This is a genomic window from Pinisolibacter sp. DMC19, from assembly GCF_056313985.1.
Genome location: NZ_JBQUZF010000001.1, coordinates 55,817 through 112,489, shown reverse-complemented (window position 1 = coordinate 112,489; position 56,673 = coordinate 55,817). Strand labels below are relative to the sequence as shown.

Below are 56,673 nucleotides of genomic sequence, written 5' to 3'. Positions count from 1 at the left end.
GGCAGTGCGGAACGCAGCTCGGCCTCGAGGCGGGCCGGATAGGTCGCCGCCGGCGAGGTGGCGCCGAGACCGAAGGTCGACGACGAGCCGAGGGCGACGACGCGGATCGGCGAGCCGTCGGCGAGCCGGGCGGCGAAGCGCGGCAGCGGCCGGGCGAGCCGCAGCAGGTCGGCCGGCGCGTCGCAGACGGGTCCGGGCAGCGACGGCGCTTCGCCGGCACCGGCGGAGCGGAGCGGGGCGAGAAGTCCGCAGGTGACGATCAGGGCAGCGAGAGCGGCGCGCGGGGCACGGCGGATCGGCGGCGTCGCAGGGGCGTCCATTTCGTCTCCATCGTCGGGTCGGCGTGGGCCGCGACAGGGGCTTCCGAGCGTCACTTGGGGCTCGCCGGCGGTTTGTCGAGGTCCTTGGGGACACGACGGGCGAAGAGGCCGGTGGCGAGCGCGCGGGCCAGATGTTCGGCCATGCAGGCGTCGCCGATGCCCGACCGGTCGTCGAAGAGCGCGGCGTCGCTCGGCAGCTTCTTCAGCCGGGCGAGCGTCTCGCCGACCTCGTAGCGGCGGATGCGCAGCACGCCCTCCTGCCGCGCCACCTCGTTGATCGCCTCGCGCATCGCCTGATACTGCGGGTCGTCGCGCAGGCTCGCCGTGTAGTGCAGGCCGATCAGCACGGTGTCGACCTCGTGTTCGGCGAGCCAGCGGATGGTGGAGCGGATGATCTCCCGGGTCTCGGCCGGGTCCATGCCCGCCATGGCGTCGGCGGTGCCCACCTGCCAGAAGACGACGTCGGGCGCATTGCGGGCGACCTCGAGGCGGATGCGTTCGGCGCCGTCGCGGGCGAGTTCGCCGGAGACGCCACGCTGGACGATCTGCACCTGGAGGCCCTTGAAGGTCGTCTCGAGGAAGCGCTCGACCAGTCCGTAATAGTCGCCGCCGGGGCGCGCGCCGCCGAGGACCGAACTGCCGATCGCCAGCACGACGATCTCCTGATGCTGCGTCATGGCGCGGACGAGATGGGGAAAAGCGACCGCCGGGGCGCCGTCGGTGCCGGTCGCGGCGCATTCGCTCGGCATCGGCGCCAACTGCGGCTCGGCCGCCGCCGGCAGCGCGACGATCGTCGTCAGGGCGGCGAGGAGTGCCGCGATCGCGCGGAGGCGTCGTGTCATCGCTGTCGTTCCCACCAGTCGGCAACGGCCGCAGCCGTGAACAGGACCGCCAGTCCACCGGCGACGATGATCGTATCGCCGACGATGCCGCTTCGAAACACGAATCGCAGGATCTGGGCGGCGAGGCTCACCAGCGAGCCGATGCAGAAGACCAGCAGCGAATTGCGCCCGAGGAGCGACAAGGCACGCCCCAACGCCGGCAGGCTGCGCTCGATCGGCGGCCACAACGCCGAGGCGAGCGCGGCGAGGAGCAGGAACTGGCCGATCCGCGTCGGCGTCAGGAAGCTCTTGTCGTTGACGAAGAGGAGATGCGGCTCCGGCGCCGTCGTCGGGTCGAGTTCCCAGCCCGCCCAGCGCGCCCAGGCGGCGAAGGCGATCACCGGCAGGGCGACGAGCCGGATCTTGCCGATGTGACGACGCACCCGAGCGCCGAGCCCCGTCGGCTGGGCCAGCACGAAGCCGAGCACGAAGGCGAGCTGCCAGCACAGCGGATCGAAGAACCATTCGCCCTGGGTCGGCCAGGTGTCGAAGGTGAACTCGCCGACGAGGCAGACCAGCCACAGCGCCAGCGAGAGCGGCAGCAGCGCCGACGGCCAGCGTCGATGCAGCAGCGCGATGAAGGGCGAGGCGAAGAGCAGCACGACGTAGAGCGGTAGGATGTCGAAATAGCCGAGCTGGTGGGTCAGCAGGACGAGGCCGATGTGGGCCTCGACCGGGGCGGTGAAGACCGCCGAGGCGTTGAACCAGTCGAGCAGCAGCGGGTTGTCGAGCAGCTTCGAGGCGGCGGCGAGCATGGCGATGGCCGCCATGACGATCACCATGTGGGCGGCGTAGAGCTTGCCGGCCCGAAGGAAGAGCCGCATCACCAGCGGGGCCGCCGGGCGCGGATCCTCGGGGCGGCCGACCGCATGGATCAGCGACCAGCCGGCGAGGAAGACGAAGAGTTCGGCCGAATCCGACTGCGACACCACCTTGTGGGTGAACTGCTCCCACAGGTTGCCGGGGATGTGGTTGACGAAGATCTCGACCAGGGCGAAACCGCGCCAGAAGTCGACGGCATTGGGCGAGCGGGGCATCGCCGTCTCTCCCGGGTCCGGCAACGTCCGGCCCGCGCGGGGGCCGAGGACGACGATTTCGTTTCTGCCATGCTGGCGGCGGCGGCGGTCGGCTGTCAAGGCGCCGGGCGCCTCAGCCCCGCCCGTAGACCGCGTCCGCCCGCTTCTCGAAGGCTTCGGCGAAGGTGCGGAAGGCGCGGTCGAACATCGCGCCCATCAGGACGCCGAGTGTGCGGCTCCGGAACTCGTAGGCGATCGAAAAGCCGACGTCGCAGGTCTTCTCGCCGGTCTCGCGGAAGGTCCAGACGTTCTCCAGCCGGCTGAAGGGCCCGTCGAGATAGGTCACGCGGATCTCGCGCTTCTCGCGGTCGAGTTCGACGCGCGAGGTGAAGGTCTCGCGCACCAGCTTGAACGACACCGTCATGTCGGCGATCAGCACCGCCCTGCCCTCGCCCCCGTCCTCGCGCGCCCTGACGCGCAGCGCGGCGCAGAGGGGGACGAAGCGGGGGTATTTCTCCACGTCGGCGACGAGGTCGAACATGTTCTCCGCCGAATGGCGGACCCGGCGCGTCGTGGAGAAGGCCGGCATCAGGCGCTCTTGGCGGCACGCGCCGCGCGCAGCCGCGCGAAGTCGTCGCCGGCGTGGTGCGACGAGCGGGTCAGCGGGCTCGCCGAGACCATCAGGAAGCCCTTGGTATAGGCGACCGTCTCGTAGGACTTGAACTCCTCGGGGGTGACGAAGTGCGTCACCTCGTGGTGCTTCTTGGTCGGCTGGAGGTACTGGCCAATGGTGATGAAGTCGACGTCGGCAGAGCGCAGGTCATCCATCAGCTGGAGCACTTCGTTGCGCTCCTCGCCGAGGCCCACCATGATGCCGGACTTGGTGAAGATCTCCGGATCGAGCTCCTTCACCCGCTGCAGCAGGCGGATCGAATGGAAATAGCGGGCGCCGGGGCGGACCGTCAGGTAGTTGCCCGGCACCGTCTCGAGATTGTGGTTGAAGACGTCGGGCTTCGCCGCCACGACGATCTCGAGCGCACCGTCCTTCTTGAGGAAGTCCGGGGTCAGCACCTCGATCGTGGTCGCCGGCGACTTGGCGCGGATCGCGCGGATGGTCGCGGCGATGTGGGCGGCGCCGCCGTCGTCGAGGTCGTCGCGGTCGACGGAGGTGACGACCACGTGGGTCAGGCCGAGCTTCTCGACGGCGATCGCCACGTTCTCCGGCTCTTCCGGGTCGAGCGGCTGCGGTTTGCCGGTCGCGACGTTGCAGAAGGCGCAGGCGCGGGTGCAGGTGTCGCCCATGATCATGAAGGTCGAGTGCTTCTTCGACCAGCATTCGCCGATGTTGGGGCAGCCCGCCTCTTCGCAGACCGTGACCAGCTTGTTGTCGCGGACGATCTTCTGCGTCTCGTTGTAGACCGGCGAGCCCGGCGCCTTGACGCGGATCCAGGCGGGCTTGCGCGCCACCGGTTGATCGGGGCGATGAGCCTTCTCGGGATGGCGGACCTTGTCGCCCTGCGGGCGCTTGCCGGCGAGGGTGTCGACCACGTTGACCATCGGCGGATCTCTCCTTCCGTCGGGCGACGTGCCGACGTTCGCCTCTGATATAGGCCCTCCCACGCGCGGGCAAGCACGCGCGAGCGCAAAGCCGCTGCCCGGAAGGGGCGGAGGTGGCCGATTCTCGAGGACGTCGCCGGGATCTTCCTTCTCCCCTTGCGGGAGAAGGTGCCCGAAGGGCGGATGAGGGGTGGTGCCGAAGGCACATCCCGGTCGACCGTCCCGCATGCACTGGCGCGCGCCCCCTCATCCGGCCCTGCGGGCCACCTTCTCCCGCGGAGGGGAGAAGGGACGATGCGGCAAGCGCCGTGCGTCTCCTCACGCCGGCGGAAGACGTCGGAGCTCGCTCTCACGCCGGCGGAAGACGCCGGCCGGCCTTGACGCGGATGATCTCCTTCGGCCGGCCCTTGATGTCGAGCGGCACGTCGAGGACGAGGCTCGCCTCGCCTTCCAGCGGATGGTCGAGTTCGAGCTTGCCGAGGAAGCCCTCCTGGCTCCACGACACCGGGAGCGAGCCGCCCGAGGTCTCGTAGACCAGCGTCGACCAGCCCTTGTTGGGCACGATGCGCAGCTGATGGACGATACGGCCGTCGCCGCAGTCGGAACGGGCGACCTCCCAGCGGGCGCCGGCGGATGTGCCGGAACGGGTGACGACGGTCGGGCAGAGGTCGCGGGCGATCCAGGCGCGCAGCGCCATCGGGCCAAAGAGGCCGAGCAGCGCCAGAATGCCGATGCCGATCAGGATCATCCGCCCGCGGCGGCGCTTTCCGCCCGCCGTCGGCGTCGCGACGTCGTCCATGCGTCCCCTCCCCGTCGCCCGCGACCGGTCAGGATCGACGGGCGGTCGCGCGATCCGCCGGCTCGACGATGACGCCGTGCCAGCCCAGTCCCGCATAGGTCTCATATCCGGGCGTGGCGTGGAAGGCCAGGAAGCTGCCGTCGGGGCGCCGCTCGTAGCCGGAGGTGCGGCCGCGCGGATCGAAGGTCAGCGTCTCGGAGAGCATGCCACGACCGTCGGAGGCAGCGATGACGCGGCGGCGACGATCGACCAGCAGCACGCGGGCGATGCCGGCGCGATCGCCCAGCCGAATACCCTCGACGATGGCGCAGGCCTGCGGCTCCCAGTCGAAATGGACGGCGAGCACGCCGAGCGGCCGGCCGCGGGTGGCGCCGCCTGCGCGCACCGCCGTGGCGAAGGTCGCGACGCCGGCGTCGCCGAGCAGCGGCTCGCGCGTCACGTCCTCGGCATGGAAGTCGTCGCCGGTGGCGAGCCCCATGGAGGTACGGAACCACGGCCGATCGGCGACCGACTGTCCGGCGACGGCGAAACGGTCGGCCCGCCCATTGGCGATCACCCGGCCGGACGGGTCGATCAGCCAGAGGTCGAGATAGACCGTGTAGGCGCGCAGGATGACGCCGAGGCGATCGGCAGCGAAGGCATGGAGGCCCGGATCGGTCGTCGCCGCGGCCTCGACCACGGCGCTGTCGGTCGCCCACCAGCGGACGTCGCAGGAGCGCTCATAGAGATTGCGGTCGATCAGTTCGACGGCGTTCAGCGCCAGATCGACCATGCGGTCGCCGTGGGCGGTCTCGGCCATCGAGCGGGCGAGCCGCGCCACGGTCTCGATCTCGCCGCCGAGTTCGGTGTCGAGCCCGCGGGCGAGCGCGTCGACCTCGTCGGAGATCCCCCGCACCTCCTGGCTGACGACGGCGAAGCCACGTCCGGCGTCACCGGCCCGCGCCGCCTCGATCAGGGCGTTGAGCGCGAGGATCTTCATGCGGCGGGTGATGGCGCGGATCTCGGCGACCTTCTGTTCGGCGAGGTCGCGTGCTGCGCCGGAGCACTGGAGAATTCCGTCCAGAGACTGCCCGCTTCCCTCGTCCGCCTGGACACCCGCAACCATGGTTCCCGCTCCCCGTTTCTCGACATGACGCTACGGAAAGACAAGTGCAGCAATACTGAACGATTGCCTAACACAGACCGAGTCGGAAGCCCGAAAATGCGACCTGCACGATATTTCATCATTTTTGTACGTGCGAATGCGACGGGTGGCCCGAAACGCAGGAAGGCGGCGGGCTTTCGGCCCGCCGCCTTCTCGGAATCGCTCGCAGGATGTGCCGTCCGGCGTCAGACGTGGATGGCGCGGCCTTCGCTGTCCAGCACCGCCTCGTGCATCATTTCCGACAGGGTCGGATGCGGGAAGACGGTGTGGATCAGGTCCTCCTCGGTGGTCTCGAGGTTCATGGCGATGGCGTAGCCCTGGATCAGCTCGGTGACGTCCGCACCGATCATGTGGGCGCCGAGCAGGCGGCCGGTCTTCTTGTCGAAGACGACCTTGATCAGGCCCTCCGGCTCGCCCATGGCGATCGCCTTGCCGTTGCCGACGAAGGGGAAGCGGCCGACCTTGACCTCGTAGCCCGCGGCCTTGGCCTTCTCTTCGGTCAGACCGACCGAGGAGACCTGCGGCTGGGAATAGGTGCAGGCGGGGATCTTCTGCTTGTCCATCGGGTGCGGGTGTTTGCCGGCGATCGCCTCGATGCAGATGATGCCCTCGTGTTCGCCCTTGTGGGCGAGCATCGGCGGGCCGGCGACGTCGCCGATGGCATAGATGCCCGGCACGTTCGAGCGGCCGTACTCGTCGATCACCACGCAGCCGCGATCGGTCTTCACGCCGAGCTTCTCGAGACCGAGGTTCTCGACGTTGCCGACGACGCCGACCGCCGAGATGACGCGATCGACGGCGACCTGACGCTGCACGCCGGCCTTGTCCTCGAGCGTCGCGGTGACGCTGTCGGCATGGCGGACGAGGCCGAGCACCTTGGTGCCGACGTGGATCTTCAGACCCAGCTTCTCGAAGTTCTTCTTGGCGACGGCCGAGATCTCGGCGTCCTCGACCGGCAGGACGCGGTCCATGACCTCGACCACCGTCACGTCGACGCCGAGGGCGTTGTAGAAGGACGCGAACTCGATGCCGATGGCACCCGAGCCGACGACCAGCATGGTCTTGGGCAGCGAGGTCGGCTTCAGCGCGTCGAAATAGGTCCACACCAGCTTGCCGTCGGGCTCGAGGCCCGGGACGACGCGCGGCTTGGCGCCGGTCGCCAGAATGATGTGCTTGGCCTCGTATTCACCGCCGCCGAGCGCGCCCTTGGGGGCGTTGTCGGTGCCGGTGACGACGATGTTGCCGGGGTTGGTCAGGATGGCGCGACCCCAGATCACGTCGACCTTGTTCTTCTTCAGGAGGAAGCCGACGCCGGTGTTGAGCTGACCGGAGACGCCGCGCGAACGCTTGACGATCGCTTCCAGATCGAAGCCGGGATTGTCGACCTTGAGGCCGAAGTTCGCCGCATGCTTCATGAACTGGTAGATCTCGGCCGAGCGCAGCAGCGCCTTGGTCGGGATGCAGCCCCAGTTGAGGCAGATGCCGCCGAGGTGCTTGGCCTCGACGATGGCGGTCTTGAAGCCGAGCTGGGCGGCGCGGATGGCGGTCACGTAGCCGCCGGGGCCCGAACCGATGACGATGACGTCGTATTGAGACATGGAGTTTTCTCCGTCCTGCCGTCACGTCGATCCGAACGGGATCCGCGACATTCGATCTCTCTGTTCGGCTTCATCCTGAGGTGCCCGGCAAGGCCGGGCCTCGAAGGACGAAGCCGTCGACGGGCGCATCACACGCCCGATTATGGGCTCTGCCCATCGGTCCTCCGCCCTTCGAGGCTCGCTCGCGCTCGCACCTCAGGGTGAAGGACCTCCGTCGTTCGGGCTTTCAGACCCCCACCCGGCCCGCCTGCGGCGGTCCACCCTCCCCGCGAGGGGGAGGGTTTGATCCGCGGCTCGCCTCACACCAGCATGGACATCGGCGCTTCGATCAGCGCCTTGAAGGCGGAGATCAGTTCGGCGCCGAGCGCACCGTCGACCGCACGATGGTCGGTCGACAGCGTCACCGTCATGGCGGTCACCACGGCGGGGGCGCCGTCCTTGACCACCACCCGCTGCTCGCCCGCGCCGACCGCCAGGATCGTCGCGTGCGGCGGGTTGATGATGGCGGCGAAGTCCTTGATGCCGAACATGCCGAGGTTGGACACGGCGGTGGAGCCGCCCTGATACTCTTCCGGCTTCAGCTTGCGGGCCTTGGCGCGCGCCGCGAAGTCCTTCATCTCGTTGGAGATGGTCGACAGCGACTTCTGCTCGGCCTTGCGCACCACCGGGGTGATGAGCCCGCCCGGGATCGACACGGCGACGCCGACGTCGGAGTACTTGTGCTTCACCATCGCGCCGTCGGTCCACGACACGTTGGCATCCGGCACGCGCTGGAGCGCCAGCGCCAACCCCTTGATGACGAAGTCGTTGACCGAGACCTTGAAGGCCGGCTTGCCGTCCTTGACCGGGGCGCCGGCGTTGATCTGGGCGCGCAGCGCGAGCAGCGCGTCGAGCTCGACGTCGACCGACAGGTAGAAGTGCGGCACGGTCAGCTTCGATTCCATCAGCCGCTTGGCGATGGTCTTGCGCATGCCGTCGTGCGGCACGAGCTCGTAGGAGCCCGGCTCGAACAGCTTCAGCACCGCCTCGTCCGACGGACCGGCCGGCAGAGCCGCCGGCGCGGCGGCGGCCGGAGAAGCGGCCGCCTTCGGCGCCGCGGCAGGCGCCCCGGCGACGGCGGTGCCGGCGGCGGAAGCGGCATCGACGTCCTTCAGGACGATGCGGCCGCGCGGGCCGGAGCCGGCGATCTTCGTCAGATCGAGACCCTTCTCCTTGGCCACCCGACGGGCGAGCGGCGAGGCGAAGATGCGATCGCCGGAGGCGGCGACCGGGGCTGGGCCGGCGGGAACCGCGGCGGGCGCCGGAGCGGCGGCAGCAGCAGGCGCGGCAGGCGCCGGGGCAGCAGCGGCCTTGGGGGCCGGAGCGGCACCACCGGAAGCGGCGGCGGCGGCGACGTCCTCGCCTTCGCCGGCGATGACGGCGATCGGCGTGTTGACGGCGACGTCGGTGCTGCCGGCCGGCACGAGGATGGCGGCGAGGATACCCTCGTCGACCGCCTCGACTTCCATCGTCGCCTTGTCGGTCTCGATCTCGGCGAGGACGTCGCCGGACTTCACGGTGTCGCCGACGGCCTTGAGCCACTTGGCGAGATTGCCCTTCTCCATGGTGGGAGAGAGCGCGGGCATGAGGATGTTGGTGGGCATGAAGACCCCCGAAATCGTGTCGCGAGCTGTCGGCCGGTGACGGCCGGGCGGGAAGCCGATCGGTTGCCCGACCGGCTCCGGGACATCAGCGGTAGGTCACCGCGCGCACCGCCTCGATCACCTCGCCGACGTTCGGCAGGGCGAGCTTCTCGAGGTTGGCGGCGTAGGGCATCGGAACGTCCTTGCCCGTCACCTTGAGAACCGGGGCGTCGAGATAGTCGAAGGCCTCCGAGACCAGCCGCGAGGCGATCTCCGAGCCGATCGAGCAGATCGGCCAGCCCTCTTCCACCGTGACGCAGCGACCCGTCTTCTGCACCGAGCGGATCACCGTCTCGATGTCGAGCGGACGGATCGAGCGCAGGTCGATCACCTCGGCCGAGATGCCGAGCGCCTCGAGTTCGGCCACCGCCTTCATCGTGTAGGTCATGCCGATGCCGAAGGAGACCAGCGTCACGTCCGAACCCGGACGCACGATCTTCGCCTTGCCGATCGGGGCGACGAAGTCGCCGACCGGCACGTCGAAGGACTGGCCGTAGAGGATCTCGTTCTCGAGGAAGATCACCGGGTTCGGGTCGCGGATCGCGGCCTTGAGCAGCGCCTTGGCGTCGGCGGCCGACCACGGCTGGACGACCTTGAGGCCGGGGATCTGGGCATACCAGGCGGCGTAGTCCTGGGAATGCTGGGCGCCGACGCGGGCGGCGGCGCCGTTCGGCCCGCGGAACACGATCGGGCAGCCCATCTGGCCGCCGGACATGTAGAGCGTCTTGGCTGCCGAGTTGATGATGTGGTCGATCGCCTGCATGGCGAAGTTGAACGTCATGAACTCGACGATCGGCTTCAGACCGGCCAGCGCCGCACCGACGCCGAGGCCGGCGAAGCCGTGCTCGGTGATCGGCGTGTCGATGACGCGCTCGGCACCGAACTCCTGCAGGAGCCCCTGCGTGATCTTGTAGGCGCCCTGGTACTCGGCGACCTCCTCGCCCATGACGAAGACCTCGGCGTCACGCCGCATCTCTTCCGCCATGGCCTCGCGCAGCGCCTCGCGGACGGTCTTGTGCTCGAACTCCGTGCCGGCCGGATAGTCCGGCTCGAGCGCGACGGGGGCGAGCGGCGCGGCGGCGACGGTCGCCGGGGCCGCGGCCGGAGCGGCGGCGGCCGGAGCCGGCGCCGCGGCGGGCGAGCCGGCGGCGGTGTCGGAGGCGTCGGCGCCGATCACGGCGATCGGCGTGTTGACCTTGACGGCCTCGGTGCCGGCGGGAACGAGGATCGCCGAGAGGACGCCCTCGTCGATCGCCTCGACTTCCATCGTCGCCTTGTCGGTCTCGATCTCGGCGATGACGTCGCCGGACTTCACGGTGTCGCCGACGGCCTTGAGCCACTTGGCGAGCTTGCCCTCTTCCATCGTCGGGGAGAGCGCGGGCATGAGAATTTCTACGGCCATGATCGCTTCTCCTCAGCGCACGATGTCGGTCCAGAGCTCGGAGACGTCCGGCTCGGGATCGGTCTGGGCGAAGTCGGCGGCTTCCTGGACGACGGTGCGGACCTCGGCGTCGAGCACCTTGAGTTCGTCCTCGGTGGCCAGCCCCGACGCGAGGAGACGGGCACGGACCTGCTCGATCGGGTCGTGCTCGTTGCGCATCTTCTGGACCTCCTCCTTCGACCGGTACTTGGCCGGGTCGGACATGGAGTGGCCGCGATAGCGGTAGGTCATCATCTCGAGGATGTAGGGACCCTGGCCCGAACGGGCGTATTCGAAGGCGCGGGCGGAGGCCTCGCGCACTGCGCGGACGTCCATGCCGTCGACCTGCTCGCCGGGGATGCCGAAGGACACGCCGCGCTTGGAGAAGTCGATCTGCGACGAAGAGCGCGTCACCGCGGTGCCCATGGCGTAGCGGTTGTTCTCGATCACGTAGATCACGGGGAGCTTCCACAGCTCCGCCATGTTGAAGCTCTCGTAGACCTGACCCTGGTTGGCGGCGCCGTCGCCGAAGAAGGCGACCGAGACGAGGCCGTTCTTCTTGTACTTGTTGGCGAAGGCGAGGCCGGTGCCGAGCGGCACCTGGGCGCCGACGATGCCGTGGCCGCCGTAGAAGGCCTTCTCGACGCTGAACATGTGCATCGAGCCGCCCTTGCCCTTGGAATAGCCGCCGCGCCGGCCGGTCAGCTCGGCCATGACGCCCTTGGCTTCCATGCCGGCGGCCAACATGTGGCCGTGGTCGCGGTAGGAGGTGATGAACTGGTCGCCCTGCTTCATCGCCATCTGCATGCCGACGACGACGGCTTCCTGGCCGATGTAGAGGTGGCAGAAGCCGCCGATCAGGCCCATGCCGTACATCTGGCCGGCCTTCTCTTCGAAGCGGCGGATGAGAAGCATGTTGCGGTAGGCGGCGAGCTCTTCGTCGCGGTCGAAGGGCGCGGGACCGGTCTCGACCGGTGCCTTGGATTTGGAAGACTTCGGGGCAGCCATCGCGTTCTCCCTGCATGCCGTCTCGAGCGGCCGGCGTGCGACGGAGGATAGAGCGAAGCGTGCCACGCGCAAGTGCGCGAATTTGCCGGTGAAGTACGTTTCAAATCACTGCAATGCAACATGAAAATGACATTGAACTCGAATTCGGTTGATTCGAGTTGATCAACTCATTTCCGGTTCATCCAAACATGCTGCGGTGCACTCGCGACGATGGCAATTTCCTTCGCATTTGCGAAGCCGAGAATCTCCCGCGCGCGCTCGTCGAGCATGTCGCTCTCGAGGCTGGAGGAGCGCAGCAGGGTGACGCGATGCTCGATCAGCCTGCGCTCCTTGCGGACCTTGTCGAGCTCCTCGTCGAGACGGGTCGCTTCGACCGCGAGCTGACGGCGCGCCTCGATGCCGAAGGAGCCGTGCCAGCCGTGCCAGGCGAAATAGCCCGAGAAGGCGAGCGCGATGGCCGGAACGATCAGTGGGCGGATCCAGGACTTGCGACGCTGACGGGTAGACATGAGATACGCTGGACCCCTACTCGAGAACGCCCTTCTGGGCCCCGATCGGTTTTCCATATGAACAGCACAGGGTTAACACCGCCTTGCCGGAGCCGTCGGGAGCGGTGAAATTCGACGGATCGCCGCCTCGTGCCGGTGCGCCGCCGACGGTTTGTTCACGCTTGCCGTGCGAAGATCGCGGCGACTTCGAAAGGTCCGCGCCCTCGGAGGAACGCACCATGCGTCGTCTGCTCCTCGTCCCCCTCCTCCTCGTCGGTCTCGTGGCCTGCGGCCGCGAGCCGACGGACATCGACGTCGAGATCGATACCGACAAGGTCTCCTCCGTCGACGTCGACCGGGCGCTCGACCAGATCCGCAATGCCTGCCGGCCGCTGTTCTCCACCCACGCCTCCGACGTCGAGCGCATCCGCGCCATCGTCTCCGACGAGCCGGGCACGATGGCGCGCCGATACGGCTGGGGCGTCCACATCGATCTGATCGTCGACCTGCGCCGAGCGACCTCCACTCTCGACGGCGAGATCGAGCCGCAGGCCCGCTTCCTCGCCGGCGGCGGGGCGCGGCCGGGCATGCTCGCCTTCTCGCCGACGTCTGCCGCGCTGTGCAATCAGCCGCTGGCGACGGGCCGGCGCAACGCCTTCATCCCCGTCAAGAGCCTCGCCGAGGAACTGCCGCAACGGATCGACAACCCGACGAAGGAACAGGTCGCGACCTATCGCGCCGAGGAGGCGGCAGCGCTTTCCGGCGACTATCAGAGCCAGCGCAACATGGCATGGTGTTTCGTCGACGGCTGCACCGGCGTCGAACCGATCGACGACCTCAAGGCCTGCATCTGGAGGCTGGTGATCGCGTCCTCGGGCCATCCCAGGGTCGATCAATCGGACCGCGACAACGTCCGTATCGACTGCGACCAGTCCCTCGCCGCGGAAGACCGTGCCGCCGCCCAGACCCAGGCCGGCGCCCTCTTCCAGAAGATCTACAAGAAGCCGATGCCGTGAGGCGGGGGTGTGGCGCGCCGGCCACCGCGACCGACGTCGGCCCCGTCTTAGCCGCGAGCACCCCTTCCCTTCTCCCCTCGCGGGAGAAGGTGGCCGAAGGCCGGATGAGGGGCGCGTGCGACAGCACGCAAGGCGTCGACGGCCGCGGGCTCTCGCGCCTTGCGGCGCGCGCCCCTCATCCGCCCCTGCGGGGCACCTTCTCCCACGGAGGGGAGAAGGGGGGAACGTCCCTCGCCGAAGCCCTCGCCTCCCTCTCGCCGAAACGAAAACGGCGGCCCGAAGGCCGCCGTCGTCATGTCTCGTGCGAGCGAACCGCTCACGCCTTGAGGATCGAGAGCCCCGCGTAGCGCGCGGCGTCGCCGAGCTGTTCCTCGATGCGGAGCAGCTGGTTGTACTTGGCGAGCCGGTCCGAACGGGCGAGCGAGCCGGTCTTGATCTGTCCGCAGTTGGTCGCGACCGCCAGATCCGCAATGGTCGAATCCTCGGTCTCGCCCGAGCGATGCGACATCACCGCGGTGTAGCCGGCCTTGTGCGCCATCTCGACCGCCTCGAGCGTCTCGGTCAGCGAGCCGATCTGGTTGACCTTGACCAGGATCGAGTTGGCCGTGCCCGACTTGATGCCTTCGGCGAGACGCTTGGAATTGGTCACGAACAGATCGTCGCCGACCAGCTGCACCTTGTCGCCGATCAGGTCGGTCAGATACTTCCAGCCCTCCCAGTCGTCCTCGGCCATGCCGTCTTCGATCGAGATGATCGGATAGGCGGCGGCGAGCTTGGCGAGATACTTGGCCTGGGCCTTGGAATCGCGGGTCTTCTTCTCGCCTTCGTAGACGTACTTGCCGTCCTTGAAGAACTCGGTCGAGGCGCAGTCGGCCGCGAGGTACACGTCCTTGCCCGGCGCGTAGCCGGCCTTCTCGATCGCCGCCATGACGAAGTCGAGCGCCGCCTCGGCCGACTTCAGGTTCGGCGCGAAGCCGCCCTCGTCACCGACGTTGGTGTTGTGACCGGCCTTCTTCAGCTCGCTCTTCAGCGTGTGGAAGATCTCGGCACCGGCGCGCAGGCCCTCGGCGAAGGTCGGCAGACCCGCCGGCATGATCATGAATTCCTGGAAGTCGATCGGGTTGTCGGCATGCACGCCGCCGTTGATGATGTTCATCATCGGCACCGGCAGCACGCGGGCGTTGGGGCCGCCGACGTAGCGATAGAGCGGCAGACCGGCGGCCTGGGCGGCGGCCTTGGCGACGGCGAGCGAGACACCGAGGATCGCATTGGCGCCGAGACGTGCCTTGTTCGGGGTGCCGTCGAGGGCGATCATCGTCGCATCGATCTGGATCTGGTCCTCGGCGTCGAAGCCGGAAACGGCGTCGAAGATTTCGGTGTTGACGGCTTCGACGGCCTTGAGCACGCCCTTGCCGAGATAGACCGACTTGTCGCCGTCGCGCAGTTCGACCGCCTCGTGGGCACCGGTCGAGGCGCCCGACGGAACGGCGGCGCGGCCGAAGGAGCCGTCTTCCAGAACGACGTCCACCTCGACGGTGGGATTGCCGCGGCTGTCGAGAATCTGGCGGCCGACGATGTCGACGATGGCGGTCATGTGCGTTGCCTCTCCTGATACGAGATGAACTCGGGTTCGGTCGCTGCTATAGCCGAGCGGAAGCCCCGTTTCCAGCCCGGCAAGAGCCGTATGCAACCGGAATCACGAGACGAAGGACGGAACCCGCCATGACCGAAATCGACGCGACCGGCCTGCAACTGGGCAAGGCCAGCGAATGGCCCACCTCGCCCGAGGCCGCCCGGCTCGACCGTGTGCCGAACCCGCAGGCCGACACGCGCTATCTCGCCCGCTTCACCGCGCCGGAATTCACCTCGCTCTGCCCGGTGACCGGCCAACCCGACTTCGCCCATCTCGTCATCGACTACGTGCCGGACGGCTGGCTGGTGGAATCGAAGTCGCTGAAGCTCTACCTCGCCTCGTTCCGCAACCACGGTGCCTTCCACGAGGACTGCACGGTGGCGATCGGGCGGAAGATCGCCGAGCTGATCGCACCGCATTGGCTGCGCATCGGTGGCTACTGGTATCCGCGCGGCGGCATCCCGATCGACGTCTTCTGGGCGACCGGCCCGCAGCCCGCCGATCTGTGGATCCCCGACCAGGGCGTCGCACCCTACCGCGGGCGCGGCTGAGGCGGCGATCGCCCCGAACGGTCGGCGGGAAGCGCCGGCCGTTCGGCTCGGATTTCGCCGCGCGCGTCTTTCCGCCTTGACCCCGCGGCCCTGCCGACTATGGTGCGCGCCCTTTCCCCCCGCAGACGTTTCCGTCCGTCGGCTCCGCCGACCGATCGCCGACGCGTCCGCCCGCCCCTCGAGGAGACCGCCCCATGGCTCGTGCCCGATCCGCCGCCGCATCGCGCCCCACGCTCGGCCTCGACTTCGGCACCACCAACTCGGTCGCGGCGCTCGCCGACCCCGTCCATCCCGGTCGAGTCGTGCCGGTGACCTTCCCGGACGCGGACGTCACCCATTCGGTCTTCCGCTCGGCGCTGGACTTCTGGACCGAGGGCAGCCGCGACACGCGCCGCACCCTGGTCGAGGCCGGCCCCTGGGCCATCGCCCATTTCGTCGAGAGCCCAGAAGGCTCGCGATTCCTGCAATCGTTCAAGACCTTCGCGGCGAGCGCGTCCTTCCGCTCGACCAGCGTTCACGGCCGCGCCTTCCGCTTCGAGGATCTGCTGTCGACCTTCCTCGGGCGCTTCGCCGACCATGCCGCCCCCGACGTGTCGCCCCTGCCGCGCCGTCTGGTCGTGGGCCGGCCGGTCACCTGGGCCGGCGCCGCGCCCGATCCGCTGCTCGCCCAGGCGCGCTACGACGACGCCTTCCGCGCGGCCGGCTTCGACGAGGTCCACTACGTCCACGAGCCCGTCGCCGCCGCCTTCTGGTTCGCGCGCGGGCTGAAGAAGGACGCCACCGTCCTCGTCGCCGACTTCGGCGGCGGCACGTCGGACTTCTCCATCGTCCGCTTCACCGTCGGCACCGACGGGGTCCATGCCCACCCGCTCGCACAAACGGGTGTCGGCGTCGCCGGCGACGGCTTCGACTACCGCATCATCGATCGCGTCGTCAGCCCCCGCCTCGGCAAGGGCAGCCGCTACAAGAGCTTCGGCAAGTGGCTCGACGTGCCGACCCACTATTTCGCCGACTTCGCCCGCTGGAACCGCCTCGCGATCATGAAGACCGGTGAGACCTTGCGCGAACTCGGTCGCCTCGCCGCCGCCGCCGAGGATCCGACCGGGCTCGAGCAGCTGATCGAAGTGATCGAGGAAGATCTCGGCTATCCGCTCTATCGCGCCGTCAACGACGTCAAGACCGCACTCTCGCGCGCCGACGAGGCGAAGCTCGTCTTCCGCCATCGCGACATCGCGATCGAGGAGACCGTGCGCCGCGCCGATTTCGAGAGCTGGATCGCCGGCGATCTCGAGAAGATCCGCGCGTCCTTCGAGGAGGCGATCACCCGCGCCGGGCTCGCCGATCACGAGATCGACCGCGTCTTCCTCACCGGCGGCACGTCGTTCGTGCCGGCCGTCAGGCGCCTCTTCGAAGACCGTTTCGGCGCCTCCCGGATAGAGACCGGCGACCAGCTCCTGTCGATCGCCTATGGTCTCGCCCTGATCGGCGCCGAGGAGGACATCGCGCGCTGGACCGTGCGCGAGACCCCGGCTGCGGCCTGAGGGGCAGCGCGGGCGTGTCCGGCGCCTCGACGGCGTCACACCAGCTGGACCAGCTCCACGCCCGGCAACGCCCGCAGGCTGCCGGCGACCTGCGGCGAGACGCGGTACTTGCCCGAGAGCTTCACCTCGATCTCGCGGGCGCCCTCGTCGAGCATCAGGACGAAGCTCACCTCGCCCTCGCCGCGCCCGATCGCTTCGAGCTGACGTGCGACCCCGTCGACCGGCTTGGCATCACGCAGGAAGAGCCGCAGATTCTGGCTCTCGCGCGCCGCCAGCGCATCGAGCGGTTCGACCTTCTCGATACGGACCGAGACGCCTTCGGCACGCTCCTCCGCGGCGGCATAGACCACGACCGACTGGCCGGTCTCGAGCAGATCGCGGTACTGCGCCAGACCTTCCGAGAAGATCACCGCCTCGTAGGAGCCGGTCGGATCGGACATGCGGACGATGCCCATCTTGTTGCCGGTCTTGGTCTTTCGCTCCTGACGACTGGTCACCGTGCCGGCGAGACGGCCGAAGTTGGCGCCGCGCTTCACCGAGGCCTGGAACTCCGCCCACATCTGCACGCGCATCTTCTCGAGCACGCCGCGATATTCGTCGAGCGGATGGGCGGAGAGGTAGAAGCCGATCGCCGAATGTTCCTTCTGCAGCCGCTCCGACGTCGTCCACGAGCCGGTCGCCGGCAGACGGATCGGCTCGACCGAGGCGGTGCCGCCGAAGAGCGCGCCCTGGCCCGCATTCATGTCCTCGCGCACCCGCGCGGCGGCTGCGACGATCGTGTCGAGTGCCTCGGCGACGCGACCGCGGTCCTTCTCAAGCTCGTCGAAGGCGCCGGCCGCCACCAGGCTCTCGAGCGTGCGTTTGTTGAGCTGCTTGGGGTCGATCCGGTGGGCGAAGTCGGAGAGATCGCGGAACGGCCTGTCGCCACGCGCCGCCACCAGATGTTCGACCGCCTGACCGCCGACGCCCTTCACGGCAGCAAGCGAATAGACGATGGCGCCGTCCTGGACGTCGAAATATTCGCGCGAGCGATTGATCGACGGGGGGATGACAGAAATCCCGAGCCGCATCGCCTCGCGGCGGAAATCCGCCAGCTTGTCGGTGTTGCCCATGTCGAGCGTCATGGTCGCGGCGAGGAACTCGACGGGATAGTTCGCCTTCATCCAGGCGGTGTGATAGGCGACCAGCGCGTAGGCGGCGGCGTGGCTCTTGTTGAAGCCGTAGTCGGCGAACTTGGCGAGCAGGTCGAAGATCGTATCGGCATGCTCCTTCGTCAGCCCCTGTTTCAGGGCGCCGTCGACGAAGCGGATGCGCTGGGTGTCCATCTCCGCCTTGATCTTCTTGCCCATGGCGCGGCGCAGAAGATCGGCTTCGCCGAGCGAATAGCCGGAGAGGATCTGCGCGATCTGCATCACCTGCTCCTGGTAGACGATGATGCCGAAGGTCTCCTTCAGCACCGGCTCCAGGAGCGGATGCATATAGTCGGGCTTTTCCTCGCCGCGCTTGCGCGCGCCGTAGACCGGGATGTTGGCCATCGGGCCCGGCCGGTAGAGCGCGACCAGCGCGATGATGTCCTCGAAGCGATCCGGCTCGATGTCGGCGATCGCCTTGCGCATGCCGGTCGATTCCAGCTGGAACACGCCGACCGTCTCGCCCTTGGCCAGGAGCGCGTAGGTCGGCGGATCGTCGAGCGGCAGGGCAGCGAGATCGACGTTCACCCCTTTGCGTTCGATCAGCTTCACGCCGGTCTGCAGCGTCGTCAGCGTCTTCAGGCCGAGGAAGTCGAACTTCACCAGGCCGGCGCTCTCCACCCATTTCATGTTGTACTGGGTGACCGGCATGTCGGAGCGCGGATCGCGGTAGAGCGGCACCAGCCGGTCGAGCGGCCGGTCGCCGATCACCACGCCGGCGGCGTGGGTCGAGGCGTGGCGATAGAGGCCCTCGAGCTTCAGCGAGATGTCGAGGAGCCGCTCGACGATCGGCTCTTCCGCCCGCGCCTCCTGAAGCTTGGGTTCGCCCTCGAGCGCCTGCTTCAGCGTCACCGGATTGGCCGGGTTCTGCGGCACCAGCTTGCAGAGCCGGTCGACCTGGCCATAGGGCATCTGCAGCACGCGGCCGACGTCGCGCAGCACGGCGCGCGCCTGGAGCGAACCAAAGGTGATGATCTGGGCGACCTGATCGCGGCCGTATTTCTCCTGGACGTAGCGAATGACCTCTTCGCGGCGGTCCTGGCAGAAGTCGATGTCGAAGTCGGGCATCGACACGCGTTCGGGATTGAGGAAGCGCTCGAAGAGCAGCGCGAAACGCAGCGGATCGAGGTCGGTGATCGTCAGACACCACGCCACCAGCGAGCCCGCGCCCGAACCGCGGCCCGGGCCGACCGGAATGCCGTGGGCCTTGGCCCACTTGATGAAGTCCGACACGATCAGGAAGTAGCCGGGAAACTTCATCTTCTCGATGATGCCGAGCTCGAACTCGAGCCGGTCGCGGTAGTCCTGCTCGGTGAGGCCCGGTGCGATGCCGTGGGCGGCGATGCGGCGGTCGAGACCGGCCGTCGCCTGTGCACGCAGCTCGCGCGCCTCCGCCGCCTCGGCGTCGGCACCCGAACCGGTGAAGCGCGGCAGCAGCGGCTTTCGTTTCACCGTGCGATAGGCGCAGCGCCGGGCGATCTCGATGGTCGAGGCGAGCGCCTCGGGCAAGTCGGCGAAGAGCTTCACCATCTCGGCGCGCGACTTGAAATAGTGCTCGGGCGTCAGCCGGCGGCGGTCTTCCTCGGCGATGACGCGCCCCTCGGCGATGGCGATCAGCGCGTCATGGGCCTCGAAGTCGTCGCGGACGGCGAAGAAGGGCTCATTGGTGGCGACCAGCGGCAGGCCGAGGTCGTAGGCGATGTCGATCAGCGCCGGCTCGGCGATCTTCTCCTCCTCGAGGCCGTGGCGCTGGATCTCGACATAGAGCCGATCGCCGAAGATCGCAGCGAGCGTCTCGACCCGCTTGCGGGCGAGATCGGTGCGGCCGCCGACGATCGCCCGATCGATCGGGCCGGTCGGCCCGCCGGTCAGCACGATCAGGCCCTCGTGGAACTCGGCGAGATCGTCGGGCTCGACATGCGGCGGCTCGGCGCCTTCGGTGCCGGTATAGGAGCGCGAGACGAGGCGGACGAGGTTCTCCCAGCCGTGCTCGTCGCGGGCGATGAAGACGAGGCTCGGCAGACGCTCGTGCATCACCGGGCGGCGGCCGGGCTCCGCGGTCTGGTCGACGAAATCGACGGCGATCTGGCAGGCGGCGATCGGCTGGATGCCCTTGTCGGTCGCCTTCTCGGAGAATTCCAGCGCGCCGAAGAGATTGCCGGTGTCGCAGAGCCCCATCGCCGGCTGATGATCGGCCTTGGCGAGGTCGAGCAGCCGGCCGAGCGGCATGGCGCCCTCGAGCAGCGAATAGGCCGAATGGCAGCGCAGATGCACGAAGCCGACGCCGGCCTTCGCGCTCTCGGTCGCCGTTCCCTCGGCCATGACACCCTCCTCGCGACGACTCGCGTTCATCCGAAGCGTTCAAACTAGCGCCGGGCGAAAGCGGATCAAACCACGGACCGCTCGCGAGGCGGCGCGACGGAGGGGTCATCCCCGTTATCCCGCGACGCGTCCGCCGGGCGACCGGACGCGCCATCGGACCTCGACAGATCGATCGGGCAACCGGCCGGGCGTGCTCGGCATGGGCGCACCCTGCCGTCGCGCGCCTCACCGGCCGAGCACCCACCTCGAGCGACCCCGCTGCGGATCGACCTCGTCCGCGAGGCCCTGCCCTCCTCGCGACCTCGCCTCTCCCGCGACACCGCGGCCAGATGCGATCTTCGAACCCGCCGCACCCTTTCGTGCCACAAGGGTTCGTGATATGTTCTCAGTAAAATGCAGCTTTTCCGATCGCTTCGCCCCACATGGCGATCATGGCGACGAAGGACACGACGGCGCCCAGCGAAAAGGCATCCCGAGCGAGACCACGAACAGCGTTTCCCATGTCCATCTCCTCCGCTTTCATCCACCGGATATCCACAACTATGTTCGTGTTTTGTTCCGTCGTCAAGAACTGATTTTCGAGAAGGGATGGCCGAGGGAATCGCGCCGGGCGCTCGGCGCGCGGCCACGGACTCGACAGCAGACCCAGGGCTCGGCTGCGGGAACCGGGATCGGCAACGGCACCGGATCCCGCAGCGGGGGCCGGGCGCAGCAACTTGGCCTCGGGTCGGGGACGGGCTCGCCAGCGGGACCCTGCACTCGCAGCGAGGCTCGAGGATGTGGTGGATCTCGGCCGGGTCGGACTTCGTGAACGGGTTCCCGGCAGAACGCGGCGGCGGAGGCGACGGTCGGGCGGGACGCTCTCGGGCAGATCGTGGTCGTCACCGAGCGGATCGGGAGACGTCGTCGATGTCGACACGACCGAGCGAGATGCTCCGGAGCGGCGTATGATAGGTTTCGAATGGACAAGGCGACGGCGTCGCGGCAGCGCGAACGGGTGCGTGGCCCGAACGAACGCCGTCCCGGGTGACCACACGACGGCGCTGCCTGCTCAGCAGACGGCGGCAACCTTCGCTCGGGGAACACGACCGCAGGAGGCGGACATGACGCGCAAGCTGTTCAACTGGGCGGTCACCGAGCGCGCGTTCCTTCGGCAGGAGATCGCGTGGTTCAGAGCCGGGGCGACTCTGCGGTCGCCGAGCGGCGAGGACATCACCACGAAGAAGATCGACGAACTCACCATCCGTCTCGAACAGGCGAACATCGTCATCGAGGATCAGGAAACCGGCGAGACGTCGTGAGCGCGTCACCGTTCGGCGGATCACCCGATCGCGAACCGCCTCCCACCATCACCTCACCCGCCCCGCAACATCACGACGCCGGCGACCACCACCGTCACTGCGGCGACGTGGACCAGGCCGACGCGTTCGCGGAAGAGGACGCGGCCGAGGATCAGGGCGAAGACGATCGACGTCTCGCGCAGCGCCGCCACCAGCGCCACCGGGGCCTGCGTCATCGCCCAGACGGCGACGCCGTAGGAGACCATCGACGCGATGCCGCCGAGGAGGCCGATCGCCGCCCTGCCCTTCAGGGCCGCGACGATCTGCGCCGGGCGGGTGGCGAGGCTCCAGCCGACCAGCGGCAGGGCGGCGAGTGCCGCGCCCCACAGCGCATAGGCGATCGGCGAGCCGGAGAGGCGAACGCCCTGGCCATCGGTGATGGTGTAGCCGGCGATGAAGAGTGCGTTGAGCAGCGCCAGCGCGATGCCCCCGAGACTGCCGCGGCCACGACCGGCGAAGACGAGGCCGCCGATGCCGGCGCCGACCATCACCACGCCGATCCAGCCGGCGGTCGAAGGAACCTCGCCGAAGACGCCGACGCCGGCGATCGCCACGATCACCGGGGCGGCGCCGCGCATCAGCGGATAGGCGACGGTCAGGTCGACGAGGCGGTAGGCCCCCGCCATCAGCGCGAAATAGATCACCTGCAACACCGCCGAGGCCGCGAGCCAGGGCCAGGCGGCGGGTGCGGGCGGCGGCAGGAAGGGCGCGACGACGAGGCCGAGCAGGCCGGAGCCGGCGGCGACCAGAACGGTGGTCGTCGCCTTGTCGGCCGCGCTCTTGACGAGGGCGTTCCAGCCGGCATGGACGGCGGCTGCGGCGAGCACGGCGAGGAAGACGAAGAGACTCATGGCTCTTCGTCACCTCGTTCGCCGGCAAAGACAAGGGGTCAGGCGGCGTCTTCCGCTTCGGCCAGATCGTCGTCGTCGAACTCGAGGTGCGGGCGCACCATCGAGGCGGCGAGGTCGACGAAGAGAGCGGCCGGCAGGGCGGGGGCGAAGACGTACCCCTGCGCCGAGGTCACGCCCTTGGCGCGCAGGCGCTCGAGCTGCTCCTGGGTCTCGACGCCCTCGGCGACGACGCCCATGTCGAGCGAGTTGGCGAGTTCGACCAGCACGTCGACGATCGTCGAGGCGCCGAGGTCGGCGCCCATCGCATCGACGAACATCTTGTCGATCTTCACGATGTCGATGCCGAGCTGTTGGATGTAGGCGAGACCGCCGTGGCCGGTGCCGGTGTCGTCGAGGGCGACGCGGCAGCCGAGCGTGTGCATCTCGGCGATGATGCGGCGGGCCTGCGGCACGTCGCGCAGCGGATAGCGTTCGGTCACCTCGAAGACCAGCTGATCGTAGGCGATCGGCCCGCCGCCGAAGATCGCCTCGATGTCCTCGATGATCTGGTGATCGTCGAAATGGCCGGCGAAGAGGTTGATCGACAGCTTGAGCTCGGGGTTGGCGGCATAGAAGGTGCCCAGCGCGGTGAGCGACTTGCGCATCAGCTGGCGCGTCATCTCGAAGACGTGGCCGGAGCTCTCGACATAGGGCATGAAGGCGCCGGGCGAGACGGTGGTGCCGTCCGGCCGGATCCAGCGCGCCAGCATCTCGCAGCCCTCGATGCGGCCGGTGTCGATGTTCATCACCGGCTGGAAATAGGGCTCGAACTCGGCGCGGCCGAGCGCCACGGCGATCTCGTCGTCGACTTCCGACGTCGGCTTGCGGAAGAGCCAGAGCGAGAAGCCGATCAGGACCACGGTCGAGGCGATCGAACCGATCGCCAGCGTCGCCTCGAGCGGACGGACGAGTTCCGCCACGCCCGCGTGAGAGACCTCGACGCGGACGGTGAGCGGGAAATAGTCGGAGCGCGCCTCCGCCACCATCGCCTCGCCCTGGTCGGTGCGGCCGCCCCAGGCGGCCCAGACGCCACCGCCGAGCTCCACCGTCACCGAGCGGGAGCCGCGGAGATAGGCGGCGCCGCCGTCGAGGTCGAGCATCGAGGGGGCGATCTCGGCGACGAGATGGACACCGACCGACGTGCGCCAGGCGACGACGACCGTCCCCTTGGCGGCATCCGGCACGACCTCGGGGTCGAGCACGGCGAGCGTCACGGCGCGGGCGGGATCGGGGCGGAACAGCGCGGCGCCGCGGCGGCGGGCCGGCGGCGGGTCGAAACACATCGGCAGGCCGGTGGCGTCGACGATGCCGATACGGCGGATGTACTGCGAACGCGCCGCCTTCTCGCCGAGCAGCGCGAGATCTTCCGGTCGGCAGGTCGACAGGCCGGCGCGATCGGCCTCGCGCAGCACCGAGATCGCCTCGGCGACGACGACTTCGGCGCGCTCGAGCTGGCGGGCGGCGACGGCGGAGATCTCGTCGCGACCGAAGCGTTCGGCATGGGTCGTCAGCACCCAGTGACCGAGCACGAAGGGCGCGACGCCGATGATCACGGCAATGCCGATCGCCGAGAGAAGAAGAAGGCCGCGACTGGTCACCGTTCGATCCGATCCCCGTTCGCCGGCGAGTTTGGACGCACGTGGTAAACAGGGACTGAACGCAGCCGACGGAACGGCCGGAAGGCGCCGAATTCCGGGCGTTTGCGACGCTCGGCTCGATTGCTTTCGCACGCGATGCGGTCCACCCTCGGCCGAATCGCAATTCCGCCACACGGCACGGGCACTCGATCGCGCGCGCCGCATTTCGTCTTTCGTTCTTTCGCTCTCTTTCAACGAGGCCTGGCCATGTCCACTCCCCGTCGTTCCCTCCGCTTCTTCGTGGCCTCGCTGGTGATCGGCGTCTCGCTGCCCCTCGCCGCGCCGGCGCTCGCCCAGAGCACGCGCGACAAGATCATCGAGATGACGACGCAGTCGCTGAAGGCGAGCGGCGCCAAGGATGTCGTCTTCGGCAAGATCGAGGGCGACGACGCCCGCTTCGTCGTTTCCGACACCCGCGTCGCCTCCGAGGTCGAAGGCAAGAAGACGACGATGAACGTCGCCAAGACCACCTGGACCGGCGCGGTTCCGTCCGCCGACGGCGGCTACGACGCCGCCGAGATCACCGCCGAGGGCGTGCGCATCGAGGGCGACGACGCCCGGATCGCGGCCGAGAAGCTGGTGCTGACCAACTATCACGGCGTCGCGCCGGCCAAGGTCGTGCCGGGCAAGATCACCGGCGAGCGGGTCGAGAAGGCCGTCGCCACCAACCTCGTCGTCGATACCGAGGACGGCAAGAAGGTGCCGATCGCCTCGGTCACCTTCGCCGCCTCCGACTATGTCGGCGACACGCCGCGCAAGGCCGCCTTCGACCTCAAGGGCATCGAGGTGACGCTCGACCCGAAGGATCCCGACCTCGCGCCCGCTCGTGCGCTCGGCTACGAGAAGCTGTCGATCGACGCGGGCTTCGAGGGGACCTGGGACGACAAGACCGGCCGTCTCGACATCGCCCGCATCACGGTGGGCGCGGCGCAGGCCGGCGAGCTCCGTCTCTCCGGCGTGATCGGCGGCCTGACGCCGGCGACCGTCGACGCGCTGAAGAAGGCCGACGGCGACAATGCCAAGGAGATGGAGATCCTCCAGGGCCTGACCGTCGAAAAGCTGACGCTGCGCTGGAACGACGGTTCGCTCGCCACCCGCATGCTCGACATGCAGGCCAAGGAGCAGGGCACCGATTCCAAGACCTACGCCAAGCAGCTGAAGCTCCTGATCCCGGCCATTCTGTCGATGATGGGCAACAAGGACTTCGAGAAGAAGGTGGCATCTGCCGCCGGCACCTTCCTCGACGCGCCGAAGTCGTTCACCATCGCCGCGAAGCCGGCGACGCCGGTCTCCTTCGGCCAGATCATGGGCACCGCCATGGCGGCGCCGCAGGCGCTGCCGAACGTGCTGGCCGCCGAAGTCACCGCCAACGATTGAGCGGACGACGACGGATCGTCACGGGGGGCGGCGAGGAGCCGCCCCTTTTCGCGGTTTTCCGCCGTTTCGACGGCCGGGTCGCGGGGCGGACGGCGCGGTGGTGTTTACGCCGGGCGCCAAATCGACTAGGTTCCGCCACCGACGCAACGACAGGGTCCGACGCAGTTCCGACAGGAAGGCGTACGGCCGTTTGCCAGAGCGAGAGCCCCGAGAGCGCATGAGCCCACAGCCTGCCACTTCGGACAAGGGAATCCGCTCGATCTTCGCGACCGCGCTCGACATCCCGCCGCCCGAGGCGCAGGGGATCTTGGCACGTCTGCGCGAGGCGATCGGGCATGTCCATGTCGGCCACGCGCTGGCCGGCGGGACGCTGGGCGCCGGCGCGGCCATCGCCGGTTTCGTGCTGCTGGCGCTGTCGGCGCCGCGCTCCGTCTCCGCCGACACGACCGCCTTCCGCGACGAGATCCCGATCGCCACGATCGCCAAGGGCGACCGCATGCCGATCTTCGGCCGACGCTTCGCCGCCTCCGCGACCGCCTCGGCGACGGAGATCGACCTCGGCGTGCCGCCGTCGCAGGGCTTCACCGGCTCGGCGATGGCCTATGCCGCGCTGCCGCTCTCCGGCGCGTCGCGCAACGCCCAGGACGCCATCGCCGCCAACGTCGGTGCCGGCACGCAATACGCCTCGCTCGGCCAACAGACGCTGATGGTACCCGGCGCCGCCGCGGCGGCCGCCGACGTCAACGAAGGCGAGGACGACGAGGGCGACGATCAGGTCGTCGCCATTCCGCGCGCCCGGCCGCCGCACATGGAAGAAGCCGCGCCGCCGATGCCGCGGGCGCGGCCGCACTACGCGTCCGTCGCGCCGCTGTCGATCACCGGCAACGCGCCCGAGCAGCAGGCCGAGGAAGACGAGACCCCGCCCGGGATCGCCGAGCGGATGGAGCCGCAGCAGCCCGAGCCCAAGGCCGCCCTCGGCTTCTTCTCGAGCCCGACCGACCCGGTCAAGGCGCCGCCGCGGCTCAAGGTCGATACGCCCTTCGGCATTCCCTACGTGCTGCAGACGGCCTCGGTCGAGACCGCCTGTCTCAAGCCCGACATGATCGAGCTGCTGCACAAGATCGAGTCGAAATATGGCCAGAAGGTCGTGATCACCTCCGCCGCGCGCGATCGCGGCCGGCGCGGCTCGATGCATCGCCAGTGCGCCGCCGCCGACATCATCGTGCCGGGCGTCTCGGCCGAGAGGCTCGCGGCCTATGCCCGCACCATTCCCGGTATCGGCGGCGTCGGCACCTACTGCCACTCCGAGCTCGTCCACGTCGACACCGGCACGCCGCGCGACTGGAAATACGGCTGCGGCTCGTTCTTCGCGATGCGCGGCGCGCCGGGCAAGTGGGGCAAGGTTCCGGCCGCGCTCGCCGCCTCCCAACCGGCCGGCGACGCCAAGATCGACATGAGCCAGATGGCGGACTGATCGACGCGGTTCGTCCTCGCCTCATCGCCTCCGACGCCGACCGCGGACGACCGTCTTCGGCTTCGCGCCGGACACCGAGACAGCCCGCATCCACAGACCGAGGAGCGCGAACGCCGCGCCGACCCCGGTCACCATCTTCGCCGCCGAACTCGGACCGGCGACCAGCCAGGCGTCGTCCGGATCGGCCGGATTGACCGCGACGCTCGCCCGCGACCCGACCGGATGGGCTGAGCCGAGATCGCGCGACACTTGCGAATTCTGTAGTCCGAGGTCGCCCCGCTCGACGCCGTGGGCGATGTGCTCGACGCCGTCGATCGTGTAGCGGAAGCTCACGGCATAGGCGGCGAACTCGCTGCGTGGGCCGCCGGAGACGACGCCGATCGACGGCGTGCCGCTCGACGTCGAGCTCGTCCGAACGGTGACGTCGGAGGAGACGATCTCCGCCTCGACCCGCGGCCACTTCGTCGTCTCGAAGCCGCGCCACAGGCCGCGTCCGCCGATCGCGGCGAGCACCGCGCCGAGGCCGACGAGGAAGATCCAGAGGTTCGTTCGCGTCGGCGGGCGATCGTCGTTCGCCGCCTCGCCGACGATGCGATTGCCGTTCTCCTCACCCGTCATGGCCCCCTCCTCGCCCGATCGCGCAATGATGAGGCCGGCCGTTCCGTCGCGCGAGACGTCTTTTGCCGCAGTCACGAAAAAGGGGCCCGAGGGCCCCTTTCGCATGTCGGTTCGGCGTCCCGCCTCAGTTGGGCAGGTTCAGCTTGATGTGCAGCTCGCGCAGCTGCTTCGGGGTCGCCTCGGCGGGGGCGCCCATCAGCAGGTCTTCGGCGCGCTGGTTCATCGGGAACAGCGTGATCTCGCGCAGGTTGGTCGCCCCCACCAGCAGCATGACGATGCGGTCGACGCCGAAGGCCATGCCGCCGTGCGGCGGGGCGCCGTACTGGAAGGCGCGGTACATGCCGCCGAACTTCTCTTCCACCACGTCCTTGGACATGCCGGCGATCTCGAAGGCCTTGACCATGGTCTCGGGCGAATGGTTGCGGATCGAGCCCGAGGCGATCTCGTAGCCGTTGCAGACCATGTCGTACTGGAACGCCTTGATGGTCAGCGGATCCTGCGACTGCAGCGCCTCCATGCCGCCCTGCGGCATCGAGAAGGGATTGTGGCAGAAGGCGACCGCCTTCTCTTCCTCGTCCCACTCGTAGAAGGGGAAGTCGACGATCCAGGCGAGCGCGTAGGAGGCTTCGTCGACGAGGTTCAGATCCTTGCCGACACGGGACCGCGCATCGCCGGCGAACTTGACGAACTTCTCCGGGCGACCCGCCACGAAGAAGCAGGCATCGCCGACGCCGAGCCCGAGCTGGGCGCGGATGGCTTCGGTGCGCTCCGGACCGATGTTCTTGGCGAGCGGGCCGGCGCCGCCCTCTTCGCCCTCGCGCCAGAAGATGTAGCCGAGGCCGGGCTGGCCTTCCGACTGCGCCCAGCCGTTCATGCGGTCGCAGAAGGCGCGGGAGCCGCCGGTCTTGGCCGGGATCGCCCAGATCTCGACCTTGGGGTCGGCCGCGATCATGCCGGCGAAGACCTTGAAGCCGGAGCCGGCGAAATGCTCGGTGACGGCCTGCATCTCGATCGGGTTGCGCAGGTCGGGCTTGTCGGTGCCGTACTTGCGCATCGACACGTCGTAGGGGATGCGCGGCACGTCGCGGCGGACGGTCTTGCCGTCGGCGAACTTCGCGAACGTGTCGAGGATCACCGGCTCCATCGTGGCGAAGAGGTCGTCCTGGGTGACGAAGCTCATCTCGAGGTCGAGCTGGTAGAACTCGCCCGGCAGACGGTCGGCGCGCGGGTCTTCGTCGCGGAAGCAGGGGGCGATCTGGAAATAGCGATCGAAACCCGCGACCATCAGCAGCTGCTTGTACTGCTGCGGCGCCTGCGGCAGGGCGAAGAACTTGCCGGGATGGATGCGGCTCGGCACGAGGAAGTCGCGCGCGCCTTCCGGCGACGAGGCCGTCAGGATCGGCGTCGAGAACTCGTTGAAGCCGATGTCGTTCATCTTGTTGCGCAGGGTCGAGATGACCCGGGTGCGCGTCATGATGTTCTTATGCAGCGTCTCGCGGCGCAGATCGAGGAAGCGGTACTTGAGGCGGATGTCCTCGGGGTACTCCGGCTCGCCGAAGACCGGCAGCGGCAGTTCCTTGGCGACCGAGAGCACCTCGATCTCGCGGGCGAAGACCTCGATCTCGCCGGTCGGCAGGTTCGGGTTGATCGTCTCGGCCGTGCGCTTCTTCACCTCGCCGTCGAGGCGGATCACCCACTCGCCGCGCACCGACTCGGCCACCTTGAAGGCCGGGCTGTCGGGATCGCAGACGACCTGGGTCATGCCGTAGTGGTCGCGCAGGTCGATGAAGAGGAGGCCGCCGTGATCGCGCACGCGATGGACCCAACCGGAGAGCCGGGCGGTCTTGCCGGCGTCGGCCGCGGTGAGCTGGGCGCAGGTGTGGGAGCGGTAGCGATGCATGGCGCGATCTCGTGATCTACGGGGTCCGGGGACGTCGGCCGGGCGGCTCGCGAGGCCCCTCGCCTCATCCGGCGAATCCTTGCGGGCGATCGAACCCGACCGGGTCCGAAAGTGGCCGCACAAGCGCACGCGACGCCCGCCTTGTCAAGATTTCCCGACGGATCCGAGGGCTTTCGCCGCGACGTCGGACGAGGGGGCGCCGGGGTCAGCACGCGGTTCGCCGGGCGACAATCTCGCGCCTGCCGGCGCGTCCCCTTCGTCCGCTCCTGCGGGGCCCCTTCTCCCGCGGTGGGGAGAATGGTGCGTGCGCGGTGAAGCCTCTGCCCAGCGACACCCCGCTTGCCGCGTCGGCCCTCCCGGCGCGGTCATCCCCGCCGGTCCGTCCCCGGCGCCCTCTCGACGGTCCCTCCCCACGGTCCTCTCCCCACAGACCTCCTCCCCCGGGGCCCCTCCGCCGCCACGCCCCCGCCCCTTTGCCTCCGCATTCCTACTCTTGCGAATGGTTATCGCTTGCACATATGATGTGTCGATCGATCCGCTCGACCGGGTCGGCGGGCGGGTTCGAGTTGCGGCACGGGCCTTGCGAAGATGGAAGCGGACGGCCCGGCTCGAGGGACGCGCGTCGCAAAGGCGACACGGACGGCGGGGCGACCGGAGCGAAGTCCGACGCGGCGGGAGGCCCGAGTGATCGTCTGTTCCTGCAATGCGCTTTCCGACCGGGCGATCCGGGGCGTGGTCGACGAGACCGGCGGCTGCGGTCGCATGTCGGAGGTCTTCGGCTGTCTCGGCTGCCGGCCGCAGTGCGGCCGCTGCGCCCCCACCGTCAAACAGATCATCCGCGAGGCGACGAACCGCGATTGCGACGCCTGCCCGGCGGTGATCGACGACTTTCCCGCCTCCACTCCCGGCACCGAATGGCCGATCGCCGCGGAGTGAACGGAGACGCGACGAGCCCGCCCCCGATTCTCCGGGAACGGGCTCGCGGTTTCATTCTCGGACGGCAGGAACGCCGCTTCGGCGCGGCTCAGGAGCCGCTTTCGGTTCTCTTTTCGGCGCGGCTCAGGAGCCGCTTTCGGTTCTCTTTTCGGCGCGGCTCAGCAGCCGCTCTCGCCGATCTTGGTCTGGGTGTAGAGCTCGAGGCCGATGCGCTCGATCAGCGACAGTTCGGTCTCGAGGAAGTCGATGTGGCCTTCCTCGTCGGTCATCACCTTCACGAACATGTCGCGGGTGACGAAGTCCTTGACGCTCTCGCAATAGGCCGCGGCCTCCTGGTAGAGCGCGCGGGCGCCGAGTTCGGCGGCGAGGTCGGCCTCCAGCACTTCCTTCACGGTCTCGCCGATCCTGAGCGGATCGAGCGTCTGCATGTTGGGGAAGCCCTCGAGGAAGAGGATGCGCGCCGTGAAGCCGTCGGCGTGCTCCATCTCCTCGATCGATTCCTTGCGCCAGATCTTCGCCATGGCCCTGAGGCCCCAATTGTCGAGGATCCGGTAGTGCAGCCAGTACTGGTTGATCGCCGTCAGCTCGCTGCGCAGACCGCGATTGAGAAAGTCGATGACCTTGGCATCACCCTTCATGGTGCTCTCCATGGGAAAGCGCTGGCTGGGTTCGGCCGCCGAGCGCGGCTCCACCGCTGGCGATGCGCGGTTGGAATTGTTCCAGATCAAGTTACCGCGAAAGCCCGTCGAGGGGAACGGGCGTGGTCCGTCGCCCGTCCGCGGAGCGGGGTGCGGCGACGGCGCGGAGGCGATCGACGCGCATGCAGGCGACAAGCCGGAAAAACCGCGCTATAGAGCGCGTCCATGCACCTGATCACGACCACCGAAGACCTCGCCGCCGCCTGTGCCCGTCTCGCCGCTCACGATTTCGTGGCCGTCGACACCGAGTTCCTGCGCGAAACCACGTTCTGGCCCAAGCTCTGCGTCGCGCAGCTCGCCGGGCCCGACACCGCCGTCATCGTCGATGCGCTGGCTCCGGGGCTCGACATGAAGCCCTTCCTCGACCTGATGCGCGACGAAAACGTCGTGAAGGTCTTCCATTCGGGCCGGCAGGACATCGAGATCGTCTTCAATCTCGGCGGCTTCGTCCCCCATCCGGTGTTCGACACCCAGGTCGCGGCGATGGTCTGCGGCTTCGGTGATTCGATCTCCTACGACCAGCTGGTGCAGCGCATCAGTGGCCACCACATCGACAAGTCGTCGCGCTTCACCGACTGGACCCGCCGGCCGCTGACGCAGAAGCAGTACGACTACGCGCTGTCGGACGTGACACACCTGCGCGACGTCTATCATTTCCTGAAGAAGCGGCTCGAGGAGCAGGACCGCGCCCATTGGGTGACGGAGGAGATGGAGGTTCTGACCTCCACCGACACCTACGACCTGAAGCCGGAAAACGCCTGGGAACGCCTCAAGCTCCGTATCAGGAAACCGATCGAACTCGCTGTTCTGAAAGAACTCGCGGCGTGGCGCGAGCGTGAGGCCCGCAATCGCGACGTGCCCCGTTCGCGCATCCTCAAGGACGATGCGCTCTACGAGATCGCCGCCGATCAGCCCAAGGACGCGGCGGCGCTGTCGAACCTGCGTTCGCTCTCCAAGGGCTTCGAACGCTCGCGCGCCGGCGAGGAGATCCTCGCCTGTGTCGCCCGCGCCCAGGCCATCCCGCGCGACCAGCTGCCGCCGGTGCCCAAGGGCAAGCCGATGCCCGACGGGGCGAGCGCGGCGGTCGACCTGATGAAGGTGCTCCTGAAGCTCGTCTGCGAGCAGAACGGCGTCGCCTCCAAGGTGGTGGCGACCGTCGACGAGCTCGATGCGATCGCGGCCGACGACGAGGCCGACGTCGGCGCGCTCAAGGGCTGGCGGCGCGAGCTCTTCGGCGAGCGGGCGCTCGAGCTGAAGCACGGCCGCCTCGCCCTCTCCTTCGACGGGCGCAAGGTGATCGCCATCGAATGCGAATCGATGCTGCGGAAGCCGGCACCGAAGAAGGCGTGATGCCCACTCGGCGCGCCAGAGGCGCGCGGCTCGCTACCCGATCAGGCGCTCACGGCGCGCGGCTCGCCCCGCGCGCCGCCTTCTTGCGACCGGCCCCGCTGCGCGCCGCCGGTGCGGTCGCGGCTTCCGCGTTCCACGTCCGCCGTGCCCGCCACAGCGAGGTGCTGTCGGCGTAGCCGAGCGCATGGGCGAGGCGCGAGCGGTTGCGCTCGTCGGTGCGCTCGAAGGACGCCGCCTTGGTGATGCGATAGCGCCGGAGCAACTCGCGCAGGGACACGCCCTCCTCCGCCAGTCGCCGCTGCAGGGTGCGCGGCGCAGTGCCCAGTTCGCGGGCGAGGCTCGCGGTGGTGACGTCCTTGAAGCCGAGATGGATGCCGAGCAGCGCCCAGACGCGTTCGGACCAGCTCACCGGCTTGCCGAGTTCGCCGGAGAGATCGGCGATGTGGCGTTGCAGCATCTCGACCAGCGCCGGGTCTTCCTGATGGTGGACGCGGTCGGCCTCGACCGTGTCGAAGATCAGGCGGTTGGCCGACTGGCCGAAGCGCAACGGCGCCTGGAAGATGCGCCGGAGCGGCCCGATGTCGGCGGGCGCCGGGTGTTCGAAATGCACTTCGACCGGGTTCCAGCCGGAGGCGAAGCACTGGCGCACCAGATGGCAGGTCGCGGCGAGCGTGTATTCGCTGTCCTGCCGGCGCGGCCACAGGGCCGGGTCGCTGATGCCGTAGCTCCACACCAGCATGTCGCCCTTCTCGGTCACCTCCGAGCTCGTCGCCCCCTGGAACGCGCTGACGAAGCGCGACAGGCGCTCGAAGGCGCGGCGGATGGTCGGCGCCATGGCGAAGAGCATGCCCATCGGCCCGATGTCGGCCGGCTTCAACCCGATGCCGAGGCGGGCGCCGAGGCTCGGATCGCCGACGAGTTCGGCGGCGTGTTCGAAGGTGGCGAGATAGCCGCCGATCGGAACGGTCGAGTAGGGATCGGCGAGTTCGCCGCGAAAAATGCCCTGCCCGGCCATCAACAGATCCGCTTTTCCGGTCCGTTGATCGAGTTCTTTGACGATCGGCATCAGTGCAGAGGCCCGAATTGATGCGATCATCGGCATTCGTCTGGTCAAATACCGTGCATTTGCCGTCTCGATCATCGTCTTCACCCCGTTTGGCGCGAATTATCGATTCACTGGCGTACCTTGCAATATCGAGACCAGTGGCGCGCCCCTAATTTACTGTGCAGGATCATGCACATGAGGGGCACCATGACCGTGGACGCTACACTTTCCGATGTCGGACCGCGCCTCGCGCGCAATTCGGTGGGCCTCGCCCACATCGTGTTCTTCGTCGTCGCCGCGGCCGCGCCGCTGACGGCGGTGGTGGGTGCGTCGCCGGCGGCCTTCGCCTTCGGCAACGGCGCCGGCGTTCCCGGCGCCTTCGTGCTGGCGGGGCTGCTCTACGTGATCTTCTCCGTCGGCTTCACGGCCATGGGGCGTCACGTCGAGGCGGCCGGCGCCTTCTACACCTACATCTCGCAGGGCATCGGCCGACCGGCCGGCGTCGCGGGCGCGCTGATCGCGCTCGTCACCTATTCCGCCGTGCAGGTCGCGGTCTACGCGCTGTTCGGCGTCTTCGTCGCCGGTTCGCTGGCGCCGCACGGGCTCGATCTGCCGTGGTGGGTGTGGTCCTTCACGGCGCTGCTCGTCGTCCACTTCGCCGGACGGCGCAACATCGCCTTCTCCGGCGCCATTCTCGGCGTCTGCATGATCGCCGAGATCGCCGTGCTGCTGCTGCTCGACGTCGGCATCCTGGTGAAGGGCGGCGGACCGGAGGGGATCGGCCTGACCTCCTTCGCGCCCTCCGTGGTGTTCGGACCGGGGCTCGGTTCGGCGCTGGTCTTCGTCATCGGCTCGTTCATCGGCTTCGAGGCGACCGCGATCTTCGGCGAGGAGGCCGAGGACCCGGAGACCACCATCCCGCGGGCGACCTATGTCGCGGTCTTCCTGATCACCGCCTTCTACGCCTTCTCGACCTGGGCCATCGTCCAGTACTACGGCCCGTCCAAGGTGCAGGAGGTCGCCAACGCCGGTCTCGACACGTTCTTCTTCGTCGCCGCCGACGCGGTGCTCGGCCCCTGGGCGAGCAAGCTGATGAACTTCCTGCTGATCGCCAGCCTGTTCGCCTGCCTGCTGTCCTTCCACAACACGCTCAACCGCTACTTCTTCGCCCTTGGCCGTGAAGGTCTGGCGATGCGGGCGCTGGGCCAGGTCCACGAGAAGCACCTGTCGCCCCATGTCGCCGGCCTCGTCCAGTCCGCCAGCGCGGCGCTGATCGTCGGCCTCTTCGTGGTGGGCGGCGCCGATCCCTACACCGTGGTGTTCTCGTGGATGTCGGCGCTCGCGGTGATCGGCATCCTGTCGATCCAGGCGCTGGTGAGCATCGCCATCATCGTCTACTTCCGCCGCCAGCCCGACGGGCACGGCCTGTGGACGACGCTGGTCGCCCCCCTCGCCGCCTTCGTCGGCCTCGTCGGCGGCCTCGCCCTGGTGATCGCCAACCTGTCGCTGCTCTCCGGCTCCGAGAGCCCGATCGTCGCCGCCTTCCCCTATGGCATCGCGGCGGTGGGTCTCGCCGGCGTCGCCTTCGCCTACCGCATCCGCGCCAAGCGCCCGGATCTCTACGCCGGCCTCGGCCGCATGCTCGAGTGACGAGCCGGGCGCGCCGCGGCACCGCCCCGGCGCGCCCCACCCCGATCATCCCGCCTTCCCGCTTCCCCGAAGACCATCCCACCGGCGCCGACCGATGCGCGCCGAGAGAGGCCGCGCGCCTCGAGAGACGAGAGACGACACGATGACCGAGAACACCCGGATCGACTTCATCTACCTGTCCGAGAAGGACATGATCCGTGCCGGCGTGACCGACATGGCCGCCTGCATCGACACGATGGAGGAGATGTTCGCCCTCCTCCACCACGGCGACTACCGCATGGCCGGCGCCAACAACGACAGCCACGGCGCCATCGTCACCTTTCCCGAGAACTCGCCGTTCCCCGACATGCCGAAGCCGACGGCGGACCGTCGCTTCATGGCGATGCCGGCCTATCTCGGCGGCAGCTTCAAGACCGCCGGCATGAAGTGGTACGGCTCCAACATCGCCAATCGCGAGAAGGGTCTGCCGCGCTCGATCCTGATGTTCACGCTGAACGACGCCGACACCGGGGCGCCGCTCGCCCACATGTCGGCGAACCTGCTCTCGGCCTATCGCACCGGCGCGGTGCCGGGCGTCGGCGCGCGGCACCTCGCCCGCAAGGACGCCAAGGTCGTCGGCATCCTCGGCCCCGGCGTGATGGCCAAGACCTCGTTCTCGGCCTTCATGGCGGCACGGCCCGGCATCGACACGGTCAAGGTCAAGGGTCGCGGCGAGAAGAGCCTGAAGTCCTTCCTCGACTGGATCGCCGCGACCTATCCGCAGGTGAAGAACGTCTCCGTGGTCGACGACGTCGAGAGCGTCGTACGCGGCTCCGACATCGTCACCTACTGCAATTCCGGCGAGGTCGGCGATCCCTCGACCTATCCGATCGTCCGGCGCGACTGGGTGAAGCCCGGCGCCTTCCTGTCGATGCCGGCGCTCTGCAACATCGACGAGGGGCTGGAGGCGGCCGACATCCGCAAGGTCTGCGACAACGTCGGCCTCTACGAAGCCTGGTTCCACGAGCTGCCCAAGCCCGCCCACAACCACGTGCCGATCATCGGCGTGCGCTTCATGGACATGATCGCCGAAGGCAAGATGGACGCCGACGCGCTCGAGGATCTCGGCGCCATCGTCGCCGGCGAGACGCGCGGCCGGGTGAGCGAGGACGAGATCATCATCCTGTCGGTCGGCGGCATGCCGGTCGAGGACGTCGCCTGGGGCACGGTCCTCTATCGCAAGGCGGTGGCCGAGGGGATCGGCGTCAAGCTGAACCTCTGGGACGTTCCCGAACTGCGCTGATCACGGAGGCCGGCCGCGACGCCGCAGCCCGCGGCCGGCTCCCCGCACGCTCCTTCTCCCATCATCACGGATGTATCATGCCCAGGGTCGTCAAGGTCGGGACCGGTTCCAGGTTCGAGGACCACGCCAGCTATTCGCGCATCGTCGCCGTCGACGACTGGATCTTCGTCTCCAACACCGCCGGGCGTGATCCGGCGACCGGCGAGATCCCGGCCGAGATCGAGCCGCAGACGCGGCAGGTCTTCGCCAATGTCGAACGTGCACTCGCGGCGATCGGGGCGAGCCTCGCCGACGTCGTCGCCTCGCGGGTCTTCGTCCAGGAGCCCGCCGACATGCAGGCGGTGATGACGATCGTCGGTGAGAAGTTCCGCGGCATCCGCCCGGCGCTGACCGCCACCTGCCCGCCGCTCGGCTCGACCGTTTACCGCGTCGAGATCGAGGTCACCGCCCACCGCGGCGTCGGCGCCGCGAAGGCCGAACTGATCACCGTTTCGCTCTGACGACGGCGCGCGCCGCGCGTCGAACCTCCCGAGGACGCATCATGCCCCGTATCGACTTTTCCCTCGCGACGTCGCCCGACATGCCGGCGGCGACCACCGTCGTCGTCATCGGCGGCGGCATCGTCGGCCTGACGGCGGCGCTCGAGCTCGCCGAACGCGGCATTCCGGTCGTCGTGCTGGAGAAGGGCCGGGTCGGCCTCGAACAGTCGTCGCGCAACCTCGGCTGGGCGCGCAAGATGGGCCGTGCCGCGCCCGACGTGCCGCTGTCGCTCGCCTCCGACCGGCTGTGGGCCGGCATGGCCGAGCGCGTCGGCTGCGACGTCGGCTATCGGCAGGAAGGCATCATGTATCTCGCCCGCACCGAGGACGAGATGGCGATGCACCGCGACTGGCTCGCCTCCGTCGCCCATCTCGACCTCGATTCCCGACTGCTCGGTCAGGCCGACATCGATCGGCTGGTGCCGGGTGGCCGGGGCAAGTGGGCGGGCGGCATCCACACGCCGTCGGACGGCCGCGCCGAACCGACGATCGCTCCCTTCGCCATCGCCGCGGCGGCCATGGCCAAGGGCGCGGTGATCGTCGAGAACTGCGCCGTGCGCATGCTGTCGCTCTCGGCCGGCAAGGTCTCGGGCGTCGTCACCGAGCGCGGCGAGATCCGCTGCGACCGGGTGCTCCTCGCCGGCGGTCTGTGGTCGCGGCGCTTCCTCGGCAATCACGGCATCTCGCTGCCGACGCTGCCGCTGATCTCGTCCGTGCTGCGCACCGCGCCGATGGAGGGACCGACCGAGATCGCCGTCGGCGGACCGGACTTCTCCTTCCGCAAACACCGCGACGGCGGCTACATCGTCACCCAGCGCGGGGCGCTGATCGCACCGCTGACGCTCGATCACATGCTGATCGGCATGCGCTATCTCGGCTCGCTCGGCGGCAACCACAGCCTGCTGCGCATCCGCCTCGGCGGTCACTTCCTGCGCGATCTCATGCTGGCGCGGCGCTGGAACGCGACGAGCGTCTCGCCCTTCGAGCGGGTGCGCACCATGTCGCCGGAGGCGGACGAGGGCATCAACGCCGAGGCGCTGCGCAACCTCACGGCCGCCTGGCCGGCCTTCGGCAAGGCGGTCGTCGAAGAGGTCTGGGCGGGGATGATGGACATCACGCCGGACTCGCTGCCGGTGATCTCGCCGGTCGCGGCGATCCCCGGCCTGACGGTCGCCTCCGGCTTCTCCGGCCACGGTTTCGGCACCTCGCCGGCGGCCGGACGGCTCGCCGCCGACCTCGTCACCGACGCGACGCCGGTCGTCGACCCGACGCCCTATCGCCTCGGCCGCCTGACCACGAGCGGCGACGCGAAGTCCTGACGCCGCAGGGCGCCGGGGCTCGGCTCAGGACCGTTCGTCGCGCAGGTGATACCAGCGATAGAGCCAGGCCTGACCGAGGCGGCGGAAGGGCGTGCGCCAGCCTTCGTGCGGCAGTTCGCCGGAGAAGATCGGAAGGGCGGAACCGGCGCCCTTCCCCATCGCCATCCTGGCCATGCGCCGGCCGGCCTGGGCGGCATACATGACGCCGTTGCCGCCGTAGCCGAGGGCGTAGAAGAGCGGCGTCTTCGGATCGGGTCGAGTGATCCGCGGCACCATGTCGTGGCTGACGTCGACCCATCCCCACCAGGAATGATCGAGCGCGACGCCGGCGAGGCCCGGGAACTTGCGGGCGATGGCGTCGTGCAGCAGCTTCTCGTGACGGGGGGCCGCCGCATCGCGGCCGGTGATCGCCGAACGCGAGCCGATCTGCAGCCGGCCTTCCGGCAGCATGCGGTAATAGAACCGCAGCGTCCGCGTGTCGGTCAGCGGCGCATGGGTCCTCGCCCCGACCGAGGCGATCTCCTCGCGCGTCAGCTGGCGGGTGACGCAGTTGTTCGACAGGATCGGCATCAACCGATCGCGGGTCGAGCCGTGCAGGTCGCGCCCGGTGTAGCCGGCGGTCGCGATGCAGACCGCGCGCGCCCGGACGACGCCGCCCGGCGTGTGGCACCAGAGCGAACCGCCGCGCTCCTCGATCCGCGTCACCGGCGAGGCGGGATGGAGCTTCGCCCCGAGCGAGCGCGCCACGCGGGCATATTCGAAGGCGAGCTTGGCGGGCTGGACCGAGACGCCGTCGGGCTCCCAGACGCCGCCGTGGGCATCCATGTCGCGCACCGCCTCGTCGTGGATCTCCTGCCGCGTGACGATGCGGGTGGCGTAGCCGAAGGCGTCGCGCATCACCCGCGCCTCGGCCTCGAGCTTCGGCATCATCCAGGGGCGATGGGCGATGTACCAGTGGCCGCCCTCGATGGCGTCGCACTTCAGGTCGTGCTCGGCGATGAGGGCGCGGAAGAGTTCGAAGCCCTCCATCACCTCGGCGTGCATGGCGCGCGCGGTGTCGAGGCCCCAGCGTTCGATCCACTGGCTGCGCTTGAGGCGGCCGTTGTTGATCTGGGCCTGACCGCCCGACCGGGTCGAACAGCCGAAGGCGATGCCGTTGGCCTCGAGCACGTGGGCCTTCACGCCGTGGTCCTTGGCGAGATGGATCGCGGTGGAGAGACCGGTGTAGCCCGAACCGATCACCACGACGTCGACATCCATGTCGGCGACGACCGGGCCGTCGTCCTCCGGCGGCGGGCCGGCGGTGGCGATCCAATAGGTCGGGGCATAGGCGGCGCCACGGCCCGGCGTCGTGTCGACGAGCGGATCGTAGGCCGGGTCGTAAGGCGTGCGCGACGGGGTTCGCGAGGCGGGGGCGGACGAATTCATGGGCGATCCCGCGCGGTCAGCGCGCCTCCTGCAACGGCCGGTCCTTGCGGAAGGCGTGCTTCTCGACGATCGCGCCGTCGCGGATGCGGAAGAGATCGCAGCCGTCGGCCTCGATGCGCCTGCCGTCGGCGCGGGTGCCGGTGAAAGTCCATTCCGACACGGCGCGATCGCCGGCGACGAAATGACCCCTCTGGTGCCAGTGCGCGTCCGGCATTCCCGCCCAGACCGCGGCGAAGGCGGCGGCGATGGCCTCGCGGCCGGCGATCTTCGTGCCGAAGACCTCGGGGCCGCCGACGGTGAAGAAGACGCAGTCGTCGGCGAAGTGCCGCATCACGCCCTCGACGTCGTGGCGATTGAAGGCGTCGAACGTCTCGCGGAGGTGTTCGGCGGTGAATGATGACGGCATCGACGTTCTCCTTCGCCGCGATCGACCGCCGCTGGGGCCTCCCGGGCGATCGGCCGCGACCGAGGTCGAGACATGGGTCGAGCGTCGTCGGACACGACCGCGGCGGCGGTCGCGTCCCGCAAGTCTGCTCGGGACCCGTATGGGACGGACGACGCCTCGGCGCCGTCAGGGGGAAGTATCGCGTGGCCGGAGGAGACCGGTAGCGCCAGCGCCGCGCGGCGCATGGGGCCAGCGGTGGATCAAGTCGGACGTTGCGCCTCGACCAGCGGCGCCAGCGCCTGGATACCCGGCACGATGCGGCCGGCCGGGATCGACGAGAAGCCGAGGCGGAAGTGGTTCATCGGCGCCGGCTGGGCGAGGAAGTGGACGTCGCCCGGCTCCAGCATGATGCCGCGCTCGAAGGCCTCGCGGGCGAGGCGCTGGGCGTCGAGCCAGGCCGGCCCGCTGACCCAGCACGAGGCGCCACCGCCGACCGGCACGAAGTCGACGGCGGGCACGTGATCGCGCAACGCCTGTTGCAGCACCTGCGCCCGCTCGCGGTGGACGACGGCGACCTCGCGCATCAGCGCGTTGAAGTAGCCGAGCTGGAGGAAGAGCGCGAAGGCGCGTTGAATCAGGCTCGGCGGGTGGCGCACCATCAGCCGCCGCAGGGCGCGCAGATGAGTGATCAGCTCGGCCGAAGCGACGATGAAACCGAGGCGCAGGCCCGGCGCGATCGACTTGGAGAGCGAGCCGACGTAGATCACCCGGCCGGAGCGATCGAGGCTCTTCAGTGCCGGATTGGGCGGCCCGGCGAAGCTCGTCTCGGTCTCGTAGTCGTCCTCGATGATGACGATGTCGTGCCGCGACGCCGCCTCGAGCAGGGCGATGCGCCGGTCCATCGGCATGGTGACGGTGGTCGGCGACTGGTGGCTGGGGGTCGCATAGACGTAGTCGCAGCCGATCAGCCGGTCGTCGATCCGGAGGCCGCCCGCGTCGACCGGCAGCGGCCGCACCTCGCCGGCGCGCAGCATGAAGGTGTTGCGGGCATCCGGGTAGCCGGGGTCCTCGATGCCGACGCGGACGCGGTCGTTCACCAGGAGGTCGGCGATCAGATAGAGCGCCTGCTGCGCGCCCGTCGTCATCAGGATCTCGTCGGGCTTCGCCCAGACCCCGCGCAGGGGCAGGATCTTGGTGCGCACCTCCTCGATCAGCGTCGGGTCGTCGCGGGTGATGAGATCCTGCGCCCAGCCGCGCACCTCGAGCACCCGCATCGCCTGGACGCAGCACTCGCGCCAGGCGTTGAGCGGAAAGGTGTCGGCGTCGAACTGGCCGTAGATGAAGGGATAGCGGCAGGTGGTCCAGTTGGACGGCTTGGTGATGTTGCGCTGGGCGTGCGGCAGGATGCGCAGGCGCGACGACCACGCGATCGCCGCCTCGTCGGCGGGCTCCGGCGCGGCGTCGGGCTCGGCGACCGCCAGCCCCGGCGAGACGAAGCAGCCGGCGCGCGGCTTGGTATAGAGGTAGCCCTCGTCGGTCAGCTGCTGATAGGCCAGCATCACGGTGTTGCGGGCGACGTGCAGGTGGTCGGAGAGGATGCGGCTCGAGGGCACCGACGCATGGGCCGTGAGGCGTCCGCTGCGGATCGCCGCGACGATGGCGCGGCGGATCTGGCCCTGCAGGCTCATCGTATCGTCGCGCCTGAGTTCGAGCAGGTTCGACCACAGAACCTCGTGCCGCGCCGCCATGTCGAGCCTCCGATCCGGGCGGTGTGACCGCCCCTCGCCGCACGCCATGGTGCCAGAATGGCCCCGGGCCGCCGCCGCCTCGAAGAAAATATCCGTAAAATACCGAATGCGAACAGACGAATTCGCCCTCTGGCACAATGCTCGGTCGGACTCTGGCGCTAACGGCGGCGGAGATCGATGGGGGAACATTCCAGCCATCGGAGACGAGAGGTCGGTCCAGCGCCGTGCCGCATGGCACCAGCGGGGCCACCGACAAGGAGAAGACCATGATGCGTACGATCAGCAGACGTGCCTCCTTGCTGTTGGGCCTCACCGCCCTGACGATCAGCTTCGGGGCCCAGGCACAGACCAAGGAAGTCACGATCGCCTATCAGGACATGATCGTGCCCTTCCGCCTCGCCCAGGTGACCGGCGACCTCGAGAAGGCGACCGGTTACAAGATCAACTGGAAGATGTTCGGTGGCGGCGGCGACGTCATCAAGGCGATGGCCTCGGGCGACATCCCGCTCGGCGAGGTCGGCTCGTCGCCGGCGACCGCCGCGGTGGCCCAGGGGCTCGACGTCGCGGTGATCTGGATCCTCGACGACATCGCCAATGCCGAGCAGCTGGTCGTCAAGGAGAGCCTCGGCGCCAAGTCGCTCGCCGACCTCAAGGGCAAGAAGATCGCCACGCCCTTCGTCTCGACCTCGCACTATCAGTTGAGCTTCGCGCTCGACAAGGCGGGTCTCGGCGGCGCCGTCCAGCTCCTCAACCTGCGCCCGCCGGAAATCGCGGCGGCCTGGGAACGCGGCGACATCGACGGCACCTTCGTCTGGGATCCGGTGCTGGCCAAGGCCAAGGGATCGGGCGGCAAGGTGCTGCTCTCCTCCGCCGACATCGCCAAGCAGGGCGCGCGCACCTTCGACGCCGTCATGGTGCGCAAGGACTGGGCGGCGAAGAACAAGGACTTCGTGAAGGCCTATGTCGCCGCCATGGCCAAGGCCGACGCCGCGTACAAGGCCGACCCCGCCGCCTATCTGAAGGGCGACGCGGTCAAGACGATCGCCAAGGTGGTCGGCGCCGACGAGAAGGACGTGACGCCGGCGCTCGCCGCCTACGCCCATCCGAGCGCCGCCGAACAGTCCTCGGGCGAATGGCTCGGCGGCGGCAAGGACGGCGGCGTCGCGCAGGCCATGGCCTCGACCGCCAAGTTCCTGAAGGCGCAAGGCCGGATCACCGACATCCCGGCGGACTTCGGCGCCTCGGTCGACCCCTCCTTCGCCGCTGCCGCCGCGAAGTGATCGCGCCGGAGCGGTCCGGATCTCGGCATCTCTCCCCGATGCCCCGGAACCGTCCGACCGACAGAGCCCGGAGTGGGGTCGGCACCGACAGCGTCGAGCCGGCCCCCACTCCGCGGATCGCGCGGCGCAGACGCCGCGGCCTCCTCCTCGGCTTCGACGCCGCGGACCGACCGCAATGGACCCTGCCATGAGCCACGCCGAACAGACCGCAGCGAGCCCGCGGACACGCACGTCGTCCGCTCTCGACGTCCAGGACCTCACCATCCGCTACGGCGCCCGCGACGGCGCGATCGTCGCTCTCAGCCACGTCGATCTCCAGATGCGCAACGGCGACTTCGTCGTCGCCATCGGCGCCTCGGGCTGCGGAAAGACCACGCTGCTCTCCTCGCTCGCGGGTTTCCTGCCGCCGAGCGAGGGGCGCATCCTCCTCGACGGCAAGGACGTCGAAGGCCCCGGCGCCGACCGCGGCGTCGTCTTCCAGAAACACGCCCTGCTGCCCTGGCTGAACGTCGTCGACAACGTCGCCTTCGGCCTGATGCTGCGCGGCATGCGCAAGGCCGAGCGCCACGAGATCGCCTCGCGCAATCTGGCGCTGGTCGGCCTCTCCGGCTTCGAACGGAAGATGATCTACGAGCTCTCCGGCGGCATGCAGCAGCGCGTCGGCATCGCCCGGGCACTCGCCTGCGACCCGGAAGTGCTGCTGATGGACGAACCGCTCGGGGCGCTCGACGCGCTGACCCGCGAGCAGGTCCAGGAGTTGATCCTCGACGTTTGGGACCGCACCGGCAAGATGGTCTTCTTCATCACCCATTCGGTCGAGGAGGCGCTCTTCCTCGCCACCCGGCTGGTCGTCATGACACCGCGCCCGGGCAAGATCGAGAAGACCTACGAACTCGACTTCGGCCGCCGCTTCATCCGGTGCCGCGACGCGCGCGCGGTGAAGGCCGATCCGGAATTCGTCCGCATGCGCGAGGTCGTCCTCGCCGACATCCAACAGCGCGCGCCCAGTGCCGCGGTCGTGGCGGGAGACTGATCATGACGGATCCGACCGAAACCCGCCCCGCCCCCGAGCCGGCGGCCGAGCCCGCCCCCGACAAGCCGCGGAAGATCAGCCGCTATCGCACCCTCGGCGAGGGGTCGAGCCTGGGGTTCAACATCCTCACCACCATCGCGATCTTCGTGGTGTGGGAGCTGACCACCCGCTTCGGCCTGATCAAGCCGCTGTTCCTGCCGCGGCCCGAGGCGATCTGGAACGCCTTCCTCCAGGCGCTCGCCGGCGAGCTCGACGGCCATCCGCTGTGGGTCCATTTCGCCTGGAGCTTCGGCCGCGTCTTCGTCGCCTTCTGGCTGGCGGTGCTGATCGCCGTGCCGACCGGCATCGCCATGGGCGTGTCGCGTATCTGGCGCGGCATCTTCGATCCGCCGCTGGAGTTCTACCGCCCGCTGCCGCCGCTCGCCTATCTGCCGCTGATGATCATCTGGTTCGGCATCGGCGAGTTGGCCAAGATCATGCTGCTCTATCTGGCGATCTTCGCCCCCGTCGCCCTCGCCGCCCGGGCCGGTGTGCGTTCGGTGGCGCAGGAGCAGATCCAGGCGGCGCTGTCGATGGGCGCCAGCTACTGGCAGCTGATCCGCCACGTCATCCTGCCCGGCGCCATTCCCGACATTCTCGTCGGGCTGCGCATCGGCGTCGGCGTCGGCTGGACCACGCTGGTCGCCGCCGAGATGGTCGCCGCGGACGCCGGCCTCGGCAAGATGGTGTTCAACGCCTCGAACTTCCTGCGCACCGACGTCGTCGTCCTCGGTATCCTGATCATCGGCATCGTCGCCTTCAGCTTCGAGATGATGATGCGCTGGGTCGAGAAACATGCCGCGCCCTGGAAGGGACGCGTGTGACGCGCGCCTTCGCGCGGGAAGATGCCCCGAAGAAGGCGTGACGGCGGGCGGTTCGTCCGCTCAGACCGCCTGACCGGTTTCCAGGAAGTGATAGACGACGAAATGTTCGATCGGCTCGACGACGATCGTGATCCGTCGCCCTTCGGCTCCGTCGCGGAAGGTCAGCGTCGAGCGGCCGCTCACGGCGCTGGCGCCCGATTCGCCGGTCAGTACCCATCCGGCCGTGTCTCTGATCCAACTGCGCAGGTCGGCGACCGTCGACAACGACAGTCCGACCTGCGGCAGACGCAGCAGCGCGCGCGCGCGATTGTTGACGAGCAGGATCTCGCCTTCGTCGAGTGACCGGTCCTCACCGATCGGTCGCGACGCCGCGATCATCCCGATCGGGGAGCGTTCGAAGGTCGCCGCCAGGATGTCGAGCTTGTCGTCCAGAGGCTCCGAATAGGTCATGATGAACTTGGCCTGCTGTCGATCGTCGGAGACGAGCGGCAGCGCGACGCGTTCCCATCGGACGTGACGAGCCGAGAATTCGGTTCGGAACTGGATGTAGCGCGGCTGCATGTCGCGCAATGCGCCGTTGTAGAAGTTGAGAAACGACGTCGTCATCGTTCCTTCGATGGTCGAGAGCATCAGACCACGGAAGATCTTCCCATATCTCTCGACCGAAACGGCACCCTGTTGCACGTAGATGAAGTCGCTGCCCTGCTGCAGCAGCAGCATCGCCTCGTCGAGACGTGCCTCCTCCTCGTTGCCGTACAGGTCCTTGAGGAGAGGCGTGACGTTGTTCTTCGCGAGCTTCTGCCAGTGCTCGTAACGATTGCGCAGGAACGCCGAGCGGCAGACGTCGCGGATCTTCGGCCCCGACCAGATCTGAATCTCGGAGCCCGAGAGCTGCGCCATGTCGGCCCGAGCCGGACGAACGCCGATCGGGCGCTTCGCAGGTGATCGATAGAGCGTGACGGGCATCGCCTCTCGTCTCCTTGGTGTTCGAACGACTGCGGCAACGATCGATTTCGGCCGTGCGATCGGAGGTGACGGTGTCGGCCGTCCACGACCAAACCTCTATTCTACAGAAAATTTAACATTTCGAGTCCGACAGGTCGATCGGCCTGCTCGAATGCGGGTCCACGCGATGGGCCCCGCCCCCGGCTCAGTCGTCGAAGGCGTGCTTGCGCCCGTCCGGGTCCTCGACCGACCAGCGGCTCCCGCCGTCGCTCTCGCCGACCCTGGTCAGCGGATCCGGGCCGATAGGCACCTTGCCGAAGCCGCCGGGGATGTCGAGCACATAGGTCGGTTGGGCGATGCCGGTGAGGCGGCCACGCAGCCGCTTCATCAGCGCCCTGCCCTCGGCGACCGAGGTGCGGAACCGCGCCGTCCCCTCGGCGCGATCGAGGTGGTGGAGGTAATAGGGCTTCACCCGGAGCGCCACGAGACGGCGGAACAGCGCCTCGAGCGTCGCCGCGTCGGCATTGACGCCCGCGAGCAGCGTCGTCTGAGACAGCACCGGCACGCCGGCGTCGACGAGCCTTCCGATCGACGCCGCGGCGGCCTCGGTCAGTTCGCGCGGATGATCGACATGGATCACCATCCAGGTGGCGAAGCGGCGGCGCAGGCCTCGGGCGCTCGCCTCCGTCACGCGGGCGGGATCGACCACGGGGACGCGGGAGTGGATGCGCACGACCTCGACGTGGGGGATCGCCTCCAGCCGATCGAGGATCAGGCCGAGACGCCGATCCGACAGGATCATCGGGTCGCCGCCGGTCAGGATCACCTCGAAGATCTCGGGCCGCGCCGCGACATAGGCGACGGCCTCATCGAGTTCGGCCTCGGAGAGGTTCGCCTCGCCGTCGCCCACCCGGTCGCGGCGGAAGCAGAAGCGGCAATAGACGCGGCAGAGATGCGTCGGCTTGAGCAGAACCCGGTCGGGATAGCGATGGACGACGCCGGGGGCCACGGCATGGGGGCCGTCGCCGATCGGGTCGGTGGTCTCGTCGGGGCGGGCGTCGAGTTCTTCCGGCGACGGCACGAACTGGGCGGCGATCGGGTCGGCCGGATCGGTCGGATCGATCAGCGCCGCCATGTCCGAGGTGATGGTCAGGGCGAAGCGATCGACGACGCGGGCGAGCGCCGGGGCGGCGTCGGCCGACACCAGACCGGCGGCGACGAGACCCGCGACGTCGCGGACGTCGCCGCGACCGGAGGAGGACCCGCCGCTCATGCGCGACGGATCTCGGTGTCGAGGCCGGCGAGCTTGGCGAGCTGGCGGAAGCGGCGCTGCAGCACTTCGCCGTCGAGATCGGCGAGATGCGGCGGCAGGTCCATGGTCAGGCGGCCCGCGAGGCGGCCGACCTTGACGTCCGGCAGGATGCCCGGCATCGCCGCCGACAGGATGAAGGCGACGCGGAAGGCCGCCCCCAGCGACTTGGCGCGGGCGAGGAGCCGCGGCGGCGCGAGCTGCACCAGACGCGGGCTGACCGCGTCTTCGACCAGACCCATGTGGCGGTAGTAGTTCGACAGCGCCAGATAGGCGCGGCCGGGGTGGTCGACGCCGATGAAGGCGGCATTGGAGATGATGTTGAGGCTCTGCGACCCGCGATAGTCCGGATGCGCGCGCCAGCCGATGTCGGCGACGAGGCAGGCGGCGGTGCGCAGACGGCGCTCCTCGGCGGTCTCGTCGAGGCCGAGGGCGGCGAAGACCGCGCCGGTCCAGGGCCCGGTCTCCTCGGTGTGGCGCGGCGAGCGCGAGCGCAGGTAGCCGAGTTCCTCGGCTGCGGCGAGCAGCGGATCGCGGGCGCGTTCCTCGGGCGACAGCAGGTCGTAGAGGTGCCCCTCGCGCAGGCCGAGGGCGGAGAGCACGACGTTCTTCGGCTTGCCGGCGCGGATGATCTGGGCGAGCACCACGGCGCCGAAGGGCAGAAGCTCGCGGCGCTGCTTCGACACGGTCTCGATGCGCGGCAGCAGTTCGACCGCGCCGCGGCCGACCTCGCGGCAGAACTCCAGCGCCACCTCGGCCGGCATGGCGTAGTTGTGCATCACCCGCAGCGGATAGTCGGTCTGGTGCATGTGCAGCTTGGCGAGCGAGCGCCAGGTGCCGCCGACCGCGTAGAAGGACCGCCCGGCGAGCCCGCCGAGGACCGGCGACTTGTCGAGGATCTGGGCGGCGATGCGCTCGGCCTTGCGGATCGAGCCCTCGGCCGCCTCCTGCAGGCGGATGCCGCCGAGCGGATAGGTCAGCCCCTTGCCGATCGTGTCGCCGTGGATGTCGACCAGCTCGAGCGAGCCGCCGCCGAGGTCGCCGGCGATGCCGTCGGCATCGTGGACGCCGGCGACGATGCCGTAGGCGGCGAGGCGGGCCTCGTCGGCGCCGGTCAGGACCTGGACCTGGACACCGCAGATGCGCTCGAGTTCGGCGACGAAGGGCGGGCCGTTCTCGGCCTCACGCGCGGCGGCGGTCGCCAGCACGTGGAGGCCGACCGAGCCGCACTGGTCGGCGATGTGCTTGAAGCGGCGCACCGCATCGAGCGCCTGGGCGAGCGAGGCTTCGGCGAGACGGCCGGTCTTGGCCAGCCCCTTGCCGAGGCCGGCGAGCACCTTTTCGTTGAACAGCACCGTGGGGGCGCGCGTCAGCCGCTCGTAGACGACCAGGCGCACCGAGTTGGAGCCGATGTCGATGACCGCGAGCGGCCCGTAGCCTTCGAGACGACCGGGGGTGCCGCAACGCGACAGGAGCCCCCGCCAACCCTCAGGTCCTGGGCACACGGATGATGTTTCGGGGCTGATCGTGCTTCGAGGATTTTCCACGGCCGGACAACGATGGGTTGGTCATGAAGTACTTGTGGACGTTGAAGGGCTCCTCGCCCTCCGCCGGCCGGATGCGTTCGTGACCCCCGTCGGGCAACAGACGCCAGCTCTGCTGGTTGTCCCGGAGGTTGGCGACCATGATCTGATCGAGCACCTGCTGGTGCACCGTCGGATTGATGATCGGGCAGAGCACCTCGACGCGTCGATCGAGATTTCTCGGCATCATGTCCGCCGATCCGATGTAGACGATCGCCTCGGCCGAGGGAAGACCATGACCGTTGCCGAAGCAGAACACGCGGCTGTGTTCGAGGAAACGGCCGACGATCGACTTCACCCGGATGTTCTCCGACAGGCCCGGGATGCCGGGTCGTAGGCAGCAGATGCCGCGGGCGATGATGTCGATCTTCACCCCCGCCCCGCTCGCCTCGTAGAGCTTGTCGATGATCTGCGCGTCGACGAGGCTGTTGAGCTTGATCCAGATCTGGGCGGGACGACCGGCGCGGGCGTGCTCGATCTCGGCCTCGATGTGCTCGACGATGCGATGGCGCAGCGACAGCGGGCTCACGCCCATCTTCTCCAGCGCCTGCGGCTCGGCATAGCCGGTGACGAAGTTGAAGATGCGGGCGACGTCGCGGCCGATCGCCGGATCGGCGGTGAAGTAGCTGAGGTCGGTGTAGATGCGGGCGGTGATCGGGTGATAGTTGCCCGTGCCGATGTGGCAGTAGGTCGCCAGCTGGCCCTGCTCGCGGCGCACCACCATCGACAGCTTGCCGTGGGTCTTCAGCTCCATGAAGCCGTAGACCACCTGCACGCCGGCCTTTTCCAGGTCGCGCGCCCAGCGGATGTTGGCCTCCTCGTCGAAGCGCGCCTTGAGCTCGACGACCGCCGTCACCGACTTGCCGGCTTCCGCCGCTTCCGACAGCGCCTTGACGATCGGGCTGTCCTTGGAGGTGCGGTAGAGCGTCTGCTTGATCGCCACCACGTCCGGGTCGCGTCCCGCCTGCATCAGGTACTGAACGACGACGTCGAAGCTCTCGTAGGGGTGATGGACGACGAAGTCCTTGGCCTTGATCGCGGCGAAACAGTCGCCGCCGAACTCGCGGATGCGCTCGGGGAAGCGCGGCGCGTAGGGGCCGAAACGCAGCTCCGGCCGATCGACGCCGACCATCTTGGAGAGTTCGGTCAGCGCCAGCATGCCGTCGACCAGATGGACGCCGTCGGGCTCGACGCCGAGGCTCTCGGCGACGAAGCCGCGCAGCTTGGTCGGGGTCGCGGCCTCGATCTCGAGGCGGATGACGACGCCGCGGCGGCGGCGCTTCAGCATGGTCTCGAAGACGCGGACGAGGTCTTCCGCCTCTTCCTCGATTTCGATGTCCGAATCGCGGATGACGCGGAAGGCGCCCTTGGCCTTGACGTCGTAGCCGGGGAAGAGGCCGGCGATGTGCAGGCAGATCACCGTCTCGAGCGCGATGTAGCGCTTCACCCCGGGCTTCGTCGACGGCAGCTCGATGAAGCGCTCGAGCGTCGAGGGGATGCGGATCAGCGCCGTCATGCCCTCGCCGCCGCCGACGCGGGCGAGGTCGAGGATCAGCGAGAAGCCGAGATTGGGGATGAAGGGGAAGGGATGCGCCGGATCGCAGGCCTGGGGCGTCAGCACGGGGAAGATGTGGCCGAGGAAGTGATCCTTGAGCCAGACCCGTTCGCCGTCGGTCAGGCTGTCGCCGTCGACCATCACCAGGCCGACCGTCGCCAGCTCGCGCTGCAGCTCGCGCCACAGGCGCTGCTGCTCGCCGGTCAGCGACGACACCGCCTCCTCGATCACCACCAGCTGCTCGGCCGGCGTCAGGCCGTCGTCGGAGCGGGTGGCGAGGCCGGCACGCATCTGTTCGACCAGGCCCGAAACGCGGACCATGAAGAACTCGTCGAGATTGTTGGCCGAGATCGACAGGAAGCGCAGGCGCTCGAGCAACGGATGATCGACGTTGGCGCTCTCTTCGAGGACGCGTCGGTTGAACCCGAGCCAGGAGAGCTCGCGGTTGACGAAACGACGGGGGCTCGACGTGAGGTCGGCGGGATCCACGATGCGGCGCTCCTTCGATGCGGTTCTCGGCAAGACGAACTCCTCCTGGGCGGGCGGGCGATTCACGCGCCGACCATCCTTCACCCGACTTTGTGCGAGTTTCGTGACGAATGTGTCACGCGTCGTCGGGATCGTCGAGTTGGGGTTCCTGCCGAGCCCGCTCGCCGAGGCCGGCGACGACGCGGGCGGCCACCGCGCGGGTGATCGGCGTCTTGGCGGCCAGCGCCTCGCGGTCGAGGGCGGCGACGAGATCGTGGGCGGCGGCGAAGGAACGCTCCATCCGCCGGGCGAGGAAGGCGATCACCGACGGGTCGACCATGGTCTGGCGGTCGGAGAAGAGCTTGGCGAGCAGTGCCTCGAGCAACGCATCGTCGGGCTCGCGCAGGGCGACCGGCGTCGCGGCGCGGAGCCGCGAGGCGAGATCGGCGAGGCGCAGGCCCCATTCCGACGGCGGCGTCGCGGCGGTGAGCAGCACCCTGCGGTCGGCCTGACGGGCGGCGTTCAGCAGATGGAAGAGCGCCGTCTCGTCGAGCCCTTCGCCGAGATCCTCGACGACCAGCGCGGGGTGGTCCGCGAGCTCGACCGGGTCGCGCGCGCCGAGGTCGGCGGCGGGAAGGATGACCGCCCCCGACAGTTCGGCAAAGACATGGGCGAGATGGCTCTTGCCGGCGCCGATCGGGCCGGTCACCAGCACGACGTCGCCCGGCCAGTCGGGGAAGCGCTCGATCAGCGCCGTCGCCTCGACGTTCGCGTCCGAGACGATCCAGTCGTCGCGGCCGCGGCGTTCGGCGATCGGCAGATCGAGCGGGATCTGGCGGACATCAGCCATCGATCGCGCGCTCGCGGACGGCGACGGGGCGGGCGTGCTCGTCCTCGACGGGGCCGTGATGGAGCGGGCTCGCCAGATACTGTTCGAGCGCGAAACGGGCGAGGACGCCGACCGACGCAGCCGCCGGCACCGCGATCAGCATGCCGACGAAGCCGAAGAGCGAGCCGAAGGCGAAGAGCGCGAAGAGCAGCCACACCGGATGGAGCCCGACCGAACGGCCGACCCAGTTGGGCGTCAGGATCCAGCCCTCGATCCCCTGTCCGACGCCGAAGACGACCAGCACCATGACGATGCCGTGCCAGTCGGGCCAGAACTGCACCAGCGCCACGATCAGGCCGGCGATGAGACCGGCGCCGAAGCCGAGATAGGGGATGATGCCGAGGAGACCCGACATCAGACCGATCAGCAGGCCGAAGCGCAGGCCGACCAGGGCGAGGCCGAGGCCGTAGTAGACGCCCATGGTCACCGAGACCGCCACCTGTCCGCGCACGAAGCCGGAGACGGCGGCGTCCATCTCGGAGGCGAGCCGGCGAACGGTGTCGCGATGGCGCAGCGGCAGCCAGCCGTCGATGCGGGCGATGGCGCGATCCCAGTCGACCAGCATGTAGGCGGCGACGACCGGGGCGACGGTGACGACCGAGAGGATCGACAGGATGGTCTTGCCGCTCGACAGGATCGACTGGAGGAGCTGCGAGACGAATCCCGCGCCTTGCGACAGCGCCTGTCCGAGCGACCCCTCGAGGGCGGAGACGTCGCCGCCCATCAGCCTGGCGAGCGGGCCGTCGACCATCGGCGAGGCCAGCGCACGCAGGCGGGTGACCAGCGTCGGCAGTTCGGTGACGAAGGCGGCGAGCTGGTCGCCGAGGAGCGGCACCAGCAGGATCAGCACCACGAGACCGGTGAGCACCAGCCCGAGAATGATGGTCAACGCCGCGAACCCGCGCGAGAAGCCGATCGCCTCGAGCCGATCGGCGGCGGGGTCGAGCAGATAGGCGAGCGCGATGCCGGCCACGAAGGGCAGCAGCACGCCGGAGAAGAGCCACAGGAAGCCGACGAAGAGAGCGGCTGCGGCGAGCCAGAAGCGGAGCTGGCGTTCGAGCGTCACGCGTCGTTCCTTCCCTGGGGTTCGGTTTCCTCGCGCCGCTCGGCCGGGCGGCCGGGATCGCCCGGCGCCTCCGACATGGCGGTCAGCCAGTCGACGACATAGGCCGCGCCGGAAACGATCGTCAACGTGGCGACCACCACGTCCCCCACCGTCCACAGGATGCCCGGCTCCCAGCCGAAGGCGCCGGCGGAGAGGGCCAGCGCGGCGAAGGCGATCTGCGCCGCGGTGTTGGCCTTGGAGACGAAGATCGGCCGGATCGGCACCGGGCGGCCGATCAGCCACGACAGCATCACGCCGCCGATGATCAGCACGTCGCGGGAGACGACGAGCAGCGCCAGCCATCCCGGCAGCACGCCGACGATGCCGAGCGTCACGAAGATCGAGACGAGCAGCGCCTTGTCGGCGAGCGGGTCGAGATAGGCGCCGAGTTCGGAGCGCTGATCGAAGCGGCGGGCGATCCAGCCGTCGATGCCGTCGGAGGCACCCGCCAGCACGAAGACCCAGAAGGCGATGTCGGGCCGGCCGGCGACGAGCGCGTCGACCGCGACCGGAACCATGACGAGACGGGCGATCGAAATCAGGTTGGGGATGGTGACATTCGACGCCATGGACCCTCCACTCGCCCGATCGAGCCGCGACACCCCAATGTGGTCCCGATTCCAGTCGCTTCCAAGAGGTGTCGCGCGAATTGCGCAACCCGGCCCGCCGGCGCTCGGCTCTCATACGGACTTGCAAAAGCGGTCTCGATCGTCCATCGAACCGGACGAGATCTCGAGGGAGGACGCCATCCATGTCCGAGGGCAAGAACAGCTGGACCTACGCCCGGTCCGGCGTCGACATCGAGGCCGGCAACGCGCTGGTCCGCCGCATCGCGCCGCACGCCAAGGCGACGTCGCGCGTGGGTGCCGACACGCAACTCGGCGGCTTCGGCGGTCTGTTCGACCTCAAGGCCTGCGGCTACCGTGATCCGGTGCTGGTGGCGGCCAACGACGGCGTCGGCACCAAGCTGAAGATCTCGATCGAGACCGGCATCCACGACACGATCGGCATCGACCTCGTGGCGATGAGCGTCAACGACCTCGTCGTGCAGGGCGCCGAGCCGCTGTTCTTCCTCGACTACTTCGCCACCGGCAAGCTCGAGCTCGACGTCGCCGAGCGCGTCATCGCCTCGATCGCGCGGGGTTGCCAGATCGCCGGTTGCGCGCTGATCGGCGGCGAGACGGCCGAGATGCCCGACATGTACAAGGCCGACGACTACGATCTCGCCGGCTTCGCGGTCGGCGCGGTCGAACGCGACGAGATCCTGCCGAAGAAGACCACGCGCCCCGGCGACGTGCTGCTCGGCCTCGGCTCGTCCGGCGTCCATTCCAACGGCTATTCGCTGGTCCGCCGCCTCGTGAAGGAGGCCGGCCTCGACTGGAACGACGACGCGCCGTTCCAGCCCGGCACCTCGGTCGCCCGCGCCCTGCTCGAGCCGACCCGGATCTACGTCAAGCCGATCCTCGAGGTGATCCGCAAGATCGGCGGCGTGAAGGCCATGGCCCACATCACCGGCGGCGGCTTCATCGAGAACATTCCGCGCGTGTTGCCGGAACTCTGCGTCGCCGAGATCGACCTCCACGCCTGCGCCGTGCCGCCGGTCTTCAAGTGGCTGGCCTCGGTCGGAAACGTCTCGGAAATCGAGATGCTGCGCACCTTCAACTGCGGCATCGGCATGGTTCTGGTGGTCGACGCCGACAAGGCGCACGACATCTCCGAGATGTTCCGCCTTCTCGGCGAGAGCTGCGTCACACTCGGCTGGCTGCAGGACGGCTCCGGCCGCGACGCCGACGAGCACGGCAGGCGCGCCTGGGTCGATACCCGCGGCAAGCTCGATCTCGCCTGGCCGCCGCGCGGCCGCTGATCATGGCGAAGCGGGTCCGCGTCGGCATTCTGATCTCGGGCGGCGGCTCGAACATGGCGGCACTGATCGCGGCGGCTGCCGATCCTGCCTACCCGGCCGAGATCGTCTGCGTCGTCTCCAACGTCGCCGAGGCCGGCGGTCTCGCCAAGGCGTCTGCCGCCGGGGTCGCGACCGCGGTGGTCGACCACCGGGGCTTCGAGACCCGCGAGACCTTCGAGCGCGCGGTGGTCGCCGAACTCGTACGCCACGGCGTCGAACTGGTCGTGCTCGCCGGCTTCATGCGGCTCTTGACCCCGTTCTTCATCGAGCGCTGGCACGATCGGCTGATCAACATCCACCCGGCGCTGCTGCCCTCCTACAAGGGGCTGCACACCCACGCCCGCGCGCTCGCCGACGGCGTCAAGATCGCCGGCTGCACCGTGCATTTCGTCCGCGCCGAGATGGACGTCGGGCCGATCATCGTCCAGGCCGCAGTGCCGGTTCTCGACGACGACACGGCCGACACGCTGGCCGCGCGCGTGCTGGCGCAAGAACACCGGATCTACCCGCTGGCGCTCGCCCGCGTGGCGAGCGGAGCGGCCCGCGTGGTCGTCGACGCCGACGGCCGCGAGCGGGTGGTGACCGGCGGCACGACGTCCGCGACCACGGCGCTGATCGCGCCGGTCTGAGGCCCGCTCGGGACCTCTCGACTCGTCGGACGCGGCGCAGAGGCCGGTCGCCCAAAGCGTGCGCAAGCGATTTCGAGCAGCGAAAGATCAACGGGCATTGATCTTTCGGGGGTCCTTCGGGTTGCCGCGCGCCGCCGCCGCACCTTGATCGCTCCTCGGCAATTCTCCTAGGATCGCAAGACCTTCCGCGGCCACCTCCCGGCCGCGACCGCGGTCATTTTCTCAGTCGATCGGAGTGCAACCTTGTCGAGCGCAAGCCCGATTTCGTCGTCGGCGTCCGTGCCACGTTTCCGGACACGGTTCGTCCTCTCCCTCGGTGCCGCTCTGGTGATCGTCGCGACCCTCGGCGCCATGGTCTGGCTCGCCACCTCGACCCGGCGCGAGACCGCGACCGACGATCGTGCCGCGCGGATGCGCGCCGTCGGACAGGCGGTGACCTCGGCGATCGATCAGGCCGGCCGTTTCGCCCAGGCTCAGGCGGAGGCGATGGCGCGGCGCTCCGCCGTGCCGGCGCCGCTCGCCGCCAACGACCGCCAGGCGCTCACTGCGCTCTCGGCCTCGACCTGGACCTACCTGAAGGAACAGGCGGGCGTCACCGTCTTCGGCTTCCATTCGGCCGACCTGCGCTATCTGCTGCGCCTCCACAAGCCGGAGAGCCACGACGACGACATCTCGCGGCTGCGCCCGATGGTGCTCGCCGCCAACAAGACCGGCCGCGGTCAGGTCGGCGTCGAGATCGGCGTCACCGGCATCGTCGGCGTGCGCGGCATCTCGGTGATCCGTCAGGGCGAGGCACTCGCCGGCACGATGGAGGTCGGCCTCGATCTCCAGCCGATCCTCGAGCAGATCAAGACCGTCACCAATGCCGATCTCGCCGTGGTGCTGTCGCGCTCGCTTGCCGGTCTGCCGGCGTCCGCCGACAACGGCGGCGATCTCGTCCTGTCGTCCTCGACCGATCTCGCCCGTTTCTCCGCCCAACTGCGGGCCGGACGCCTCGGCGTCGCACGCGAGACCGAGGTCGGCGACATCGACATCGACGGCACCGACGGCGCGATCCTGCGCCAGCCTCTGGTCGACTATTCCGGCCGCCTCGTCGGCAACGTCGTGGCGCTCGCCACCTTCCCCGAACAGGCGGTGCAGGACCGCCGGCTGCGCTCCGATCTCGGCGTGCTGGCGACGGTCGGGGGCATCCTCGCCTTCGTCTTCTTCTCGATCCTCGCCTTCGGCGTGATCGCGTCGCCCGTGCGCGACGAGGAGGCGAAATGAGCCGGCTCGTCGCGGCTCTCGCCGCTCTCCTCTTCGCCACCCTCGCCGCGCTTTCCTCGGCAC

Annotated in this window: 50 protein-coding genes (2 of these 50 only partly in view); 19 read left to right on the top strand and 31 right to left on the bottom strand. The window is 68.9% G+C overall.

The window, feature by feature from the left end:
* From ACT53U_RS00525 to ACT53U_RS00470, 12 genes are all read right to left on the bottom strand, one after another.
* A protein-coding gene (locus tag ACT53U_RS00525) for an SGNH/GDSL hydrolase family protein (protein WP_476151861.1) crosses the window boundary here: on the bottom strand, positions 1–320 show its start. The gene continues 490 nt to the left of window position 1, outside the view; only the first 320 of its 810 coding nucleotides appear in the window; it begins with the start codon at positions 318–320; its stop codon lies off the left edge, out of view.
* A 50-nt stretch (positions 321–370) separates the two neighbouring features.
* Positions 371–1,162 (bottom strand): SGNH/GDSL hydrolase family protein, encoded by a 792-nt coding sequence (locus ACT53U_RS00520; RefSeq protein WP_476151859.1) that lies wholly within the window; start codon positions 1,160–1,162, stop codon positions 371–373.
* On the bottom strand, positions 1,159–2,238 hold the full coding sequence (locus ACT53U_RS00515) for an OpgC family protein (RefSeq protein WP_476151858.1): 1,080 nt from the start codon (positions 2,236–2,238) through the stop codon (positions 1,159–1,161). The genes ACT53U_RS00520 and ACT53U_RS00515 overlap by 4 nt, the downstream gene beginning before the upstream one ends.
* Positions 2,239–2,350: 112 nt before the next feature.
* Entirely contained in the window at positions 2,351–2,806 is a 456-nt protein-coding gene (locus ACT53U_RS00510; RefSeq protein ID WP_476151856.1) for a type II toxin-antitoxin system RatA family toxin, read from the bottom strand.
* Positions 2,806–3,774 (bottom strand): lipoyl synthase, encoded by a 969-nt coding sequence (lipA, locus tag ACT53U_RS00505; RefSeq protein ID WP_476151855.1) that lies wholly within the window; start codon positions 3,772–3,774, stop codon positions 2,806–2,808. The genes ACT53U_RS00510 and lipA overlap by 1 nt, the downstream gene beginning before the upstream one ends.
* Before the next feature lie 349 nt (positions 3,775–4,123).
* Positions 4,124–4,573 (bottom strand): hypothetical protein, encoded by a 450-nt coding sequence (locus ACT53U_RS00500; protein WP_476151853.1) that lies wholly within the window; start codon positions 4,571–4,573, stop codon positions 4,124–4,126.
* A 28-nt stretch (positions 4,574–4,601) separates the two neighbouring features.
* The gene (locus ACT53U_RS00495) at positions 4,602–5,678 is read right to left on the bottom strand and encodes a methyl-accepting chemotaxis protein (RefSeq protein WP_476151851.1); all 1,077 of its coding nucleotides are present in this window, start codon (positions 5,676–5,678) and stop codon (positions 4,602–4,604) included.
* A 224-nt stretch (positions 5,679–5,902) separates the two neighbouring features.
* Positions 5,903–7,315: a dihydrolipoyl dehydrogenase gene (lpdA, locus tag ACT53U_RS00490; RefSeq protein ID WP_476151850.1), complete on the bottom strand. Its 1,413-nt coding sequence runs from the start codon at positions 7,313–7,315 to the stop codon at positions 5,903–5,905.
* A 299-nt stretch (positions 7,316–7,614) separates the two neighbouring features.
* A complete protein-coding gene (locus ACT53U_RS00485; RefSeq protein WP_476151849.1) occupies positions 7,615–8,958 on the bottom strand; it encodes a pyruvate dehydrogenase complex dihydrolipoamide acetyltransferase in 1,344 nt (447 codons plus the stop codon).
* An 85-nt stretch (positions 8,959–9,043) separates the two neighbouring features.
* Entirely contained in the window at positions 9,044–10,399 is a 1,356-nt protein-coding gene (locus tag ACT53U_RS00480; RefSeq protein ID WP_476151848.1) for a pyruvate dehydrogenase complex E1 component subunit beta, read from the bottom strand.
* 12 nt (positions 10,400–10,411) lie between these two features.
* Positions 10,412–11,425 carry a pyruvate dehydrogenase (acetyl-transferring) E1 component subunit alpha gene (pdhA, locus tag ACT53U_RS00475; RefSeq protein ID WP_476151847.1) on the bottom strand — a complete coding sequence of 338 codons (1,014 nt, stop codon included), beginning with the start codon at positions 11,423–11,425 and terminating at the stop codon, positions 10,412–10,414.
* Positions 11,426–11,592: 167 nt separating this feature from the next.
* Complete coding sequence (locus ACT53U_RS00470) at positions 11,593–11,934, bottom strand: FtsB family cell division protein (RefSeq protein WP_476151845.1); 342 nt, start codon at positions 11,932–11,934, stop codon at positions 11,593–11,595.
* Positions 11,935–12,152: 218 nt separating this feature from the next.
* Here ACT53U_RS00470 and ACT53U_RS00465 point away from each other — a divergent pair, with 218 nt between their 5' ends.
* Positions 12,153–12,929, top strand: coding sequence for a hypothetical protein (locus ACT53U_RS00465; RefSeq protein WP_476151844.1), 777 nt, complete (start codon positions 12,153–12,155; stop codon positions 12,927–12,929).
* Between the two features lie 316 nt (positions 12,930–13,245).
* Here the strand turns inward: ACT53U_RS00465 and eno are convergent, their stop codons facing one another.
* Positions 13,246–14,523: a phosphopyruvate hydratase gene (gene eno, locus ACT53U_RS00460; protein ID WP_476137003.1), complete on the bottom strand. Its 1,278-nt coding sequence runs from the start codon at positions 14,521–14,523 to the stop codon at positions 13,246–13,248.
* Between the two features lie 128 nt (positions 14,524–14,651).
* Here eno and queF point away from each other — a divergent pair, with 128 nt between their 5' ends.
* Together queF and ACT53U_RS00450 are read left to right on the top strand one after the other, a co-directional pair.
* A complete protein-coding gene (queF, locus tag ACT53U_RS00455) occupies positions 14,652–15,113 on the top strand; it encodes a preQ(1) synthase (RefSeq protein WP_476151842.1) in 462 nt (153 codons plus the stop codon).
* A gap of 194 nt (positions 15,114–15,307) precedes the next feature.
* Positions 15,308–16,654, top strand: a complete 1,347-nt coding sequence (locus tag ACT53U_RS00450) for an Hsp70 family protein (RefSeq protein WP_476151840.1) — start codon at positions 15,308–15,310, stop codon at positions 16,652–16,654.
* A gap of 35 nt (positions 16,655–16,689) precedes the next feature.
* On the opposite strand, the gene dnaE is transcribed toward ACT53U_RS00450, so the two are convergent.
* Together dnaE and ACT53U_RS00440 are read right to left on the bottom strand one after the other, a co-directional pair.
* On the bottom strand, positions 16,690–20,166 hold the full coding sequence (gene dnaE / locus ACT53U_RS00445) for a DNA polymerase III subunit alpha (RefSeq protein WP_476151838.1): 3,477 nt from the start codon (positions 20,164–20,166) through the stop codon (positions 16,690–16,692).
* A gap of 385 nt (positions 20,167–20,551) precedes the next feature.
* Positions 20,552–20,689: a hypothetical protein gene (locus tag ACT53U_RS00440; protein ID WP_476151837.1), complete on the bottom strand. Its 138-nt coding sequence runs from the start codon at positions 20,687–20,689 to the stop codon at positions 20,552–20,554.
* A 478-nt stretch (positions 20,690–21,167) separates the two neighbouring features.
* Between ACT53U_RS00440 and ACT53U_RS00435 the strand changes: the two genes are divergently transcribed.
* Positions 21,168–21,467 carry a hypothetical protein gene (locus ACT53U_RS00435; protein WP_476151835.1) on the top strand — a complete coding sequence of 100 codons (300 nt, stop codon included), beginning with the start codon at positions 21,168–21,170 and terminating at the stop codon, positions 21,465–21,467.
* Between the two features lie 53 nt (positions 21,468–21,520).
* Here ACT53U_RS00435 and ACT53U_RS00430 read toward each other — a convergent pair whose 3' ends face one another.
* Both ACT53U_RS00430 and ACT53U_RS00425 read right to left on the bottom strand, forming a co-directional pair.
* A complete protein-coding gene (locus ACT53U_RS00430) occupies positions 21,521–22,357 on the bottom strand; it encodes an EamA family transporter (protein ID WP_476151834.1) in 837 nt (278 codons plus the stop codon).
* A gap of 38 nt (positions 22,358–22,395) precedes the next feature.
* The gene (locus tag ACT53U_RS00425; protein WP_476151832.1) at positions 22,396–23,994 is read right to left on the bottom strand and encodes an EAL domain-containing protein; all 1,599 of its coding nucleotides are present in this window, start codon (positions 23,992–23,994) and stop codon (positions 22,396–22,398) included.
* 246 nt (positions 23,995–24,240) lie between these two features.
* Between ACT53U_RS00425 and ACT53U_RS00420 the strand changes: the two genes are divergently transcribed.
* Together ACT53U_RS00420 and ACT53U_RS00415 are read left to right on the top strand one after the other, a co-directional pair.
* Entirely contained in the window at positions 24,241–25,410 is a 1,170-nt protein-coding gene (locus ACT53U_RS00420) for a hypothetical protein (protein ID WP_476151831.1), read from the top strand.
* A 217-nt stretch (positions 25,411–25,627) separates the two neighbouring features.
* Positions 25,628–26,884: a YcbK family protein gene (locus tag ACT53U_RS00415; protein ID WP_476151829.1), complete on the top strand. Its 1,257-nt coding sequence runs from the start codon at positions 25,628–25,630 to the stop codon at positions 26,882–26,884.
* Between the two features lie 21 nt (positions 26,885–26,905).
* Here ACT53U_RS00415 and ACT53U_RS00410 read toward each other — a convergent pair whose 3' ends face one another.
* Positions 26,906–27,502 (bottom strand): DUF3592 domain-containing protein, encoded by a 597-nt coding sequence (locus tag ACT53U_RS00410; protein WP_476151827.1) that lies wholly within the window; start codon positions 27,500–27,502, stop codon positions 26,906–26,908.
* Between the two features lie 124 nt (positions 27,503–27,626).
* Entirely contained in the window at positions 27,627–29,402 is a 1,776-nt protein-coding gene (gene aspS / locus ACT53U_RS00405) for an aspartate--tRNA ligase (protein ID WP_476151825.1), read from the bottom strand.
* Positions 29,403–30,086: 684 nt separating this feature from the next.
* Here aspS and ACT53U_RS00400 point away from each other — a divergent pair.
* Positions 30,087–30,338, top strand: coding sequence for a (2Fe-2S)-binding protein (locus ACT53U_RS00400; RefSeq protein ID WP_476151823.1), 252 nt, complete (start codon positions 30,087–30,089; stop codon positions 30,336–30,338).
* A 158-nt stretch (positions 30,339–30,496) separates the two neighbouring features.
* On the opposite strand, the gene bfr is transcribed toward ACT53U_RS00400, so the two are convergent.
* Positions 30,497–30,976: a bacterioferritin gene (gene bfr / locus ACT53U_RS00395; RefSeq protein WP_476151821.1), complete on the bottom strand. Its 480-nt coding sequence runs from the start codon at positions 30,974–30,976 to the stop codon at positions 30,497–30,499.
* A 225-nt stretch (positions 30,977–31,201) separates the two neighbouring features.
* Between bfr and rnd the strand changes: the two genes are divergently transcribed.
* Positions 31,202–32,386 (top strand): ribonuclease D, encoded by a 1,185-nt coding sequence (rnd, locus tag ACT53U_RS00390; protein WP_476151819.1) that lies wholly within the window; start codon positions 31,202–31,204, stop codon positions 32,384–32,386.
* Positions 32,387–32,435: 49 nt separating this feature from the next.
* Here rnd and ACT53U_RS00385 read toward each other — a convergent pair whose 3' ends face one another.
* Positions 32,436–33,527, bottom strand: coding sequence for an AraC family transcriptional regulator (locus tag ACT53U_RS00385; RefSeq protein ID WP_476151817.1), 1,092 nt, complete (start codon positions 33,525–33,527; stop codon positions 32,436–32,438).
* 111 nt (positions 33,528–33,638) lie between these two features.
* On the opposite strand from ACT53U_RS00385, the gene ACT53U_RS00380 reads away from it, so the two are divergent.
* From ACT53U_RS00380 to ACT53U_RS00365, 4 genes are all read left to right on the top strand, one after another.
* On the top strand, positions 33,639–35,081 hold the full coding sequence (locus ACT53U_RS00380) for an APC family permease (protein ID WP_476151816.1): 1,443 nt from the start codon (positions 33,639–33,641) through the stop codon (positions 35,079–35,081).
* Between the two features lie 142 nt (positions 35,082–35,223).
* Complete coding sequence (locus tag ACT53U_RS00375) at positions 35,224–36,363, top strand: tyramine oxidase subunit B (RefSeq protein ID WP_476151815.1); 1,140 nt, start codon at positions 35,224–35,226, stop codon at positions 36,361–36,363.
* A gap of 77 nt (positions 36,364–36,440) precedes the next feature.
* A complete protein-coding gene (locus ACT53U_RS00370) occupies positions 36,441–36,863 on the top strand; it encodes a Rid family hydrolase (RefSeq protein ID WP_476151813.1) in 423 nt (140 codons plus the stop codon).
* A gap of 41 nt (positions 36,864–36,904) precedes the next feature.
* Positions 36,905–38,221 carry an NAD(P)/FAD-dependent oxidoreductase gene (locus ACT53U_RS00365; RefSeq protein ID WP_476151811.1) on the top strand — a complete coding sequence of 439 codons (1,317 nt, stop codon included), beginning with the start codon at positions 36,905–36,907 and terminating at the stop codon, positions 38,219–38,221.
* 24 nt (positions 38,222–38,245) lie between these two features.
* Here the strand turns inward: ACT53U_RS00365 and ACT53U_RS00360 are convergent, their stop codons facing one another.
* From ACT53U_RS00360 to pdxR, 3 genes are all read right to left on the bottom strand, one after another.
* A complete protein-coding gene (locus tag ACT53U_RS00360; protein ID WP_476151810.1) occupies positions 38,246–39,649 on the bottom strand; it encodes an NAD(P)/FAD-dependent oxidoreductase in 1,404 nt (467 codons plus the stop codon).
* A 16-nt stretch (positions 39,650–39,665) separates the two neighbouring features.
* Entirely contained in the window at positions 39,666–40,055 is a 390-nt protein-coding gene (locus ACT53U_RS00355) for a nuclear transport factor 2 family protein (protein WP_476151808.1), read from the bottom strand.
* A 239-nt stretch (positions 40,056–40,294) separates the two neighbouring features.
* Positions 40,295–41,782: a MocR-like pyridoxine biosynthesis transcription factor PdxR gene (gene pdxR / locus ACT53U_RS00350; RefSeq protein WP_476151806.1), complete on the bottom strand. Its 1,488-nt coding sequence runs from the start codon at positions 41,780–41,782 to the stop codon at positions 40,295–40,297.
* Positions 41,783–42,048: 266 nt separating this feature from the next.
* Here pdxR and ACT53U_RS00345 point away from each other — a divergent pair, with 266 nt between their 5' ends.
* The 3 genes from ACT53U_RS00345 to ACT53U_RS00335 all read left to right on the top strand — a co-directional run bounded on the left by ACT53U_RS00345 (position 42,049) and on the right by ACT53U_RS00335 (position 44,958).
* Positions 42,049–43,062 carry a taurine ABC transporter substrate-binding protein gene (locus ACT53U_RS00345; RefSeq protein ID WP_476151804.1) on the top strand — a complete coding sequence of 338 codons (1,014 nt, stop codon included), beginning with the start codon at positions 42,049–42,051 and terminating at the stop codon, positions 43,060–43,062.
* Between the two features lie 187 nt (positions 43,063–43,249).
* Entirely contained in the window at positions 43,250–44,095 is an 846-nt protein-coding gene (locus ACT53U_RS00340; RefSeq protein WP_476151802.1) for a taurine ABC transporter ATP-binding protein, read from the top strand.
* A gap of 2 nt (positions 44,096–44,097) precedes the next feature.
* On the top strand, positions 44,098–44,958 hold the full coding sequence (locus ACT53U_RS00335) for an ABC transporter permease subunit (protein ID WP_476151801.1): 861 nt from the start codon (positions 44,098–44,100) through the stop codon (positions 44,956–44,958).
* A gap of 60 nt (positions 44,959–45,018) precedes the next feature.
* Here ACT53U_RS00335 and ACT53U_RS00330 read toward each other — a convergent pair whose 3' ends face one another.
* The 7 genes from ACT53U_RS00330 to ACT53U_RS00300 all read right to left on the bottom strand — a co-directional run bounded on the left by ACT53U_RS00330 (position 45,019) and on the right by ACT53U_RS00300 (position 53,381).
* Entirely contained in the window at positions 45,019–45,924 is a 906-nt protein-coding gene (locus ACT53U_RS00330; protein ID WP_476151799.1) for a hypothetical protein, read from the bottom strand.
* Between the two features lie 184 nt (positions 45,925–46,108).
* On the bottom strand, positions 46,109–47,176 hold the full coding sequence (locus tag ACT53U_RS00325) for a lysine-2,3-aminomutase-like protein (protein WP_476151797.1): 1,068 nt from the start codon (positions 47,174–47,176) through the stop codon (positions 46,109–46,111).
* Positions 47,173–48,684 carry a Ppx/GppA family phosphatase gene (locus ACT53U_RS00320; protein WP_476153023.1) on the bottom strand — a complete coding sequence of 504 codons (1,512 nt, stop codon included), beginning with the start codon at positions 48,682–48,684 and terminating at the stop codon, positions 47,173–47,175. The genes ACT53U_RS00325 and ACT53U_RS00320 overlap by 4 nt, the downstream gene beginning before the upstream one ends.
* Positions 48,685–48,700: 16 nt before the next feature.
* Positions 48,701–50,872, bottom strand: coding sequence for an RNA degradosome polyphosphate kinase (locus tag ACT53U_RS00315; protein ID WP_476151796.1), 2,172 nt, complete (start codon positions 50,870–50,872; stop codon positions 48,701–48,703).
* Between the two features lie 82 nt (positions 50,873–50,954).
* The gene (locus tag ACT53U_RS00310) at positions 50,955–51,668 is read right to left on the bottom strand and encodes a P-loop NTPase family protein (RefSeq protein WP_476151795.1); all 714 of its coding nucleotides are present in this window, start codon (positions 51,666–51,668) and stop codon (positions 50,955–50,957) included.
* Positions 51,661–52,773 (bottom strand): AI-2E family transporter, encoded by a 1,113-nt coding sequence (locus tag ACT53U_RS00305; RefSeq protein WP_476151793.1) that lies wholly within the window; start codon positions 52,771–52,773, stop codon positions 51,661–51,663. The genes ACT53U_RS00310 and ACT53U_RS00305 overlap by 8 nt, the downstream gene beginning before the upstream one ends.
* Complete coding sequence (locus ACT53U_RS00300) at positions 52,770–53,381, bottom strand: CDP-alcohol phosphatidyltransferase family protein (protein WP_476151791.1); 612 nt, start codon at positions 53,379–53,381, stop codon at positions 52,770–52,772. Before ACT53U_RS00300 ends, ACT53U_RS00305 begins: the two co-directional genes overlap by 4 nt.
* A gap of 182 nt (positions 53,382–53,563) precedes the next feature.
* Between ACT53U_RS00300 and purM the strand changes: the two genes are divergently transcribed.
* The 4 genes from purM to ACT53U_RS00280 form a co-directional block, all read left to right on the top strand.
* A complete protein-coding gene (purM, locus tag ACT53U_RS00295; protein ID WP_476151789.1) occupies positions 53,564–54,676 on the top strand; it encodes a phosphoribosylformylglycinamidine cyclo-ligase in 1,113 nt (370 codons plus the stop codon).
* Between the two features lie 2 nt (positions 54,677–54,678).
* A complete protein-coding gene (gene purN, locus ACT53U_RS00290) occupies positions 54,679–55,344 on the top strand; it encodes a phosphoribosylglycinamide formyltransferase (RefSeq protein WP_476151787.1) in 666 nt (221 codons plus the stop codon).
* A 327-nt stretch (positions 55,345–55,671) separates the two neighbouring features.
* Positions 55,672–56,610 (top strand): cache domain-containing protein, encoded by a 939-nt coding sequence (locus tag ACT53U_RS00285; RefSeq protein ID WP_476151785.1) that lies wholly within the window; start codon positions 55,672–55,674, stop codon positions 56,608–56,610.
* On the top strand, positions 56,607–56,673 hold the start of the coding sequence (locus ACT53U_RS00280) for a ligand-gated ion channel (protein ID WP_476151783.1). Its footprint extends 992 nt past the window's final position; 67 of the gene's 1,059 nt are visible here — the first part of the coding sequence; the start codon lies at positions 56,607–56,609; its stop codon lies beyond the right edge, outside the window. Before ACT53U_RS00285 ends, ACT53U_RS00280 begins: the two co-directional genes overlap by 4 nt.

Bases quoted from the DNA above. Each gene is read 5' to 3' on its own strand.
- ACT53U_RS00520 (WP_476151859.1), bottom strand. From the start codon at position 1,162: ATGACACGACGCCTCCGCGCGATCGCGGCACTCCTCGCCGCCCTGACG.
- ACT53U_RS00515 (WP_476151858.1), bottom strand. From the start codon at position 2,238: ATGCCCCGCTCGCCCAATGCCGTCGACTTCTGGCGCGGTTTCGCCCTG.
- ACT53U_RS00510 (WP_476151856.1), bottom strand. From the start codon at position 2,806: ATGCCGGCCTTCTCCACGACGCGCCGGGTCCGCCATTCGGCGGAGAAC.
- lipA (WP_476151855.1), bottom strand. From the start codon at position 3,774: ATGGTCAACGTGGTCGACACCCTCGCCGGCAAGCGCCCGCAGGGCGAC.
- ACT53U_RS00500 (WP_476151853.1), bottom strand. From the start codon at position 4,573: ATGGACGACGTCGCGACGCCGACGGCGGGCGGAAAGCGCCGCCGCGGG.
- ACT53U_RS00495 (WP_476151851.1), bottom strand. From the start codon at position 5,678: ATGGTTGCGGGTGTCCAGGCGGACGAGGGAAGCGGGCAGTCTCTGGAC.
- lpdA (WP_476151850.1), bottom strand. From the start codon at position 7,315: ATGTCTCAATACGACGTCATCGTCATCGGTTCGGGCCCCGGCGGCTAC.
- ACT53U_RS00485 (WP_476151849.1), bottom strand. From the start codon at position 8,958: ATGCCCACCAACATCCTCATGCCCGCGCTCTCTCCCACCATGGAGAAG.
- ACT53U_RS00480 (WP_476151848.1), bottom strand. From the start codon at position 10,399: ATGGCCGTAGAAATTCTCATGCCCGCGCTCTCCCCGACGATGGAAGAG.
- pdhA (WP_476151847.1), bottom strand. From the start codon at position 11,425: ATGGCTGCCCCGAAGTCTTCCAAATCCAAGGCACCGGTCGAGACCGGT.
- ACT53U_RS00470 (WP_476151845.1), bottom strand. From the start codon at position 11,934: ATGTCTACCCGTCAGCGTCGCAAGTCCTGGATCCGCCCACTGATCGTT.
- ACT53U_RS00465 (WP_476151844.1), top strand. From the start codon at position 12,153: ATGCGTCGTCTGCTCCTCGTCCCCCTCCTCCTCGTCGGTCTCGTGGCC.
- eno (WP_476137003.1), bottom strand. From the start codon at position 14,523: ATGACCGCCATCGTCGACATCGTCGGCCGCCAGATTCTCGACAGCCGC.
- queF (WP_476151842.1), top strand. From the start codon at position 14,652: ATGACCGAAATCGACGCGACCGGCCTGCAACTGGGCAAGGCCAGCGAA.
- ACT53U_RS00450 (WP_476151840.1), top strand. From the start codon at position 15,308: ATGGCTCGTGCCCGATCCGCCGCCGCATCGCGCCCCACGCTCGGCCTC.
- dnaE (WP_476151838.1), bottom strand. From the start codon at position 20,166: ATGGCCGAGGGAACGGCGACCGAGAGCGCGAAGGCCGGCGTCGGCTTC.
- ACT53U_RS00440 (WP_476151837.1), bottom strand. From the start codon at position 20,689: ATGAAAGCGGAGGAGATGGACATGGGAAACGCTGTTCGTGGTCTCGCT.
- ACT53U_RS00430 (WP_476151834.1), bottom strand. From the start codon at position 22,357: ATGAGTCTCTTCGTCTTCCTCGCCGTGCTCGCCGCAGCCGCCGTCCAT.
- ACT53U_RS00420 (WP_476151831.1), top strand. From the start codon at position 24,241: ATGTCCACTCCCCGTCGTTCCCTCCGCTTCTTCGTGGCCTCGCTGGTG.
- ACT53U_RS00415 (WP_476151829.1), top strand. From the start codon at position 25,628: ATGAGCCCACAGCCTGCCACTTCGGACAAGGGAATCCGCTCGATCTTC.
- ACT53U_RS00410 (WP_476151827.1), bottom strand. From the start codon at position 27,502: ATGACGGGTGAGGAGAACGGCAATCGCATCGTCGGCGAGGCGGCGAAC.
- aspS (WP_476151825.1), bottom strand. From the start codon at position 29,402: ATGCATCGCTACCGCTCCCACACCTGCGCCCAGCTCACCGCGGCCGAC.
- bfr (WP_476151821.1), bottom strand. From the start codon at position 30,976: ATGAAGGGTGATGCCAAGGTCATCGACTTTCTCAATCGCGGTCTGCGC.
- rnd (WP_476151819.1), top strand. From the start codon at position 31,202: ATGCACCTGATCACGACCACCGAAGACCTCGCCGCCGCCTGTGCCCGT.
- ACT53U_RS00385 (WP_476151817.1), bottom strand. From the start codon at position 33,527: ATGATCGAGACGGCAAATGCACGGTATTTGACCAGACGAATGCCGATG.
- ACT53U_RS00380 (WP_476151816.1), top strand. From the start codon at position 33,639: ATGACCGTGGACGCTACACTTTCCGATGTCGGACCGCGCCTCGCGCGC.
- ACT53U_RS00375 (WP_476151815.1), top strand. From the start codon at position 35,224: ATGACCGAGAACACCCGGATCGACTTCATCTACCTGTCCGAGAAGGAC.
- ACT53U_RS00370 (WP_476151813.1), top strand. From the start codon at position 36,441: ATGCCCAGGGTCGTCAAGGTCGGGACCGGTTCCAGGTTCGAGGACCAC.
- ACT53U_RS00365 (WP_476151811.1), top strand. From the start codon at position 36,905: ATGCCCCGTATCGACTTTTCCCTCGCGACGTCGCCCGACATGCCGGCG.
- ACT53U_RS00360 (WP_476151810.1), bottom strand. From the start codon at position 39,649: ATGAATTCGTCCGCCCCCGCCTCGCGAACCCCGTCGCGCACGCCTTAC.
- ACT53U_RS00355 (WP_476151808.1), bottom strand. From the start codon at position 40,055: ATGCCGTCATCATTCACCGCCGAACACCTCCGCGAGACGTTCGACGCC.
- pdxR (WP_476151806.1), bottom strand. From the start codon at position 41,782: ATGGCGGCGCGGCACGAGGTTCTGTGGTCGAACCTGCTCGAACTCAGG.
- ACT53U_RS00345 (WP_476151804.1), top strand. From the start codon at position 42,049: ATGATGCGTACGATCAGCAGACGTGCCTCCTTGCTGTTGGGCCTCACC.
- ACT53U_RS00340 (WP_476151802.1), top strand. From the start codon at position 43,250: ATGAGCCACGCCGAACAGACCGCAGCGAGCCCGCGGACACGCACGTCG.
- ACT53U_RS00335 (WP_476151801.1), top strand. From the start codon at position 44,098: ATGACGGATCCGACCGAAACCCGCCCCGCCCCCGAGCCGGCGGCCGAG.
- ACT53U_RS00330 (WP_476151799.1), bottom strand. From the start codon at position 45,924: ATGCCCGTCACGCTCTATCGATCACCTGCGAAGCGCCCGATCGGCGTT.
- ACT53U_RS00325 (WP_476151797.1), bottom strand. From the start codon at position 47,176: ATGAGCGGCGGGTCCTCCTCCGGTCGCGGCGACGTCCGCGACGTCGCG.
- ACT53U_RS00310 (WP_476151795.1), bottom strand. From the start codon at position 51,668: ATGGCTGATGTCCGCCAGATCCCGCTCGATCTGCCGATCGCCGAACGC.
- ACT53U_RS00300 (WP_476151791.1), bottom strand. From the start codon at position 53,381: ATGGCGTCGAATGTCACCATCCCCAACCTGATTTCGATCGCCCGTCTC.
- purM (WP_476151789.1), top strand. From the start codon at position 53,564: ATGTCCGAGGGCAAGAACAGCTGGACCTACGCCCGGTCCGGCGTCGAC.
- purN (WP_476151787.1), top strand. From the start codon at position 54,679: ATGGCGAAGCGGGTCCGCGTCGGCATTCTGATCTCGGGCGGCGGCTCG.